The sequence below is a fragment of the uncultured Dubosiella sp. genome, assembly GCF_964018005.1.
Taxonomy (GTDB): domain Bacteria; phylum Bacillota_I; class Bacilli_A; order Erysipelotrichales; family Erysipelotrichaceae; genus Dubosiella; species Dubosiella muris.
Genome location: NZ_CAXHOA010000001.1, coordinates 114233 through 169794 on the forward strand (window position 1 = coordinate 114233; position 55562 = coordinate 169794).

Genomic DNA, 55562 nt, shown 5'->3' on the forward strand with positions numbered 1-55562 from the left:
TCCCGGCAGCAGCGGGAGCTGCTGACGCGCTATCACGCCTTGCTGCAAAACGACGAGGATTTGAACGCGGAGGCGATTCGCGGCGAGGTGCGCGCCATCGTTGGCAAAAACGTCAAAACCGCTTCGTTTTGGAAGGCGGAACTTGGTGATTTGTTTTCTTTTTTGTTTGTGTACTGGGTGATGGTGGAACAAGTGTGGCCGTATGTGGGGGCGCGCTTTCTTGCGCATCAGCCGATGATCGGGACGCTGCCGCTGACGTGGGGAACCGTGCTGAAAGTGGTGTTCGTCTATTTCGTGCTGAAGCTGGTTCTTGCTTTTTTGTCCCTGCATTCCCGACGCGACACCGTTTCGTTTTGGGTCGGTTTTATCGGATTGTTCCTTTTATATTTGGGACTCATTTACGTGGCGAACCGGTTTTCGAACGCGGGAATCGTGGAGTATCCGCTTCTGGGAGCGGTCGTGGTGTGCGGTGCGCCGTTTTACTTTGAGTGGAACGCGCAGCGCCATAAAGAGAAATAGAGGTGCTGGAATGGATTGGTTGACCTGGATGGTGATTGTCGGGATCGCGGTGCTTTTGTCGCTGGTGCCGATCAAAGACTTGCGAAAAGCGACATCCATCTTTACGTTTAAGAAATTCGGGATTCGGAAAAAAAAGCGCTGGAACGCGCTCATCGACGATCTTGGCAATTTCTTTTTGCTGATTAGTTTTGTGTTTTGCTGCGTGTATTGGCTCGTGCCGTATTACCGGCAGATCTTCGCGGTGTGGATCATGTTCACGATGATTTGCGCCCTGTCGCGCTCCGCGATCATCACATCCAAATATCCGCGGGACTGGAAAGGGAAGACGAGCGCGATCATAGTCAACACCGGATTGTACTTGGTGGGAGCGATTGGCTTGGCCGGCGCGGTGGGCGTGTTCAACAACAGCATGTTCCTTTCGGGCGTCGCGCGGTTCACGCACGATTTGGAGAGCGGAAGCATCCAGTCGTACATGTATTTTTTGACGAATCCGTCGATCTTTTACGTGCTACTGGAAGGGCTTTTGATGTTCATTCCGCTGATGTTTTTGTGGAACAACTTCAAGTATATGCGCACGGAACGCATGATCCGCGCCGCCAACGTCGTCACGTTCACAATCAAGCTGCTGCTGTTGTACGCCCTGCTCGTGACTTTGTCGTATTACGGCTTCGATTTTATCAACATGATTTACTGCGTTGACGCAAAAGCCGTGTAAAAGCCATCCACTGTGTTTGGACACAGTCGAGCGTCAGGCTCGGATACAAAGGAAAGAAGGATATAAATAGATGGAAACGATTCAAGAACGCCTGCGGGCGCTGCGCGAGGAAATGCGCAAAAACAAGGTGTCGGCCCTCATCGTGCCAACCTCCGATTTTCACGACACGGAATATGTCTGCGACTATTTCGGCGCCCGGAAATACTTGTCGGGATTTACCGGCAGCGCGGGAACGCTTGTCGTCGGCCTGGACTCGGCCGCGCTGTGGACAGACGGCCGTTATTTTATTCAGGCGGCGTCCCAGCTGGAAAACACCGGAATCGAACTCATGAAAATGGGCATGGAAGGCGTGCCAACCATTCCGGCATACATTTGCTCGATTTTAAAACCAGAGGAATGCGTGGCGTTTGACGGCCGGACGGTCAACGTTGGCGAGGCCCGTCGATACGACCGGATCTTTCGCGCCAGCGGATTGCGCGTTGAAAGCAATCTGGATTTGATCAGCCCGGTTTGGCCGGACCGGCCGGCTTTGCCGCATTCCAAGACCTTTCATTATGGAGTCGAGCATACCGGCGCGGAAATGGATCAAAAGCTGGCGCGTGTTCGCGAGCGGCTGCGCGAGGAAGGCGCGGATCAAATCGTGCTGACAAAGATCGACGAGATCGCGTGGCTTTACAATTTGCGCGCCAGCGACATTCCAAGTTTTCCTGTGGCGCTGGCGTATTCGATCGTCTTTCAAGACGGCGCGGTTCTTTACATCGACGCGACGCGTCTGGATGACGAGTCAAAGGCGCTGTTCGCCCGCCATGGTGTGCGGGTTTGTGATTACGACGCGATTTACGACGAGGTGAAAACGCTGCAAGGGACGACGTGGATCGACCCTTCGACAATCAACGCGACGCTGGTGTCCGGCATTCAGGGAGAGCGGTTCGAGCAATTCAGCCCGATCGTGAAAATGAAAGCCGTCAAAAACAAAGTCGAGCTTGAAAACACGCGCGAGGCGCATTTAAAAGATGGCGCGGCGTGCACGAAGTTTATGTACTGGCTTAAAAACGGGATCCAAAAGCAGCCGATGGACGAGCTCAGCGCGGCCGCTTATTTGCAGGCGCGGCGCAAGGAGCAGGAAGGATATTTGGAGGATAGCTTCAACACGATTTGCGCGTATGGACCCAACGCCGCTATGATGCATTACGCGGCGACGCCTCAATCCTTTTCCGCTCTGGAACCCAAAGGGATGCTGCTCGTGGATAGTGGCGGCCACTATTTGGAAGGGACGACCGATATTACGCGCACCTACGTGCTTGGTCCGCTTACCGGGGAGGAAAAAGCGTGGTTCACCAAAGCGCTGCGTTCGCATATTCGTCTGGAAATGGCGCATTTCCTTTATGGATGCAGCGGATTGAATCTGGATATTCTTGCCCGCGGACCGCTCTGGAACGAGGACATGGACTACCAATGCGGAACGGGGCATGGCGTCGGTCATTTGTTGAGCGTGCACGAAGCGCCCAATGGATTCCGCTGGCGAATCGTGCCGGAGCGCAACGACTCGGCCGTGCTGGAAGAAGGCATGATCCAGTCGAACGAGCCAGGCGTGTACGAGGAAGGCAAGTTTGGCATTCGCCATGAAAACGAGATGGTCGTGCGCAAAGGAGCTAAAAACAAATATGGTCAATTCATGGAATTTGAAAACCTGACGTTTGTTCCATTTGACCGGGACGGCATCGACCCTTCTCTTATGATGGATGACGAGATTGCCTGGCTCAACGCGTATCACCGGCAAGTGTACGACAAGATCTCGCCGCGCCTGAATGAAGAAGAGGCGGCCTGGCTGCAAGAGGCGACAAAGCCGATTTCCAAGTGAACAAACGATTGTTTTCGATGACTTGCCCTTATTGCGATCATCCGTTTGAGATATTGAAAGAAACTGTTTTGATTGCGGGCATGGATCCGGGGCAGGAGGAAAGAATTCAAAACGGGACGTATTTTTCGCATGTTTGCTCGCGCTGCGGTCGTTTGTACGCGCTGGCGTATCCCTTTTACTATCGCAAGCCGGGCTCGTACGCAATCACCCTGGCCTGGGACAAGCCCGAGAAAGAGAGTCCGGAGCGGGTGTACTCGTGCGCGACGGGGGAGCAGTTCACAAAGCTGTTTCGAATTTTGGAATCGCAAGCCGACTGGCGCGTCGTTTTTCGGCTTGAACGTTTATTAAAACAAAAATATAATAAAAGTGTTGTGTTTGAAAGCTTTGATTCGAACAAGTCGATGTATTATTTTTTCGTAGATTCGGATTTGAAAGCGATTCATTGCAAGACAAAGGAGAAATAAATATGAAAATTTTAGTGACAGGAGGAGCCGGCTATATTGGTTCCCATACGTGTGTCGACTTGCTGGAGGCGGGATACGATGTGGTCGTGGTGGACAATTTATCCAATTCCAGCGAGGAGGCTTTGCGGCGTGTGGAGCAAATCGCGAAGCGGCCGGTAACGTTTTATAAGGCAGATATTTTGGATCGCGAAGCGATTCGTGCTATTTTAGAAAAGGAAAATGTCGACGCCGTCATTCATTTCGCCGGCTTGAAAGCGGTTGGGGAATCGGTGGAAAAGCCTTTGGAGTACTACACGACGAACATCGCCGGAACTTTGGTGCTTTTGGAGGAAATGAAGAAGGCGAACGTCAAAAACATCATTTTTTCCTCATCGGCAACGGTTTACGGAAGTCCGGCGGAAATGCCGATCACGGAAGCGTGTCCGAAAGGAACGTGCACCAATCCATACGGCTGGTCGAAATGGATGATCGAGCAAATGCTGATGGACGTGTACACGGCGGATCCGTCCTGGAACGTGATGCTGTTGCGCTACTTCAATCCGATTGGCGCGCACGCTTCCGGATTGATTGGCGAGGATCCAAAAGGCATTCCGAACAATCTGCTTCCGTACGTGGCGCAAGTGGCGATTGGAAAGCTCAAGGAAGTAGGTGTCTTTGGCAATGACTACGATACACCGGATGGAACCGGCGTCCGCGACTATATCCATGTCGTCGATCTCGCGAACGGACATGTCAAAGCGCTGGAACAAATCAAAAAGAACGCCGGCTTGAAAGTATACAATCTCGGTACGGGAAGAGGCTACAGCGTGCTGGATGTCATTCACGCGTTCGAGAAAGCGTGCGGCCACGAGATTCCGTACGCCATCAAACCTCGCCGGGCTGGCGATATCGCCATGTGCTACGCGCAATGCGACTTGGCGAAAGACGAGCTGGGCTGGCAGGCGCAGTATGATCTCGACGAGATGTGCGCGTCAAGCTGGAAATGGCAGACGATGAATCCGGACGGATATCTTTCCAAGTAATCGAGGAGGAGAGCAATATGAAAAAAACGATGAACGAATTTAAGGAATTCATCGCGAAAGGCAACGTCGTATCCATGGCGGTCGGCGTTGTGATGGGAGGCGCGTTTGGCACAATCGTCAAATCGCTGACCAATGACATTTTAATGCCGTTTGTAGGAATTCTGCTGGGAGGCATTAATTTTAAAGGACTTATGTTTGAAATTGGAGAAGCCCAAATTGGATATGGCGCTTTCATCCAAAGCGTGATCGACTTTTTAATCATTTCGGCGTGCATGTTCTTCTTTGTGAAGGCATTCGCGATTTTTCAGAAAAAAGAGGAAAAAGTGGAAGAAGTCGAAGAAGGTCCTTCGGAAGACATCGTTTTATTGCAGGAAATCCGCGATCTGTTGAAAGAGAATTCCCAATCGAAGTAAATTTGAAAGCAAACCGAACCCGGGTTTGCTTTTTTTTTGGGTGTTGAAGGCGACTTGCCCGGCATTTTGGATATAATAGGGGACATGGATAAAAAAATGGAACAGGGAACGCCGGCCTCTTCGGCCGGTGTGTCACTCAAACAAACGAACACGAAATGGAAAACCGTCGTGCTTGTGTTTGGCACGATTTTGCTGGCGGCCATCGTGCTTTTTTTCTTTCAGCACAATTATTTCAAAGATCCGCAGCGTTTGCAGCGGCTGATTGCCAAGGCGGGACCGTTCGGTCCGCTTGTGTTTATCATCTTCCAGGCAATCGAGGTCATCGTGCCGATTTTGCCGGGCGGCGTGTCGGGATCGCTAGGGATGCTGTGCTTTGGAACCGTTGTCGGTTTTTTGTATTCCTATATTGGCGTGATCATCGGCTCTTGCGCGGCGTTTTGGCTCGTTCGAAAGTACGGCGTCCGTCTGCTGGCAAAGCTGGTCGATCCCGCGCTGTTCAACAAATACTACACAAAGCTGCACGATTCGAAAAATTTTAAGAAGCTTTTTGCGATCTTGATTTTTCTGCCCATCGCCCCGGACGATTTGTTGTGCATGATTGCCGGCTTGACGAAAATGAAGTTCAAGACGTTTCTCATCATCATTTTGCTGGGAAAGCCGGTTTCGTCATTTTTGTATAGCTATATTTTAGTCAAAGGCATGGCACTCATTTAGAAAACAAACAAAAGAAGCGGACCGATGTCCGCTTTTTACAAGTCGAAAAAAAAGCCGAATCTTTCACGATTCAGCTGTTGTTTTTTTAATGGCAGGGGTAGCAGGAGTTGAACCCACATCAACGGTTTTGGAGACCGTTGTTCTACCATTGAACTATACCCCTAAGTGCCTACTAATAATAGCATCAAAGAAAAAGGAATTCAATACGGAAATGAAAAAAATTCGATTTTTTTTGATTGTGACGAAATGGAAAGAAGAGCGTGACTTGGACTTGTGGTGGTTTTGCGTCCATTCGAAAAGGATGGGACATTCTCTATTTGACGAATAAATTTGGAAGGCTTAAAATGTTACAAAAAGGAGAGAAATGCATGTCACGTGGGTTATTGATCATTTTGAGTGGTCCCAGCGGGGTCGGGAAAGGAACGATACGGCAGTATTTTGAAAGCAATGCGCGTTTAAATCTGGCGTATTCAACGTCGATGACGACAAGAAAGCCAAGAAACAAGGAAGTGGATGGAAAGGATTATTTCTTCACAACCCGGGAAAAGTTTCAGGAAGCGATCAAAAAAGGCGAGTTGCTGGAATACGCGGAATTTGTCGGCAATTTTTACGGGACGCCTTTGAGTGAAGTGGAGCGGCTGCGCGACGAAGGAAAGAACGTTTTGCTGGAAATCGAGGTCCAAGGCGCCAAGCAAGTCCAGGAGAAATGTCCGGATGCGATTTCGATCTTCATTATTCCACCTTCGATGGAGGAACTGGAAAAGCGGATCCGGGGGCGCAAGTCCGAACCGGAGGAAGTCATTCAGGAGCGTTTGGCGAAAGCGGCCAACGAAATGAAAATGGTTCCCAACTACAAATACATCGTTTGCAACGACGATCCGAAACTCGCGGCAGAGCTGATCGAAACGATCATCCTGCGCCATATTGAACTGGAAGAAAACAAATGAGTGCCGGTACCGAACTTGCAACAGCAAGGGATTTGTGGTACATTTCTAGTGATAGGAAACGAGGAGTGGGTAAAACCACTCCTTCAATTTTGAAAAGAGGAGAGTAAATGGACAATTTAAGACAGTGGATCGAGGAAGCCCTCGAACAATATGGATGCCGTCTGTATGAATTGGAATGGCTGCCCGACGAACCCACAGCCATCCTGCGTGTTTCTGTCGAAAAGCCCGGCGGAACCGTTGATTTGGATGTTTGCACGTTGTGTTCGGACGCCATTTCCGCCATGCTCGACGAAAAGGACTGGAACGACAAAGAGTATATGCTTGAGGTTTGCTCGCCGGGAGCCGAACGGGAGCTGAAAACTTATGAGCAAATCGAAGGGGCCCTGCATTCGTATGTGTACGTCAAACTCAAGGACCCGAAAAAAGGCATCGACCAAGTCTTTGGCGATTTGATCGAAGTGAGTCCCGACCACATCGTTGTCGCATATAAAGTGAAAGGCCGTCCGAAAAAAGCGGAAATCGACATGGAAAACATTTCGCTGATCATGACAGCCGTTAAGTTATAGGAGAAGAAAGAAAATGAAATTGAAGGTAGAGAGTCTGGCGAACGCCTTGCAAGGGATCGAAAGCAACCATCAGCTCGATCCGGCGATCGTGGAAGACGCATTGAAGGAAGCACTGACGAAAGCGTATCAAAAACAAATGAAGGCGCACTCAAAACAAACCGAGCTGCGCGACGTGCAAGTCAAAGTGGAGATCGTCAACGGCATCGTGCACATTTATCAAGTGCGGGAAGTCATGAACGATGACGACATCACGGACGACGAACTGGAAATTTCGCTCGAGGAAGCCAAAGCGATCGACCCGCGGGCGCAAATCGGCGATACCATCGACGAGGAAGTCGACTTTACGCAATTCGACCGCGCCGCGGTTTTGCTGGCGAAAAACGTCATGAAACAAAAAATCCGCGAAGCCGAAAAACAACAGGTTTATGAAGAGTATTGCGATAAAGTCAACGAAATGGTTTCCGGCGTCGTGGAAACGGTCGAAGACAAATTCATTATTGTCGATATCGGAAAGACGTACGCCATCATGAAAAAAGGGGACCAGATCCCGACGGAACAATACACGGAAGGACAGCGTCTGAATGTGGTCATCACCGAAGTCAACAAAGAAACCAAGGGGGCGCAAGTCGCGGTGTCCCGCGCCACGCCGGTTTTCGTCCGTCGTCTGTTTGAAAAAGAAGTGCCGGAAATTTACAACGGAATCATCGAAATCAAGGCCATCGCGCGTGATCCGGGCGAACGCTGCAAAATCGCCGTGCTGTCCCATAATGAAAACATCGACCCGATTGGCGCCTGCATCGGTCCGCGCGGGGCGCGGGTGCAGGCGATCATCAACGAATTGAACGGCGAAAAGATCGACATCTTCGAATGGTCGGACAACATCGCCACCCTGATCGCCAACGCGCTTTCGCCTAGCGAGGGAATCGCGGTCATTCCAAACGACAAAGTAAAAGATGGATTGATCGTCGTTGTTCCGGATAATCAGCTGTCGCTGGCGATTGGAAAGCGCGGCAAAAACGCGCGTCTGGCTGTCAAGCTGTCCAACCATAAAATTGACATCAAATCGCAAAGCGAAATGGAAGAGCTCGGCATTGACTACATGGCGATCGCGGCGCAAATGCAAGAGGAATACGAAGCGAAGAAAGCCGCGGAACGCGCCTACAAGCAGCAGGAAAAAATCAAAGCTTTGAAAGAAAACCAGGAAGAAATCGAAGATGTCAACATCGCCGATTTTGACTTTGGCGAGGACGAGGACGACAGCGAGCCAATGATCGAATCGTTGTACGCGACCGAAGAGGAAAATTTGCAGGCGGCGCAGGAAGGCGAAAAAGTCGTGGATGAAATGGAAGAAGCGGCCCGTTTAGCCAAAGAGATGCGCAAAGCCAACCAGGAGCACGCCGTAAAGGAATACACGTCAAAATTCGAGAAACTGGCGGACGCTTCGAAAAAAGAGGAAATCCAGACGCCGAAGAAGGAAAAGACGCTGGGAGAGCTGATCGAGGAAAAAGAGGAGAAGGCGCCTGTGGCGAAAAAGAAGCCGGATTTTGACGCGATGAAGCCAATTTATTCCGACGAGGAGCTTGCTGAAATCGAAGAGGACGAAATGGAAGACAACATCTGGGACGATGATGTCGACTACGAGCAATACGACGAATACTACGATGATTAAGGAGGGATGCCGATGAAGAAAATTCCGATGCGCAAATGCGTCGTCACCAACGAGCGTTTTCCAAAAAAGGAACTTGTCCGGATTGTCCGCACGCCGGAGGATACGATCGAGATCGACTTGAAGGGAAAACGAAACGGGCATGGCGCCTATATCCAGAAGTCGATGGAAACGCTGGAAAAAGCGAAGCGCTCCAAAGCGCTGGAACGCGCCCTGGAAGCCCCGATCCCGCAGGAAATCTATGACGAATTAGAGGCGATGCTTCGTGCCTAGTCAGCTGATATCGAAAATTCAAATGGCGATGCGCGCCAGACAGTGCGCCATTGGCGACCAGCTGCTGCGGGCGATTCAGTCGCGACAGGCCAAGCTCGTTTTGTTTTCGAGCGCCTGCGGAGGCAACCGCCAAAAAAAATTAAAAGACAAATGCGCGTATTACCAAGTGCCGATCTTTGAAATCGACGCAGAGCAATTCGAGCAGATCTCGCAAAAACCAATGATGTCCCTGGCGATTTTGGACGACAATTTCGCCAAAGGGATCGTGAAAGATATGAAAGGATGAGTGATCAAATGGCCAAACCACAACAAAGAAGAAAACCAGCCAAAAAAGGGAACAGCAACAATCGCAACAACAACCGTTCCCGCAACAACGCACCACGCAGACAACAGGAGCATGTCAAGGACATCACGTACAGTTCGGCGTTAAGCGTTGGACAACTCGCGGAACTCATGAAACGAAACAGTTCCGAAATCATCAAATTTTTATTCATGATGGGGAATATGTCCACGATCAATACGGTCCTTTCGGATGAAGAAATCGAATTGATTTGTATGGAATTCAACGTGACGCCGCATAAGGAAGTCGTGATCGAAGAAGACGATATCGAGGAACAAATCGGAAGTCTTGAATTCGACGAGAAAGACTTGAAGCCGCGCCCGCCGGTCGTTACGATCATGGGACACGTCGACCATGGAAAGACGACGCTTCTTGACACGATTCGAAAAACGCATGTCACAAGCGGCGAGTTTGGCGGCATTACCCAGCACATCGGTGCGTACCAGGTTTCCGTTGGCGGCCGCAAAGTCACCTTCCTTGACACGCCGGGCCACGAGGCCTTTACCGCGATGCGGGCGCGTGGCGCGCAAATCACCGACATCGTTATTTTGATTGTCGCGGCGGACGACGGCGTCATGCCGCAAACGAAAGAATCCATCGACCACGCCCGGGCGGCTGGCGTTCCAATCGTTGTCGCCGTCAATAAAATCGACAAGCCGGGCGCCAATCCGGACAAAGTCATGGCCGAATTGTCGGATCTTGGCGTCATGCCGGAAGAATGGGGCGGCGATACGATCTTTACCCAAATTTCAGCACGAAGCGGCGAAGGCGTCCACGACTTGCTCGAAACGTTGATTTTAGTCGCCGACATGCAGGAGCTGAAGGCCAATCCGGATACGAACGCGTCGGGAACCGTCGTCGAGGCGAAACTCGACAAAGGCCGCGGACCGGTCGCGACGTTGCTTGTGCAGCAAGGAACGCTTCATTCCGGCGACAGCGTCGTGGTAGGAACGAGCTTTGGCCGGGTGCGTAAAATGACCAACGACAAAGGCATGGAAATCAAACAGGCCGGACCATCGACACCAGTCGAAATTATCGGTTTGAACGAAGTGCCGCGCGCCGGCGACGTGTTCATGACGTACGCCTCGTACAAGAAAGCGAGCGAGATCGCCGGACATCGCCTTGAAAAACAAATTGAAAAAGAACGGAACCAGACTTCCGCCATGTCGCTGGAAGATCTGGCCCGCCAAATCAACGAAGGCGATGTGCAGGATATCAATATTTTGATCAAAGCAGATGTGCAGGGATCTGCCGAAGCGCTCAAGGCAAGCATGGAGAAGCTCGATGTGGATACCGTCCGGGTCAATGTCATCCGCTCGACTGTCGGTACGATTACCGAATCGGATATCATGCTGGCTAGCGCATCCAACGCGATTATTTACGGTTTCAACATCCGTCCAACCGCGGCGATTCGAAAGAAAGCCGAAGAGGAAGGCGTGGAGATTCGTCTGCACAATATTATTTATAAAGCACTCGAGGAACTTGAATCGGCGATGAAGGGTATGCTCGCGCCGGTTTACGAGGAAGTCGTCATTGGACAGGCCGAGGTACGGCAAACCTACAAAGTTTCCAAAGTCGGCACGATTGCCGGCTGTATGGTCACCGATGGCGCGGTTCGCCGCGATTGCTCTGTGCGGCTGATTCGGGATGGAATCGTGATTTATACCGGCAAGCTTGGCTCGCTGCGTCGTTTCGAGAACGATGTAAAAGAAGTGACGAGCGGCTACGAATGTGGTATGACGATAGAGAACTTCAACGATATCAAAGTGGACGATATCATCGAAGCATTCGAAGATCAGGAAGTGGTTGAATAATGGCAACAGTAAAACAGGATCGCATGGACGCGATTCTTATGAAGGAGATTTCCCGCATCCTTCAGTTCGAGTTGAAAAACCCGAAACTTGGATTTGTGACGGTAACGGATGTTCAATGCACCCGCGACATGTCGCAGGCGAAAGTGTTTGTCTCGTTTTTAGGACAGCAGGATCGCAACGAGGCGGGAATGAAGATCTTGAATCAATCCAAAGGATTTATTCGATCGACATTGGCGAAAAACGTCAAAATGCGAAAAGTGCCGGATTTGATTTTTGTTCAGGACAAATCGCTGGAACGCGGACGTAAAATCGACAACATCATTAAGCAAATCAATGAAAAAGAAGATACGAAGACAGAAGAATCGTAATCTTCTTTTTTTTGTGGCGCAGGTGTTTTCAGGTATAATGGAAAAAAGGAGAAAAACAATGAAGCGTTTCTTAAAAGCTCTTGGAACGGGGGCGGGAACGGCGCTGCTTGTCGCGACCGGATTGTTTGCGCTGGCGTACGGAATCAGACAAATAGATCCTGTTCTTGATCAAATTCATCTCGCGCCTCTTCTGCTGCGGTTTTTAAGTCCGGAAATGATTGGCGCCTGGTCTTTGTTCGCGGCCGTTTTCGCGGCGCTGTCGGTGATGCTGGAGCGGCACCGGCTGGTGCGCTTGCTCGTTTTCGGCTTTTTGCTGATTGGGATTGGACAACGCGTCCTTCCGCGCTGGACGGCCATCGCCGAGGACGAGTTGCGGCAGCAAGTGCGTCAAACCGCGATGATGGAAGCGCAAGCCCAGGTCGATACGCTGGACGCGCAAGTTTTTGAATACAGCGGCTTGCCGACGATTCGTTTCGTCCAGACCGAGCCGGTAAGCCAGGAAGAGGCGGACCGGTTCGCGGATACGGTTGTTCGGGCGCTGCCATCGTTTTTGCTGGAGCGATGCACGTCGATCATCCTGATGGAAGACACGTTTTTCTTTCAAGAGGAACCGGCGAAAAACCATGAAAACATGATTGGATACGCCAACAGCGCGGATATGGCCGTCCGGATTTTGCGAAGCGACCTAACTGGGCCGTACATCGACTTGTCGATGCCCGACCGGGTGTTGCAGCCGCAAGACTACTACATTCACGCGCTCGCCCACGAGCTGTCGCATATATTTGACTACCAGTGGGCGTACAACGAAGTGTTTTTGAGCGACAGTCCGGCGTTTCAATCTTTATACGCGGCCGAAGGAAGAAGCTTGAACGACTACGCCTCCACGAGCGTGGCGGAGTTTTTTGCGGAAGCGTCCAAATACTACCTTTTGTACCCGGACGAATTGCTGGAGAAAGCGCCGCAAACGTTTCAATATTTTCAAAATCTTTACGGGGAGGGAACACAATGAAGAAAATCGTGTTGACGGGTGGTCCTTGCGCTGGAAAAACAACCGCCTTGCCCATCTTGAAACAACGACTGGAACAGCGCGGGATGCGGGTCGCGCTGTTTCAGGAAATCGCGACCGAAGTGCTGGAGGAAGGAATTTCGCCATCCAGCCATGGCGTGTACGCGTTTCAAAAGGAGATTTTTGAGCGGCAGCGTCGAAGGGAGGACGCCGAAGCCGAAACGGCGGATTTGCTGCTGCTGGATCGGGGATTGATGGATCACAAGGCGTATTTGCCGGCGACGTTGTTTGAAAGACTGCTCCACGAGGAGGGGGAGAGCTGCGAAAGCCTTCTTGGGCGCTATGATGGCGTGCTCCTTTTACAAACGGTCGCGGGGCATGGCGTCTATCGAAAGGAAACGAATGCCCATCGGCTGGAGAACGAGGAAGAAGCGAGCGCGATGGATCAACGTTTCGTGGAATCCTGGTGCCGCCATCCCGGTTTTGTTCGAATCGAGGCGATGGACGACTTTGAACAAAAAATCAACCGGATGGAGGAAGCGATCATCCGCATATAAAAAAAGAGCTGTGACGCTCAAGTGATTTCTAAAAATCATGGATTCGTTGCAGCTCTTTTTATTTTGAATATTAGTCTTCGCAGTTTTTAACAATGACAGCGACACCCATTCCGCCGCCGATGCAAAGAGAAGCCAAACCATATTCCGCTTTGCGCTTGATCATTTCATGCAGCAGGGAAACGAGGATCCGGTTTCCGGATGCGCCAACCGGATGGCCTAATGCGATCGCGCCACCATTGACGTTCGTGATTTCCAGCAGCGCTTCGCGGTCGATACCTGTGTTTTCAATCAGTTCGTGAACAACACCGAGCGACTGCGATGCGAACGCCTCGTTCAACTCGATCAAGTTGATGTCTTGCAGTTTCATATCCGCGTCTTTCAATGCGTTGAGGATCGCCGGCGTAGGACCAAGACCCATTACGAGTGGATCGACGCCGCCCTGACCGCAGCCAATGATTTCAGCGATTGGTTTCAGGTTGTATTTCTTAACAGCCTCTTCACTGGCAACGATGACCATCGACGCGCCATCGTTGATTCCCGAAGCGTTTCCTGCGGTAACCGTTCCATCCTTAATGAATGCCGGGCGCAGCTTCGCGAGTTTTTCCATGCTTGTCGCACGTGGATGCTCGTCGGTATCGAAAACCGTAACGCCTTTTCTCGTTTTGATTTCGATTGGAACGATCTCGTCTTTGAACTTGCCATCCGCGATCGCTTTCAAGGCTTTTTCCTGGGAAGCCAGCGCGAACTCGTCTTGCATTTCGCGGGTAATGTCGTATTTCTTCGCAATGTTTTCGGCTGTCACACCCATGTGGACATTGTTCATCGCGTCGGTCAGCGCGTCGTATGTCATCGCGTCGACAACGGTCTGGTTGCCCATTTTCGTTCCGGTACGGTTTTTGCCATTGAGCAGGTAAGGGGCGGCAGACATGTTTTCCACACCACCGGCAACAAAGATGTCTCCCCAGCCGGCATGAATACGGATCGTCGCTTCGATTACGGCTTCAAGACCGGAACCGCAAACCATGTTGATCGCGTGCGCTGGAACGGATTCAGGGATTCCCGCGTCCAATGAGATATGACGGGCGATGTTTTGTCCCAACCCCGCCGAGATGACGTTTCCGATAATAACTTCGTTGATATCGGAAGGCTGGATCCCCGCTTCCTTGATGGCTTCTTTCAGAACCGTAGCTCCGAGTTCAGCCGCTGGAACCGTCGTCAAACTACCAAGAAAGGTTCCGATCGCGCTACGTTTCGCAGCGACAATATAAGCTTTATTCATTTCTAATAACTCACTTTCTACTCATTCATTTGAGATTTCTACAGATATATTAGGTCATCTTTTTGTGGGTGTCAACAGTTTGTGAAATAATTAACGAATGTTGTCACGCCACCTTTTGACCGTCGATGAAAACGGCTTTGATCTCGTTTTGGGGATCAAGCAAGGATGCGCTGCATAAAATCAGGTCCGCGTCTTTGCCAATCCGGATGCTTCCGACCCGGTCGTCGATTTTCAAAATTTTAGCCGGCGACAACGTGATCGCCTCGATGCACGCCGCTTCCGGCAAGCCTTCCTTGTGCGCCAAAGCCGCGCACAATGGCAAGTATTCTTGCGGAACGACCGGCGAGTCGGTCGTAATAGAGAAAAGAATTCCCGCGTCGTGGATGACTTTTGGCGTCTTGAACGATTTGGACTGGAGCTCGTACTTGGATTTGTGGGTGAGCGATGGTCCGACGATGCAAGGGTATCCGCTTTTTTTGATTTGATCGACGATGACGGCTCCGTCGGTGACGTGGTCAAGCGTGACATCCAAGTCGAATTCCTTCGCGATTCGAATAACCGTCAAGATGTCGTCGCTGCGATGGGCGTGGCATTTGAGCGGCATTTTCTTTTCTAAAACGGGAATCATCGCTTCGTACTGGATGTTGAATGGCACATCGTTTCCCGCCGCTTTCTTTTCCATGTACTCTCGTGTTTTAAACAGCAAATTGCGCAGCAGGGCGGCGATGTTCATTCTTGTCTTGATTTTCGAGTCCTGGTAAACACGCTTTGGATTTTCACCAAAAGCGGCTTTCATGGCGACGTTTTCCACGATGGCCATGTCGTCGATGCAGTCGCCAAACGTTTTGTAGCAAACAAACGTTCCGCCCACGACATTGGCGCTTCCCGGTCCGGCGGCCACGCAGGTGACGCCGGCTTTTCGGGCGTTCGCGACACTTTCATCCCGCGGATAGCAGCCGTCGATGCCCCGGACTTGCGGGGTGAGGGGATCGGACATCTCGTTGACGTCGTCGCCTTCGCTTCGAATGCTGCTTTCCTCCATACCCAAATGGCAATGGGCTTCCACCATGCCCGGATACAAACGAAAACCGGTACAGTCCACGACTTCCTCGCCTTGTTCGGGCTGCAAGTCGACGCCTATCCCGGCAATCTTTTTTCCCGTGACGCGGACATCGCCGACAAAGGGGTCCGTTTCTACAGGGAACACATGTGCGTTTTTAAATAGCATATCAAACTCTCCTTTCACATATTCCTTCACACAAATTCTATTGTATCACTTGTTAATTATTTAACAAATAGTATTGACTTCATATCGTTTGGTTTGTAAAATAGATTCGTATGAAAACGTTGATCATTTCATGCAATCCACATTAAAAAGTTCAATTATTATGGGAAAGGAGAACTTCATTTATGGATTTCAATTTAACGGAACAACAGAAAATGATGCAGAAGTTGTTCAGAGAAGTTGCAGAAAACGAAGTGAAAGAAAATGCTGCAGACGTTGATGAAAACGAGCGTTTTCCAAAGGAAAGCGTCGAAGTCATGCGTCAAAGCAAAATGTTAGGGATCCCTTATCCGCGCGAATACGGCGGAGCCGGGGCTGATTATTTAAGTTATATCTTAGCTGTCGAAGAACTCAGCAAAAAATGCGCGACGACGGGTGTCGTATTGTCCGCGCACACCTCGCTAGGATCTTGGCCGATCGCGCAGTTCGGTACGCCGGAACAAAAGGAAAAGTTCCTGAAACCGCTGGCGAGCGGCGAGAAACTGGGCGCCTTCGGTTTGACGGAGCCTAACGCTGGTACCGACGCGGCCGGACAGCAGACAACGGCTGTTCTGGATGGCGACGAGTACGTGATCAACGGAACGAAGATCTTCATCACCAATGCCGGCGAGGCCGACATCTATGTCATCTTCGCCATGACCGACAAGTCCAAAGGAACGCGCGGTATTTCCGCTTTTATCATCGAAAAGGATACGCCGGGCTTCACGATCGGTCTTCATGAAAAGAAACTGGGAATCCGCGGCTCCGCGACGAGCGAGTTGATTTTCAACAACGTGCGGGTTCCGAAAGGAAACCTCCTTGGAAAAGAAGGACAGGGATTCAAAATCGCCATGCAGACGCTGGATGGCGGCCGTATCGGTATCGCGGCGCAGGCGCTGGGTATTGCGCAAGGCGCGATCGACGAAGTGATCCCTTATGTAAAACAACGGAAGCAGTTTGGCCGGCCAATCGCCAAATTCCAAAACACGCAGTTCCAGCTTGCGAACATGCAGACGGCCGTTGACGCAGCCCGCCTGCTCGTATACAAAGCTGCGATGGCGAAAGAAAACGGAGAGCCATATTCCGTTTTAGCCGCTGAAGCGAAACTGTTTGCCGCAGAAACAGCCATGGACGTCACTACGAAAGCGATCCAGTTGATGGGTGGTTACGGTTATACTCGTGATCTTCCAGTTGAAAGAATGTTCCGCGATGCGAAAATCACCGAAATCTACGAAGGAACTTCCGAAGTACAGCGGATGGTTATCTCCGGAGCAATGCTTAAATAATAGAAAGGATCATGAAAGATATGAAAATAGCTGTTCTTGTAAAACAAGTACCTGACTCAACAGAAATCACTGTTGATAAAAATACCGGAACTCTCGTCAGAGACGGCGTTCCTAGTATCATCAACCCTGATGATTTAGCCGGTTTGGAAGCGGCGCTCGCTTTGAAGGACAAAGACGACACCATCGAAATTTCCGTGATTTCCATGGGTCCTCCGCAAGCGAAAGCCATGCTTCAGGAAACGATCGCCCGCGGGGCGGATCATGCGTATTTGCTGACAGACCGCCGGTTGGGTGGCGCGGATACGTGCGCGACGAGCCGTACGCTGGCAGCCGCTTTGAATAAAATCGGCTACGACTTGATCATCGCCGGCCGTCAGGCAATCGACGGAGACACGGCGCAGGTTGGTCCGCAGACGGCGGAGCGTCTTGGAATTCCGCAGGTCACGTATGTGGACGAGATCATCGAACTGGCACCGGATCATGCGGTTGTAAAAAAAGCGCTGGAAGACGAGGAGCAAATCCTTGAAGTGAAGCTGCCTGCCGTATTGACGACGCTGTCGGGTATGAACAAGCCTCGCTATATGAACTGCTTCGATATCGTGGATTCGTTCAACAATCCGGTTGAAATCATGACGTATGACGATTTGATGGATGTTCTTCCACAAAGCGAGATCGGTTTGGCCGGTTCGCCGACAAAGGTACATCGTACATTCACAAAAGACGTTTCCGCGGCGACTGAAACTTTCAACATGCCTGCCCAGGAAACGGCGGAATTAATTGCTAAAACTTTGAAAGAAAAGCAATTAATCACGAAGTAGAAGGGAGAACGAACAATCATGGCAAAATTTCCTGATTATAAAGATATCTACGTATTCGTAGAACAAAAAGACGGGGTTCCGGCAGAAGTTGGATACGAACTGATTTCCGAAGCCCGCAAACTGGTGGCGACGATTCCTGGAATGGATTTCAAAGTTGTCGGCGTCCTGCTTGGCAGCGACATCAAAGACAAAGCGAAAGACGTAATCGCCCATGGAGCGGACAAAGTGATCGTCGTGGACGATCCGCTGCTGAAAGACTACTCGACGCAGTTTTACACAGACGCTTTGACGCAAATCATCAAAGAATTCAAACCGGATTCCTTCCTGACCGGCGCAACGGTTCTTGGCCGCGATTTGGCACCACGGGTTGCCGCGCGCATTGATGCCGGTTTGACTGCCGACGCGACGAAAATCGACATTGACCAGGACAAGGTAGCCGATGGTGAGGCGCTGCTGCTCGTGACGCGTCCTACATTTGGCGGAAACTTGTTTGGTACGATCGTTTGTCCGGATACGCGTCCGCAGATGGCGACGATTCGTCCGAAAGTGTTCGATATGGCTCCAGTGGATGAAAGCCGCGAAGGCGAAATCGTTGAATTCAAGCCTGCATGGGAATCGACGACTCCGCTTGTTGAAATCAAAGAAACCGTTGCGAAACCACTGGCTGGAATCGACATCACGAAAGCGAACATCCTCGTTGGTGCCGGTCGTGGCGCCGAAGGCTGCCTCGATGTGCTGAAAGAATGCGCGAAGGAATTGGGCGGCGAAGTTTGCGCCACTCGTGCGGTTGTCGAAGACGGATTTATGGATAAAGATGTGCAGGTTGGCCAGACAGGTAAAACGGTTCGTCCGGCGCTTTATATCGCTTGTGGTATTTCGGGTGCCGTTCAGCACGTGGCCGGTATGGAAAAAGCCGATATGATCATCGCGATCAACCGCGATCCGGAAGCGGAAATTTTCAAAATCGCGAATATGGGATTTGTTGGAAACGTAAACGAAGTTCTTCCTTTGCTTGTGGAAGAAATCAAGAAAGCAAAAGCTGCTTAAGGAGATATAAAAAATGACTAGAAAAGTTGGAGTTGTAGGCGCAGGAACGATGGGCCAGGGCATTGCCAACGCCTTTGCGAGCGCCGGAAATGATGTAACAGTTGTTGATGTGAAAAAAGAATGGGCGGAAAATGGCGTTGCCAAAATCTGCGCAGGAAAAGACAAACTGGTGGCGAAAGGCAAAATTTCGCAAGAAGACGCCGACGCGGCGAAAGCGAACCTGAAAGCCGGCGAATACGAGGATCTGGCGGACTGCGATTTGATCGTTGAAGCCATTTTGGAACAAATGCCAGTGAAGAAGGACTTGTTCAAAAAACTGGACGAAATCGTGAAAGACGGCGCGATTTTCGGTTCGAACACGTCTTCGCTTTCGATTACTGAAATCGCCAACGGCATTCAGCATCCGGTAATCGGCATGCATTTCTTCAACCCTGCAGACCGGATGAAACTCGTCGAGGTTATTTCGGGTGCCAATACACCGGACGAAGTCAAAGACGAAGTCATCGCGATTTCTAAAGAAATCGGCAAAACGCCAGTTGAAGTCAACGAAGGCCCTGGTTTTGTCGTAAACCGTATTTTGATCCCGATGATCAACGAAGCGACGTTCATCCTGCAGGAAGGAATCGCTTCCACGGAAGATATTGATACAGCAATGAAACTTGGTGCGAACCATCCAATGGGACCTCTTGCCTTAGGTGACCTGATTGGTTTGGATATCGTGCTTGCGATCATGGATGTATTGTACACAGAAACCGGAGATCCAAAATATCGCCCTTCGACGCTCCTGAAGAAAATGGTTCGCGCCGGAAAACTCGGACGCAAAACCGGAGAAGGTTTCTACAAGTATAACTAATGATATGAAAGGCGAATCCAATTCGCCTTTTTTGAAAGGATAAAAAAATTATGGAAAACGTACTCTTAGAAAAAAACAATCATGTGTCGACGATCACAATCAATCGTCCGAAAGCGTTGAATGCGCTTTCTACGGAAGTGTTGAAAGATTTGGAAGAAGCGGTTAACACCGTGAAAAACGATCCGGATACGTATTGCGTCATCATCACGGGCGCGGGTGATAAATCGTTTGTCGCCGGCGCGGACATCGCGGAAATGAAAGACAAAACGGTTGAGGAAGCGGCCGAGTACGGCGCGTTTGGAAACAAGATCTTCCGTGAAATCGAAACTTTGCATTGTCCGGTTATCGCCGCAGTTAACGGATTCGCCCTGGGCGGCGGATGCGAATTGGCCATGGCTTGCGACATTCGTCTTGCGAGCGCGAACGCGGTTTTTGGACAGCCGGAAGTTGGCTTGGGTATCACACCGGGATTTGGCGGAACACAGCGTCTGGCTCGGCTGGTTCCGGTTGGAATCGCCAAAGAAATGATTTTTGGCGCCCGCAACATCAAAGCGGACCGCGCCTATCAAATCGGTTTGGTCAACGCGGTTGTGGCGCCGGAAGAATTGATGGCCGCCGCACAGAAAATGGCGAACGGAATCGCGAAAAACGCGCCAATCGCTGTTGAAAAAGCGAAAAAAGCAATCAATGATGGCCTGCAAGTGGATATTGATGGCGGAATCAAAGAGGAAGTCGAAGATTTCTCGGCATGCTTTGCCAGCGAGGATCAGACGTACGGAATGGATTGCTTCTTAAACAAAGTAAAAGAAAAAGAATTTAAAAATAAATAGCGAAAGAAGATGGAGGAGTAACATGGCAAAAGTCATTACACCGGAAGAAGCGGCCGGTCTAATCAAAGACGGGGACCGCGTCGTCATTAGCGGGTTTATCGGAATGTGTTTCCCGCAGGAAGTTGTTTACGCGGTGGAAGACCGGTTTCTCAAAGAGGGGCATCCAAAAGACATCGACTTGTTTTTCCCAACCAATGTAGGCGACGGAACCGACAAACTCGGGATGAACCATCTGGCTCACGAAGGATTGCTTCGTAGCGTTGTCGGCGGACACTGGAATTTGATTCCAGCCATTCAAAAACTCGTTACGGAAAACAAAGTCCAGGCGTACAACCTTCCAATCGGAACGCTGGCGCAGCTGCTTCGGGAAATCGCCGCCAAGCGTCCTGGCGTCATTACAAAGATCGGGCTGAACACGTTTGTCGATCCACGCCTGCAAGGTGGAAAGATGAACGAAATCACGAAAGAGGATCTCGTGGAAGTCATGGAAATCGACGGGGAAGAGTACTTGCGTTACAAACCGTTTAAAAAGATCCATGTCGGCATTATCCGTGGCACGTACGCCGATGAAAACGGCAACTTGTCGATGGAAAAAGAAGCGGCATTCCTTGAAGCGCTCGCGATGGCGGAAGCGGTAAAAAACACAGGCGGAATCGTTATTGCCCAAGTGGAAGATGTTGTACAAAACGGAACGCTGAATCCAAAAGACGTCAAAGTGCCGGGTATTCTTGTGGATTATATTGTCAAGGGCACGCCGGCCAACTCATGGCAGACGTATTTGGACCCATACAAACCGGAATACTCCGGACAAATCAAGAAGCCGTTGAACGCGCTGGAGCCGATGCCTCTGAATGCGCGTAAAGTCGTATGCCGAAGAGCGGCTATGGAACTGACGCCAAACGCCATTATCAATCTTGGAATCGGTATGCCGGAAGGCGTGGCCAACGTCGGAAACGAAGAAGGGCTGCAAGGGCTGAAAATGACAGTTGAGGCCGGAAACATCGGCGGGGTTCCCGCATCGGGCGTCGGATTTGGCGCAAGCACGAATCCGGATTGCACGATCGACTCGCCTTCGATGTTCGACTTCTATGACGGTGGCGGATTAAACCAGGCGTTCCTCGGATTGGCGGAATGCGATCAATCGGGAAATATCAACGTGTCCCGGTTTGGACCTCGGATTGCCGGATGCGGCGGCTTTATTAACATTACGCAGTCGACGCCGGTTGTCGTGTTCTGCGGAACGTTTACCGCGAAAGGGCTGAAAGAAAAAATCGGCGACGGAAAACTGGAAATCGTCCAGGAAGGCCAAATCAAAAAGTTTAAAGAGGCGGTCGAGCAAATTACCTTCTCGTCGGAATTCGCGACCAAAGCCGGTCAAAAAGTGTTATACATTACCGAACGCGCTGTTTTCGAGCTTCGCGACGGGGTGTTTACTTTGACGGAGATCGCGCCGGGCATCGACTTGCAAAAAGATGTCTTGGATCAAATGGAATTCAAGCCAGCCATCGCAAAAGATTTGAAGCGGATGGACGAGCGGTTGTTCAAAGACGAACTCATGGGATTAAGCCAGTAAAATCAAAAGACCATTGTGCATTGCGCATGGTCTTTTTTCTTTGTTTCTAAAAAGCTTTTCGACCGATTTTTTTGTTTTTCGAGGCAATTCAGGTATAATAAGGATCGGAAGAGGTGAGAGAATGTTGTTTTTTAGAAATGACTACGGACAAGGATGTATTCCTGAAATTCTTGCGCTGCTCGAGCAAGCCAATCAAGTGAGCTGCAACGGGTACGGACAAGACGATTATTGCGAACAGGCTTCCGCCTTGATCCAATCCAAGATGCCGGACACGGAAGTGGACGTCCATTTTGTGATGAGCGGTACATTAACCAATCAAACGATTTTAAAGCATATTTTACGGTCATTCGAAGCGGTGATTTCCCCCGATACCGGGCACATCGCCACGCATGAAACCGGCGCGATCGAAGCGACAGGACACAAAGTCGTGATTGTTCCAAACTCCGCCGGAAAGCTCAATGCGGCAATGATTCGAAAAACATACAATGGGCACATGCTTCAATACGAGCATATGGTGTATCCCAAGGCCGTCTACATTTCCAACGCGACAGAACTTGGAACGGTGTACACGCGCAAAGAGCTGGAGGAAATCCGGGCCGTATGCGACGAACTGGATTTGTATTTGATGATGGACGGGGCCCGAATCGGATCGGCGCTCATGTCCGGCGTGGATTACACGCTCAACGACATCGCGAAGTGGTGCGATATTTTCTCGATTGGCGGCACGAAAAACGGCGCGCTGTTTGGTGAGGCGGTTTGTATTTCCAATCCGCTGCTGAAGCCGTACTTCCGTTTTGTCATGAAACAAAACGGCGCGATGCTGGCCAAAGGCTGGCTGCTGGGACTTCAGTTTATCGGATTGTTCCAAAAAGACGCTTTCTACAAAGTGGCCGCGCATGAAAACAAACTCGCGCAACAGCTTCAAAGTCACGCGATGGAGCTTGGCTATCCGCTTTTTATGAAGAGCGATACCAACCTGGTTTTTCTCGTGGTGACGCCAGCGGAGCTGGAATATTTGAGAGCCCGCGTCGATTTTGAAATTTGGGACTATTGGAACGACGATATCGTCATTCGATTCGTCACCAGCTTTCACACCACCCCGGAAGAAGTCGAATATCTGGGCGTTTATTTGGAGGAAGCGAAAGAAAAAGAGCCAGATTAACTATTTCGGCTCTATATTTTTTTTATCCGTCCATCCTAAAACGCCATCTTTTTTAATTTGCATTTTTTCATCGTAGGAAAAAACGATTTTTACGCGGTCGTCTTTCCTTAACGGCATTTCATAGTTTGTGTAATCCGTTCCCTTCACACGCGCTTGTTCGCACTGCAAAAAGGCGCGGTCGATCCAAAACGAGCGATTCAAATACGGGGAATGGACAAAGCACTGCTTCGCGGCTTCCTTTAAAATGTCCACCTCGCCATTGTTCCAGTTGATAAAAAACGGAATTTGTGTCGAAGGCGCGACATCGCGGACCACAGTTCTTTCTTCCAACGTATCCGCACGCGCCGTACTTGCGGCCGAACCATCAAAAATCAACGCGTTCAGCTGTCCGGCATGTTTGACGACATTGCCCCCGTCGATACTCCAGACGTTTCTTTCTGCGTCGTACAATGGATCAAAGCAGGCGATTTTAGAGCAGTATTCCGTCACGGGCATATGACCGACCACAACGGTTTTTTGAAAACGGATCTTTCGCTTCAAAAACATCGGCATCGCCATAACCTCCTTGAAATCGTCGCCGTAATTATCCTCGCTTCGGATGGCGGCGTGGGCGTAAATGCGCGAATCGCTTTCCAAAACGTGCGGCAAGTCGTTCAAAAACGAAAGCTCAGGTAAAAAATGGAGCCTTAACTGCTGACAAAATTCATCCATCGGCATCTCTTCCATGGAAATCCTGATTTGTTTTGCCATCTCGTGAATGAGCGAATGCTCGCGAAACCGCAAAACGTGCTTTAAAAAGTCGAGCCGGTAACTGTATAAGACATTTTTCGCGATGAAATCGCAATTTCCCATGACGCACCACACGTCTTCGTTTTGCGTTTGCTTCATCACATACCGAACCATTTCCAAATTCTGGGTTCCTTTTTCAATGAGATCGCCTAGAAGAATGAGCCGGTCGACACCCGGCCGGTAATCAATTTGCCGAAGAAGCCGACGGTATAAATCCAAATTGGCGTGAATGTCGCTGATCACGATTTCCCGGCCTTGCTTCAACGCCGGAAGGCGCTTCACGACGACTTGCCGGTTCATGCCGACTCCAGAAAGCGCAAAAATGTCTCGCTTTCCTTATCCCAGTCTTCCTCGCAGTGCCGTCCAAGCGGCTTGACGTTGAACTGAAGCCGGGTGCCTTTTTTCAGAAGCAAATTGGCGATATCGGTACAGCATTTCGTTTCCATCACAAACTCATGCATGTCGTTTCCCTCCTGGGCGCCCCAGGACATGTACACAGCCGTTCCAGGCCGTATGTAGGTGGACGCGATATCCGCCATAAGCAAATTGCATGTCGGCACCAAATAGGGAGAAAGCACAAGCCCCTTGGAGTAAATGTGCGAATATTTGAAAACGGCATACAGCGCCATCAACCCGCCGCAACTCGACCCGCCAATCCACGTATGCTCGCGTTTTGGCGACGTCGGAAAATGGGCGTCGATATACGGCTTCAAATCGTTCACAAAAAATTCCATCGTCAAGTTTCCTTTGCCATGAAACGCGCCAAAAGCACAATCATAAAAAGGGTAGGGGGAATATTCATCCAGGCGCTCATTGCCTTCATGCGAACATTCCTGACCTACCACAATCAGTTCTTTGCCAAATCGTTCAATCGCTTCCGCCAATCGCCAGGAGCGGCCAAACGTCGCGTCTTCATCGTAGAAAAGGTTGTGTCCGTCAAACATATATAAAACTGGATATTTTTTGTTTTGGACCAGATAGTCATCCGGGAGATACATGTGGATCTTCCGATACACATCCAGTGAACGCATATATACGTCGAACTTTAAGATCAAACTTAATCACCTAGTCTTTCCAATGCGGTTTTAAAAAACTCCTCCCGTCGCTCGTTGGACGTGAAGCGGGCCTTAATTGTCACGTTGCCCATCGTGGCTGTGTACGCAGGCGGCAAAAGCTCCGTTCCTAAATGCTCGTCGTTGAACATGGTTTCAATTTCCTGCGTGTTGTAGCGATACGGAATGCAGTCGCGCCGTCCCGCGAATCCAGCGGAGAATTTTCGAAGTTTCGAGTAGGAAGCGCTCTGACGCAACAGGACTTCCGCCCACAACTCGTAAACGTCGATATCGTTGGAATAGTTCATCAAATCCGGCGCGAATCCTCCAGGCGGACGGAAGTTCACTTCCAGGCCGATGAGCGTTCCTTTCTTTCCAAGGCCTTCGATGTCCTCGGTCAAACGGAAATACTCGCCATGGAAAAAACGGTTTTTCAATTCAAACGCGTCAATCACGTTTTGAGCGATTTGTCGATATTCCTCGCTGATGTTGAACGTGTAGAAGCAGCCAATCGAGTCCTGGTTCAAAACCGATTCCATGCAGTTGCCCACATATTCCATGCTTCCCAAAAAGCGGATCTTTCCTTGGGCGTCGCAAATCCCATCCAACGTGATGACATCGCCTTTTACGTACTCTTCCAGGATCATGCACAAATCCTTCGTGTTCTCGTAGTATTTTTCCAAGTCTTCCATGGAATACAAACTGTAGGTAAAGCTCGCGCCCACGCCATGATCCGGCTTGAGCACAAGAGGGAAGCCGATTTGTTCGGCGAACGCCTTCGCTTCTTCCAAAGAGCGGGGTAGACAATAGCGGGCCACAGGGACGCCGGCTTTTTCATAGTATTTCTTCATCGCGGCTTTGGACTGGAACTCGTTGATTTTTTCCAGCGAGAAACCGCTGCGCACATTAAAGTCGTCGCGCAGACGGGCGTCTAGTGCCAGCCACGCTTCGTTGTTGGATTCGATCCAGTCGATTTTGCCATATTTAAATGTAAAATAGGCGACGGCTTTCAGCATTTCGTCATAGTTGTGGAAGCTTTGCACCACATAGCATTCATCCACATTTTGTTTAAGTTCCGGACGTAAACTGTCATACGGCGCGTCGACAATCGCCAGCACTTTGGCACCGTATTTTTTCAGTCCACGGCAGAACATCCAGTAGTTTTCCGGATAGTTCGGGCTGATAAAAATAAAATTCACGATCAGTTTCCTCTTTCTCTCTCTTTTTCTATTACTGCATATTGGATCGCGACCACCGTCTTTGCGTCTTCGATTTCGCGATTCCGTACTTTTTCATACGCTTCGTCAAGCGGAAGCCAAAAGGAATCCAGGTCCTCGTCTTCGTCCTGGGCGAGTTCATGAACCGCTTTTCGCGGATTGCACGCCTTATAAATATAGATCCTCTCGTCGCAAAAACCCGGTGTGGACACGATCGTTTCGATCAACTCCAGAGAATCCGCCTCCAGGCGCGCTTCCTCGTTGAGTTCCCGCATTCCGCACGTCATCGGATCCTCGCCGTATTCCAGCTTGCCGGCCGGAATTTCAAGCGTTTCTTTTTCAATCGCGTGGCGGTATTGACGAACGAGCAGCACGCGCTCGTCTTTCACACACAAGACGCCGACCCCGCCAGGATGGCGGATGATTTCCCGTCGATAAGGTTTTCCATGGATTTCGACCTCTTTTTCAACCAGGTCGAAAATCATGCCTTTATACAAGTTTTTTTCCTTCATAAAATCATTCCTTTGCGTGCATTATATCACACTCGCTATTTGGAGAAAGAAAAAAATTGACGTTCATGAAAAAAATCCGGCGCGCCGGCCGGATCGTTACTGGATTTCATTTAAAAACGCGTTGGTAATCGCCTGGCCGATTTTTTCCTGGTAATCCGGATCCGTCAGGCGGGTGTAGTCTTCCGGATTGGATAAATAGCCAAGCTCAATCAAAATCGTCGGAATGTTTCGGTTGGAAAGAATCGAAAAATTGGAATAGTGATCTGTGTCGATTCCTTCGTAATTTGAAAAGTTGATCGCCACGAGCTCCTGGCCGATTTCATTGGCCAAAGCCACGTTTTGCTCATCCGGTCTTGTGAAGATGGTGAATCCCTTCATCAGAGGATCCGTCGTGTTTCCGGATTGGAAGCTGAGCAGGAAATCGACGTCCTGCGCCTGCATGTCGCTTAGACGCTGCGCGTTCACGAGATCCTCGCCGCTGGCGTCCACGTTGTCATCTTGTCGCGTGTACACGACTTCATATCCCGCGGCCTGAAGCTTCCGGCCGACTCGAAGCGCCAGTTCGAGATTGATTTCCTTTTCCGGAATTTCATTGTTTCCGACATAGCCCAGATCGGCGCCGCCATGGCTGGCGTCGATGCCGATGCGAATCTTCGATTGGGAAGACGATTGCGTAATATCCTCGTTCGTCACCGGGGCGCTTTCCCCGATCTGGGGAACCCGGATGTCTTTTTCGTTGGAAGAATTGGCGATATTAGGCTGGAGGACCAGCGCGATAAACAAACCCACACACAAAAACAACAGTGCACGTTTCACAGTATATCCTCCTTATCTTGTCCATATTAACACGAACCATTCCATTTGGCTATGGAGTGGACGAACAAACTTTGTATGCGGGCGACAAATTTGGTATAATCCATGAAGGTGATATAATGGAATTTCAAATCTCGATCGACCAGTTCGAAGGACCACTCGATCTCATGCTTCATTTGATCAAAACGAATAAGCTTGATTTGATGGATCTGGACATGAACACGCTGGCGACGCAATACATCGCGTATATCGCGCAAATGAAACAGCTCCAGCTTGAAATCGCGAGCGAGTATTTAAGCGAGCTGGCCAGTTTGATCGAATACAAAAGCCGAAAGCTTTTGCCGCGCAGCGAAGTGGCGATCGAAGAAGAATACGAGGAAGACCAGCGGGAAAAACTCGTTTCCCGCTTGATCGAATACCAGAAATACAAAGACGTCAGCGGACAGCTCAAAGCCCGCTACGAAGACCGCCAGCGCCATTTCGCCAGACCGGCCTCGTCGCTGATCGACGCCTGGGCCAAGCCGAAGGAAGACGGCGTCTTGCGCAATCAAAGCGTATACGAGCTGTCCAAGGCGTTTGAGCGCGTCTTGCACCGGCTCGCCTTGCTGGAGCCCTACGAAACCAAAGTCAGCATCAAGGAAATTTCCGTCGAGGAGCGCGTCGAGCAAATCGAAGCGCAGATGCGCCGCTTTGATTCAAGTCGCGTGTTCTCGTTTCAGGAGCTTTGCCAGGACTGCGTCAGCCTTCATATGGTTATCGTAACTTTTTTAGGGATCCTGGACATGATCCACGATCGAAAGTTGACGTTTCATCTGGGCGAGGATGATACGATTTATGTGCAGAAAGGAGCCATCGCATGAACAGCCGCAAAGCCATTGTGGAAGGTTTGATCTTCATGGCCGGAGAAGAAGGCTTGTCTTTGCTTCAGCTCCAGTCGCTGCTCCAGGAAGTAAGCCGGACAGAACTGCTGGCGCTGCTGGAAACCATCAAAGAGGAATACAGCCACGACGCCAAAGGAATCGAGCTCGTGGAGTACGCCTCCCGATATAAATTTGTCACAAAAGAATTTGTGTACCCCTACGGGGAAAAGCTGTTTGAGCAATTCAAAAAAGCGACGTTGTCGCAAGCGGCGATGGAAACATTGGCGATTATCGCGTATCGCCAGCCGATCACCCGCGTCGAGATCGAGGAGATCCGCGGAGTAAGCTGCGAGGTGATGCTCAAAAAATTGCAGCTGCGCGGCTTGATCGAGGCCAAAGACCGGCTCGATGTGGTCGGCAAACCGCTGCTCTATCAAGTGACCGGGGAATTTTTGGACGCGTTCGAACTCGAAACGCTCGCCGAACTCCCCGAACTCGAAACCAAGGAAGTGCAGGAGGAATTGTTTGTTCAAAACAAGGAGGAACAATAAATGGAACGTCTTCAAAAAGTAATCGCGCAAGCGGGGATTTGCTCGCGCCGAAAAGCCGAGGAGCTCATTCAAGCGGGAAAGGTGAAAGTCAATGGCGTCATCGTCAAAACGCTTGGCGTCAAAGTGAGCGGCGGCGACGAGGTGGTCGTCAATGGCCGTCCGCTGACAAAAGAGGAAAAGGTGTATTACGTCATCAACAAACCGAAAGGGACGATTTGTTCCGTTCGGGATGAAAAAGACCGGCAAACCGTGCTTGACTATTTGCCAAAAGGCATCCGGATTTATCCGGTTGGACGGCTGGACTACGACACGAGCGGCGTGCTGCTTGTCACGAACGACGGAAAATTCACGAACCGCATGATCCATCCCAAATACCATTTGCCAAAAACATACATTGTCAACTTGCAAGGGATGCTCAGCGGCGAGGATATTTTCCGCCTGAAATCCGGATTAAAGACAAAAACGGAAAAATACGCGCCAGCCAAAGTGTCCATTAAACAAAAGGATTACACGCGCGACCGGATGATCGTGGAACTGACGATCCACGAAGGAAAAAACCATCAAGTCAAAAATATGATGGAAGCCCTCGGCCACCAGGTCCGGCGGCTTCACCGGTCCAGATTCGGAACGATCAGCGACGAAGGACTGCGTCCGGGAGAATACCGGCGGCTCAAACCGTATGAAATCAAACAGTTGACGGCGATGAGCGATAACGAGGGAGACGACAAAAAATGAAGCAAGTCTTTACCGATGCGAAATGCGCGCTAAACAACGAATTTTGCCTCGATGAAAAACAAGCTCATCATATTTTCGACGTTTTGCGAACGAGGGAAAACGAAACGATCCGCGTCATTTGCGATGACGAGGTGTTCCTGGCCCATCCGGCGAAAAAACCGTATTTGTACGTTTTCGGAAAGGAAGAAACGGAACCAAGGCTTGTCGACGTGACTTTGTGCGCGGCGCTCATCAAATCCGACCGTTTTGAATGGATGCTGCAAAAAGCGTGCGAGCTGGGCGTCAGCCGAATCGTCCCGTTCGTTTCCCGTTATTCCATCATCCAGCTCGACGATAAAAAGGCGCTGAAAAAAATGGAACGCTGGAACTCGATTTTGATGGCCGCCTGCCGCCAGTGCAATCGAAGCGACAAAGTGGAGCTGCTTCCGGTGACGACGATCGACAACCTGGCGGAATACAAAAGCCGATGCAATTTGGTCGCCTATGAAAAAGAAGACGAGCCAAGCCGCCATCTGGCCAATTTCCTGCAAAAAAATCCAAGCTCGGTCACGTTTTGCGTCGGACCGGAAGGCGGATTCACGCCGGCGGAAATCGAGCGGCTCAACGAACAAGGGTTCGCGAGCTGTTCGCTAGGCAACGATATTTTGCGGGCGGAAACGGCGGTATGCTATGTGCTCAGCTGCATCGAGTACCAAACGCACTGTCAAAACTGGGAGGTTGAATCATGAGGTTTTCCATCGTGACGCTTGGCTGCAAAGTCAACGCGTATGAATCGCAATTTTACGGCAAGGCGCTCAAGGAAAAGGGATGGACGGAGGACGACGAGAATTTCGACGTCATCGTTGTGAACACGTGCGCGGTGACCAACACCGCCGCCGCCAAATCGAGACAAATGCTTCATCGCGCCAAAAAGAAAAATCCAGACGCCTACGCGGTCGTGATTGGCTGCTACGCGCAAGTGGCCACGCCGGAAGAAAAAGAAAAAATCGGCGCCGATTTGCTGATTGGATCTAAAGATAAAAAGAAAGTGGCCGATTTGATTGAAAGCCACATAAAAACAAGAGAGCGGTTCGAAGACATTCAGCCGGTGGGCGAGCGCTTTGATTTTGAGGCGATGCCCATCGAGCGGTTCGAAACGAAGCACCGGGCCTTTTTGAAGGTGCAGGACGGATGCAACCAGTTTTGCTCCTACTGCATCATTCCCTACGCCCGCGGAAGGGAGCGCTCCCTGGCGCTGGACGAAGTCGTTTCCATCGCCAAACAGCTGGAACAAAAAGGCCATTTGGAAATCGTGCTGACCGGGATCCACACCGGCCGCTACGACGATGGCGAACACGATCTCGTCGACTTGCTGGAAGCGCTTCTCGCCAATACAAGCGAAAAGGTCACATACCGGCTTTCCAGCATCGAGATCACGGAAATCAGCGACCGGTTTATCGCGCTGATGGCGCGCGAGCCGCGAATTCTCCACCATCTTCATATCCCGGTTCAGTCGGGATGCGACGCGACCTTAAAACGAATGAACCGTCCGTACACGATACAGGAATTTCAAGATCGAGTCGAAGCGATCCGCCATTCGATTCCGGATGTTTCCATTTCCACGGATGTCATCGCCGGATTCAAACAGGAGAGCGACGAGGAGTTCGAACAGACAATGGAAAATTTAACGGCGATCGGCTTTTCGTTTCTGCACGTTTTTCCGTACTCCATTCGAAAGGGGACGGCAGCGGAAAAAATGCCCGGAACCGTCCATGGAGCCGTGGTCAAGGAACGCGTCGAGCGGCTTTTGGAGCAATCCAGACAGCTGCGTGCCAAGGATATGGCCCGTTTCAAGGAAGGGGATGTGCTCATTGAGCAGCAAGAGGGGGACGAATGGACAGGCTACACGAACCAGTACCATCCGGTTCGAATCGAAAGCGAGATCCCTCTGTCTGGACGTCTGCATGTGACGTTCGATTCGATTGAAGACGACCATTATCAAGTCAAAGTAAAAAAGGAAGATGAAAATGCGATTAAGTAAGCTATTTAAAAACGCGCCGACGGTCAATGTGAGCGGGCTGTGTTTCGATTCTCGAAAAGTCAAGAAAGACAATGTGTATTTCTGTTTGCCTGGCCTGACTTTTGACGGTCACGATTTTATTGACTCCGCCATTGAAAACGGGGCGATTTGCGTCGTGCACTCCAAAGAAATCCAGCACAAAAAAGACGGTGTCATTTATATCCGCGTTCACGATGTCAACGAGGCGATGAACCAGTGCGCCCGGATTTTTTACGGCAAGCCTTCGGATAAGATGACGATGTACGGCATTACCGGCACGAACGGAAAAAGTACGATTGCCAACATCATTCGTTCGATTTTGGATCCGATCGAGCCATGCGGCTACATCGGAACGATCGCGATCGAATATGGCGACGTGAAGCTGATGCCGGATTTGACGACGCCCGACGCGCTGTTTTTGCAGTCGAAGCTCTCGGACATGGTCAACGCCGGAATGAAGGCGTGCGCGCTGGAAGTCAGCTCCCACGGTCTTTCCCAGGGGCGTGTCAACGGCATCAATTTCAACGTGGCGATCTTCACCAACTTCACGTACGACCACCTCGATTTTCACGGGACGCTGGAAAACTACTTTGACGCCAAAAGCATTTTGTTCAAAGACCGCGTCCGAAGCGACGGCGTGTGCATCCTGAACAAGGACGATCCAAAATACGCCGAGCTGGCCGCTCTTTGCGCCGCCCGCGTCGTGACATACGGCATTGAAAACGAGGCGGACTACCGCGCAATCCATATCCAGATGAACAACGAGGCTTCCCATTTCGATTTGGTTTACCAGGGCAAGTCGTATCCGGTAATGACCAATTTGGTGGCGACGTACAACATTTACAATTTGCTGGCGGCCATCGCGGCGCTGCATGAAACCGGAATCGAGCTGGAAAAAATCATCGCGGCGTGCTGCCAGATCCCGCAAGTGCAAGGACGTCTGGAGCAAATCAAGGAAGGGCAGGATTTCAACGTGATCGTCGATTTCGCCCACACGCCGGACGGCTTGCAAAAAGTGATGGAATTCGGACGTTCCATCACGAAGGAAGACGGCAATTTGATCGCCGTGTTTGGGTCGGCCGGCAAGCGCGATGTCGCCAAGCGAAAGGTGTTTGGCGAGCTGGCGGACAAGTATTGCGATTTTATCATTTTGACAGAAGACGATCCCCGGGACGAGGATCCAAAAGAAATCGCCGCGCAAATCAAGGAAGGTATTCAGGAAACGACGAACATCTTTATCGAAGACCGGTACGAAGCCATCCGGCAGGCGGTGGAAAGCGCGAAAACCGGCGATACGATTTTGCTGCTGGGAAAAGGCGACGAAGTGTTCATTTACCGGGAAAACGGACGCGCGCCATGGGTGGGTGACCATATGGCGGTGCGAGAGTGCATCCACAAATACCGGGGACAGTAAAAATGGAAGTCATCCGACAGGCGAAACCGGCCGACTCCGACGCCATCCGCGCTCTTTATGGCGCCATTCACGAAGCGATGAAAACGACAGGCGAGGCGATTTGGGACGACGTGTATCCGATGTGTATGGTGGACGAGGACATCGCCCACCAGCGCGTCTTCGTGCTTGAAGCCGGGGAGGAGATCGTTGGCGTGTATGTTTTGACGGCTAGCGAAAAGACGGATCTTGCCTGGGAACACGCTGGCGAGCAGAGTGGCACGCTGGCGCGTATGGGTGTGCATCCGTCGCGCTGGAATCGAGGCGATGGCCAGCGTTTGCTTCAGAGCGCGAAAGCGCAAGCCGCCAAACAAGGGTATGTCGCGTTGCGGCTTCTTGTCGTCGACTGGAATAGACGCGCCATGCACGCCTATGAACGGTGCGGCTTTCATCTGGTGGCGGGCGTACACTCTCTTGATACGGGGGAGCGGATCTTAAGAGAAACCGGCTACGAATGCCTCTTGAAAAAATAAATCAATTTCCTTGAAACAGGACTTGCTTTCTTGGAAAATCTTGATATAATCTTAATGTACAACTCGGGAAGGGAGGTTTTGTTCATGCCAAAAGTTGTTCTTAAAGAAAACGAACAATTAGATGACGCTTTAAGAAGATTTAAACGTCAAGTATCTCGCAACGGCACCCTTGCTGAGGCCCGCAAAAGAGAATTTTACGTTAAACCTGGCGTGCGCAGAAAATTAAAATCTGAAGCTGCACGCAAAGCTCGTAGAGGTAAATAATCTGCAGTTCTGCAGATTTTTTTTCTGTTGCACAAATGGAGGTATTTCTTGTCTTATCAAACATTGGACTATTCCGGGTATTCTTTTGACGACATGCAGACGCTGATCGGCTCTCATGATTGCCATATCCGCGCTATCGAGAAGGCTTTCGATACGGAAGTCGTCGTCCGCGCGCAGAAAATCAAAGTGGAAGAGGCGCTCGCGCCCGCAATCGAACTCGTGATCGAAAAGTGCCTGGAACGCATTCAGGATCGCGGCCGGTTATCGGAAAGCGACGTGCTGTATTTATGCGATTTGGCGAAAAAGGGAGAATTGAAGACATTCTCGATCAAGCGCGACGCACCGGTTGTCAAAACGAAGAGCGGGAAATTGATTTATCCGAAAACGATCGGCCAGACGATCCTTTGCAGCGCATTGGAAAACAACAACATCGTCTTTTCGACCGGTGTGGCGGGAACAGGAAAGACGTATCTTGCGGTAGCCTATGCCGTTTCGGAACTGAAAAAAGAAAAAGTGGAGAAGATCATATTGACCAGACCCGCCGTCGAGGCCGGGGAGTCGCTTGGCTTTTTGCCCGGCGACATGAAGGAAAAAGTCGATCCGTATCTTCGGCCGCTGTATGACGCCCTCAACGAAATGCTTGGCGCGGAAATCGTCGAAAAGTATTTGGAAAAGGAAATCATCGAAATCGCGCCGCTCGCGTTTATGCGCGGACGGACGCTTAACGATGCGATCGTGATCCTGGATGAGGCGCAAAACACGACGAAAGCGCAAATGAAAATGTTTTTGACGCGAATGGGGCGCAACGCGAAAATGATCGTGACCGGCGATATCACCCAAATCGACCTGATTCGAAAAAAGGACTCCGGCCTGACGCAGGCGTGCGAGATTTTGGAAGGAATCGAAGGAATCGAGATCGTCCACCTGCATGACAGCGACGTCGTCCGCAATCCACTCGTTCAAAAGATCATTGAGCGCTATGCGAAAGTTGAATAAAGTCGATTCAACTGGTATACTGAAAAAAATTAGTGAAAGGTGAGATAGTATGGGAAGACACTTTGAGGTCCGTGCTGCCGCGATGCAGAAAACGGCCAATCAAAAAGCAAAAGTATATTCTAGATATTCGAAAGAGATCCTGGTCGCCGCCAAAAACGGGGATCCGAATCCGGACATGAACCAGACTTTGAAAAAAGCCATTGAGCGCGCCAAGGCCAACAACGTGCCGGCGGACGTTATCAAGCGGGCGATTGACAAGGCGAAATCGAGCGCGGATGAAAACTTCTCCTCCGCCCGGTACGAAGGATTTGGTTCCGGTGGCGGAAGCACGATCATTATCGACTGTCTGACCGACAACGCCAATCGGACGATCGCGAACCTGCGCGCCTGCTTCAACAAGAGCCACGCCAAACTCGGTGTGGGCGGCTCGGTTTCCTTTGGCTACGAGCATCTTGGCGTCATCGTCATCGAATACGCCGACGAGGAGGCGATGATGGACGCCATGATCGAACACGACATCGACTTGAACGATGTCGAAATCGAAGACGGATACATGACGATCACCGTGGATCCTAACCAGCTCGACGACGCGAAAACCGTCGTGGAAGAGCTGATTCCGGATGTGAAATTCCTCGTACTTGAAGATAAAATGGTTCCAAACGAAACCGTGGAACTCGAAGGGGAAGACAAAGACTTGTTCAAACGTCTTGTCACTCTTCTCGACGACGTGGACGACGTGCAAAACGTTTACCACAACGTCAGCAACTTAGATGACTAAAAATACGATCCAATGAAAAAGAGACGGATCCAGGCGTGTTCACAGAGAGAAATGGGACGCTGAGACATTTCAACACAAATGGAAACGGGACACTTTGGAGGAATCAGGAGGAAATGCCTGATCGTTCGTCGCGTTAAGACTAGAGCGCTTACAAAACGTAAGAAATAAGGTGGCACCGCGCAACCGCGTCCTTATATCGTTTTCGGGCGCTTTTTTTTATAGGAGGAAAATAAAAAATGAGCTACCAGATCCCTCGAGGCACGCAGGATATCCTGCCCGCCTCCTCATCCAAATGGCAGGCGCTGGAGCAGACGCTTCGTCATTTCTGCTATTTGTATGGATTCAACGAAATTCGCACCCCGTTTTTTGAACACACGAACGTGTTCAAGCGGGACAACGACTCCAGCGACATGGTCAACAAGGAAATGTACACGTTCCAGCTCGCCAACTCGAGCACGTCGCTGACGCTGCGCCCGGAAGGAACGGCGGGCGTTGTGCGCAGCTTTGTCGAAAACAAAATGTACGCCGATCCCGATTTGCCAATCAAAATGTACTATATGGGGCCGATGGCACGGCACGAGCGGCCGCAAAAAGGACGGCTGCGGCTCTTCAACCAGTTTGGCGTCGAGTCGCTTGGTGTTAAAGATCCATACGCGGATGTCGAAGTCATCGTCCTGGCGTATTCGATTTTGAAAGCGCTCGGTCTTAACGACATCAAAGTGCTGCTGAACACCTTGGGCGACGACGAGAGCCGGGCCGCGTACCGCAACGCGCTGCGGGAATACTTTGCGCCGTATGTCGGTGATCTTTGCGCGGACTGCAAACGTCGCTACGAACAAAATCCACTCCGGCTTCTGGACTGCAAAATCGACCACGACAAGGAATGCATGAAAGACGCGCCGCGCATGGCCGACTATCTCAACGAGGAAAGCCGGCGTTATTTTGACACGGTTTGCCAGGCGCTGGAACAGCTGGACATTCCATACGAGATCGACAGCAAGCTCGTCCGCGGCCTGGACTACTATACGCATACCGTGTTTGAAATCGTGTCGCTGAACAAGGAAATGGGCGCGCAGTCCACCGTGCTTGCCGGCGGTCGCTACGATGGCTTGATCCCGTATTTTGGCGGACCGGAAGGCATGAGCGGCATCGGCTGGGCGCTTGGAATGGAACGGCTGCTGATCGCTTTGGAAGCCGAAGGCATCAATTTGGAAGAAGACAACGGTCTGGACGCCTATGTCATGGTTCTGGACAAAGAAGCGCGCGGGTACGCGTTTGAAGTGCTGACGGAGCTGCGCGCGTATGGCTATCGCAGCGAAATGGACTTGATCGGGCGCTCGTTCAAAGGCCAGTTCAAAACGGTCGACCGCAAGCACGCCAAAACCGCCTTTTTGATTGGCAGCAAGGAAATGGAAGAACAAAGCGTGACAATCAAACTGCTTGAAAAACGGGAACAAGTTAACATTCCGGTGGCGGACATGGTCGCTTTCCTGGACCGGCAGCTGGTGGAAGAGGAAGAAGAACACCATCATCACCATCACGAACACGAGGAGGAATAAACGATGTACAGAACGAAATACAATGGAACATTGCGGGAAGCCAACGTCGGCGAGCGGGTGCAGCTTGTCGGCTGGGTTTCCAAAAAAAGAAATTTCGGGCAGCTTTGCTTTATCGACCTACGGGACACGACGGGCATTTGCCAGCTTGTGTTTGACGAGCAAATCGCGCCGGAAGTCAAAGACGTGCGCAACGAGTACGTCATTCAAGTCGAAGGCGTCGTGGAAAAGCGAAAAGATCCCAATCCCGCCATGCCAACCGGGGCGATCGAAGTTCTCGTTGACAAGGTGAACATCATCAACACCGCCAAGACGACACCGCTCATCATCGCGGATGAAACCGACGCGCTCGAAGACACGCGGATGGAATACCGCTACCTGGATCTTCGCCGTCCGATCATGCAGCAGCGGCTGAAAACCCGCCACGCGGTCAGCCGCTCCTTGCGCGACTATTTAGACAACCACGGTTTTTTGGAAGTGGAAACGCCAATGCTTGGCAAATCGACGCCGGAAGGCGCGCGCGATTACTTGGTGCCTAGCCGCGTCCATCCCGGATCGTTTTACGCTTTGCCGCAGTCGCCACAGCTGTACAAGCAGCTGCTCATGATCGCGGGACTCGACAAGTACTATCAGTTCGCGCGCTGCTTCCGCGACGAGGATTTGCGGGCGGACCGCCAGACGGACTTTACCCAGGTCGATATTGAAACGTCGTTTTTAAGTGAGCAGGAAATCATGGATTTCACCGAGGAAATGCTGTGCAAGACGATGCGGGAAGTCAAAGGCATCGAAGTCGAACGTCCGTTTTTGAAGCTGACCTGGGACGAGGCCATGAACAAATACGGATCCGACAAGCCGGACAACCGGTTTGGCATGGTGTTTGAAGACTTGACCGAGCAATGCAAAGGAATCGAGTTTCCAGTCTTCCAGTCGGCGGAAACGATCAAAGGCTTTTTGGCGGACGACTTCCACGCTTCCAACAAGGAAGTGAAAAAGCTAACCGACCTTGTGAAGAAAAACGGCGGCAAGGGACTGGTCGTTTTCAAAATGCAGGATGGCGTCCTGTCGGGACCGGCCCGCAAGTTTTTTAGCGACGACGACGAAAAGGCGCTCATTGCAACTATGGGCGCAAAAGACGGCGACACGATCTTTATCGTGGCGGACACGTGGCGAAAGGCCTGCACGGCGCTTGGCGCGCTGCGAAGCGAAATCGCCCGGCAAAAAGGGTTGAAGAAAAACGACGAGTTCTCGTTTCTTTGGGTCGTGGATTTCCCGATGTTCGAATGGAGCGAGGAGGAAGGCCGCTACGTGAGCGAGCACCATCCGTTCACGATGCCGAAAACAGAAGACTTGCCGCTGCTTGACACGGATCCTTCCAAAGTGAAGACCAACGCCTACGACATCATCCTGAATGGATACGAGCTGGGCGGAGGCAGTATGCGGATTTACGACAACGACTTGCAAAAGAAGATTTTCAAGATTCTTGGCTTGAGCGACGAGGACATTCAAAACAAGTTCGGTTTCTTCGTGGACGCCTTCCAGTACGGAACGCCGCCGCATGGAGGTCTGGCGCTCGGGTTTGACCGGGTTGCCATGATTTTGGCGGAAACGGATTCGATTCGCGACGTGATCGCCTTCCCGAAAAACGCGGCCGCGAAATGCCCGATGTCCAAAGCGCCGACGCCGGTGGATCCAAAGCAGCTGGACGAGCTCCACATCGCCGTGACGGAAAAAGAATAATGGCAAACGAAGTGCGGGTTTTCGGGACATTTGGCCCGACGCTTCACACGTGCGGGCAAATCGAGACGATGATCCGTCTTGGAATGACGGGCATCCGGCTCAATCTTTCCCATTCCTCCCTGGAACAAAGCCGCGAATGGATCGAGGCGCTGCGGCTCGCGGAGCAAAAAACCGGAAAAAAAGTCGAGCTCTTGATTGACATGAAAGGGCCGGAGCTTCGGGTCGGCCGCATCGAAAACGGGATCCATTTGCTGTGCGGGGACATCGTGCGCTTTGGCGAGCGCGTTCCGGTGCCGCCTGTCGTGGTGTCCGCCGCTGAAAAAGGCGACCGCGTGCTGCTGGATGACGGCAAGATTTTAGCCGAGGTCAAACGGGTCGGGGAAGGCTTTTTCGATGGCGAGATCATTTTGGGCGGCAAGCTGACATCAAACAAAAGCGTCGCGATCGAGCACAAGGAGCTCCGCCAGCCGCCGCTTTGCGCCGAGGATCTCGAAAACATCCGGCAAATCAAGGCGTTTGGCGTCGACAGCGTCATGCAGCCGTTTGTGCGGGACGCCAGCGATTTGGTCAAGGTCAGGGAAACGCTGGACCGATTCGGGGCGAATGTGAAAGTGTATGCCAAAATCGAAAGCGAAAGCGGATGGGAAAATCTGGAATCTCTTTTTCCGGTTTGCGATGAAATCGTCATCGCCCGGGGCGATTTGGCCAACGCGGTCGGCCTGGACTGGATTCCAATCGTCCAGCATGACATCGAGCGCCGCTGCAAGACGGCCGGCAAACCGTATATGGTCGTGACGCAAATGCTTGACTCGATGATCGAGCGGCCGGTTCCGACGCGTGCGGAAGTCAACGATGTCTTTCACGCGGTGTACGATGGCGCCTCCTCGATCATGTTGACGGGAGAAGTCGCCAATAGTAAAAACGCGCAGCGGGCGATGAAAATTTTTACCGATATCGTAAAAAATACGGTACAATATACGAGGAAGGAGAAATGAGAACATGAAAACAGCGTTAGTCATTATGGCTGCCGGTCTGGGTTCGCGCTATGGCGGCGGGATCAAGCAGCTGGAAGGCGTGGGACCAAACGGCGAAATCATCATGGATTATTCGATCCACGACGCGATCGAAGCCGGTTTCAATAAAATCATCTTTATTATTCGAAAGGACATCGAACCGGACTTTATGGAGGTCATTGGCGACCGAATCGAAAAAATGTGTGCGCAGCACGGGGTGGAAGTCCAATACGCGTACCAGTCCCTGACGGATCTGCCGGATGGAATCCAGCCGGTTGGGGAGCGGAAAAAGCCATGGGGAACCGGACAGGCGGTTTTGGCGTGCCGCGAATTGATTCAGGAGCCGTTTGTCGTCATCAACGCGGACGACTACTATGGCAAGGAGGCGTTCGTCGCGATCCAAAATTTCCTGCAGCACTACGATCCGAAGCATCCGGATCATTACTGCATGGCGGGATTTTTGTTAAAAAACACGTTGTCGGATTTTGGCGGCGTGACCCGTGGCATTTGCAAGGTGAACGACAACATGGAACTGGTTGACGTCCAGGAAACGAAAAACATCGTCAAAACGAAGGACGGCGCCGAGGCGGATGGCAAGCCGCTGGATCTCGATTCGTTCGTTTCGATGAACATGTGGGGCTTGACACCGGAATTTGTCGACCGGCTTTCCAAAGGATTTGTCGACTTTTTCGAGCAAAACAAAGGCAACGAGAACAGCGCGGAGTTTTTGCTGCCGATCTTTATCGGGCAGGAATTGCCTAAAGGGGAGTTTGACGTGAAAGTGCTGCAAACCAACGATAAATGGTTTGGCGTGACGTTCAAGGAGGACAAGCCGCAGGTCGTCGCCTCGTTTGAAAAACTCATCGAGGATGGCGTGTATCGAAACGACTTGTTTTCGGATTTAAACAAGGAGCAGGAAGAGAGCTGAGCGCTCTCTTTTTTTGAATGGAGAAAAGAAAAAGATATAGCGCAAGCTATACCTTGAATTTACTCGGGCATCATCAACAAGGCGCAAAACCCGTCCTCGGGCTGGTAGCACTGGATAGCGCGCGGAACCGAGAGAAATTGAAATACGCGCTGTCCTCCGTTTAAGGCGACATCCGCGATTAAAACCAGGGTCTTTTTCTCGATATTGAACAAATAGAGCGATTGATTCAACACGTTTTCCTCCTGTTTGTCAAACAAACGCAAACAGGCGTCGTTGGCATAGTGAACGATATAATCGAGTTCGTGGCCGTCGTGGTCGTATTCGATTCCGACCAGCGCGAACGGCAAAGGGCAATCGTCGAAAATCGCGCATTGCGCGTCGATTTCGAGCTCCTGGCTTTTTTTCGAGGTGTTGAATTTCTTTTCGTGCTCGTATTTTAAAAGGCGGGGCATCCGCGCCCTCCCTTTAAATATGCTCCCGTCGCGCATCGTGTACAAATCGTCCTTGATGTTGACGATTCGGCAGGTGGCGGCGACGATTCCTTTGTTGATGGAGAGAAATTCGTCGACCGGCAGCTCGTCCACGATCGCCTTGAGCGGCGTGTACGTCTCCACAATCCGCCCGTCGATGAGGTAAATACAAGTCTTTCCCTCTTCCCGTTTGATGTATTTGATTTCGGTTGGTTCAATATGATTTTTCAGGAAGAAGCGTTGAATCTTTTTTTCCATAAATACATTCTTTCTTTCTTTTGAATTCATTATAAACCTTTATCGAAAAAAAATCGAAAAAAATATTGAAAAGAACAATACATTCAAAAACGATTCTGCCACTTGCATTGTCCGACGACATTGGGTATTATAGGAGTTGCCCAAGGATATTTAATTTTTCCTACAAGTTGAGATAAGGGAGAACGGATGTTGGTCATTTGTGTTGAAGACCCGCTACGCGTGGGGATCCTAATTTTGATCACAGTTCACCCACCTGTATATACAGGGAAAAGTCTCTGTTCTTGGGTATCATATGATAAAAAGCGGCACTGCCGCTTTTTTTATCGCTTTTTTTGCGCCAAATAGCGCGTCGCTTTTTTCGCCTGGGAAAACTGATCCATCCGCCTGATGGTGTACAAGATGTTGTCTTTCACAAAGTGGGTTCCCGTTTGATGAAAAGAGAAAGCCACGCCATTCGCCTTGGCGTCCTGATAAATTCGCTCGATCCACTCAAACCGGCAAGGCCGGGCGTACCGGCCGTTCTCGCCGGAAACGGAAACGAGTTCAATCCGCATTTGGGAAAACCAGACCCGAAAATCAATCGGCTCCAGCAGCGGCGCCGCGAAAACCGCCTTGTGTTTGCACGGAATCTTCGAAAACAGGTGCAGCCGCTCATCGGCCCGACGCTGGTTTTCACAACTGACGGCGATCATGACATGCTTCCAGCCTTCGCCCCAGTCCGCCGGCAGACATTGCCCGATTCGCTCCACCCGCTTTGTGGCAATCAAAAAACGCAAATCTTCGCGAAAGCGAATAATCGACCACGCCTCATCGCGCCAAAGATCCGCCTCCTCCAAAAAGAAGTCCGATGTAAAACAAACCGCGACCTCGGTTCCGGACGGAATTTTCCAAAATCCGTTCCGGTCTTTGCGAAGCGGCAAGTCGAACGCGGAGCTGGATTTGCATACAAGCTCCGGATCGCGCCCATGCCGCAAATCGGAGGTGTGCATGAAACAGTATTTGCAGCCTTCCGAAAGCTTATGGCAGCCATGCCACGGGTTCCATCCCGCCTTGTTCATTGAAATACCTCCTCAAAATCCAAAGGGAAGCAGCGTCGCAAATCTTCCGCCTCCAGCTCCACCACACCCGGATCGGGCACTTCCTCTTTTTGGGCGATGGACTCGATGAGCGCAAGCAGCGCCTGGCCATCGACCATTTGCACATGGGTACAGCGGGCAAACGAAGCTGCCTCTTTTGTAAACGAGCTCGTCGTCACAATGAGCAGGTGAGGCGCCTGGAAAAGCTCGTTGGCGCCAACGAGCTTTTGGACGACGGGCCGGGAAATCTTGGACGAAGGCTGGTACAGCTTACATTCCACCAGACCGAACAGCGCGCCATCTCGCTCAAGCCGCAAGTCAAACCCGCCATCGTTGGATGCCGGCGTCTGCGTAACGGTATAGCCAAGCTTTTCAAAGAGCGTCGCGCAATACGTTTCAAAACGGATGGGATCGCGTTCAAAGCGTCGAATGAGCTTTTGAAGCGTGATGTCGGCAAACGACTCGCTCCATTCCTCGCGCCGTCGTCGCGCTTTTTCGCGCTCCTCCTTGCACAAGTCAATCTCCCATCCCTGGGCGCGAAGCTGTTTTGCAAGCCGAAGCAAAAGGGCAGGCTGTTCGCATATGATCCGAAACGATCCGATCCAGAGCACGCTTTCGGGATAGATCATTTCGTTTTCTTTTTTGCGGCGGTCCTTCGTGCCATCCGCCTTGGCGTGTTTCCAATACGGAAAGCGTAGCACGAAGCGGCCCGGGGAAACGACACGGCCTGATTCCTGCGCCCGGCATTCGTCCGGCAATTCGACGCCGTAGATCGTTTCAAATCGTTTTTTTCTCTTGGTGTTTTGCCAATTCTCGATCCATCCAGCCATAAAATCTGTCCTTTCTTTTAAAAACTACATAAATTTTATCATATTTTTGGAAAGAAGAACACATTCCAAGCCGGGAAACCGCTTGCCGGACCCGATTTCTTTCGTTACAATGAAAAAAACGGAGGACTTTTATGATACGGACAATCATCCATGACGAAGCGATTCTTTCCCGGCCATCCAAACCCGCCATCAAGGCCGATCGAGGTATCGGCCAGGATTTGCTGGATACGTTAAAGGCGCATTCGCACCATTGCGTCGGCATGGCGGCTAACATGATTGGCGAGCTGAAAAACATCATCGCCATTCAGGACGGGGACGACTATGTGCTCATGTACAACCCGGTCATCACCAAAAAAAGCATCCCATACCAGACGGAGGAGGGATGCCTGTCGGTGCGCGGCGTGCACGCCTGCACCCGCTACGAGCTAATCGAAGTCGAATACAAAGACAGCCGATTCAAACGGCGGACGCAACGCTTTGCCGGCTTCACGGCGCAAATCATCCAGCACGAAATCGACCATCTGCACGGCGTCCTGATTTAAAGACGCAGCCACGACGAATACGTCCGGTCGATGAAAAACGCGCCCAGCGGAGCGGTGACCAAAATGGCGGTGACCGCGATCGTCAAAATGGTTTCCCCGCAAGCCAGACCCATGGAAAGCGGCACGGCGCCAATGGCCGCCTGCACGGTCGCCTTGGGCATGTAGGCGATCATACAAAACGCTTTTTCCTTGCGATGGAGTCCCGTGCCCAGCAGGCAGCACCAGACGCCTGCCATGCGCACAAGCAAAACGCCTAAAATCAAAACGAGAGCCGGCAGAAAACTACGCGTGGCGAACGCCACGTTGACCGAGGCGCCGACAAGCACAAACAGCACGATTTGCGCCATCGTCCAAATCGAGGAAAACGAAGTCGAAAGCGATTTCGCTTTTTTTTGATTTTGGCGTGCGACGACCATGCCCGCCGCCATCGTCGCCACCAAGCCGCTAAACGCGACCGGCCCGTTGAGCGTGTCCTCAAGCGTTACAAGCAAAAAGCACACGCTCAAGTACACGAGCACTTCCTCGACGGGATTGAGCTTCCAGCGCTTGAATCCTTGCAGCAGCAGCCAGCCTGTCGCGATGCCGCCCGCGATGCCCAAACCGATTGACGTGGGAATGCGCCAAAACGTGGACAAGTCGACACCCTGGCCCGACTGCATCGAAAGGACGACACTAAACAGGACGAGCACGACGATGTCGTCGGCGCTGGCTCCCGCCAAAATCATTTGCGGAATGCTTTGTTTTACGCCGCGGCCCGATTCCATGACTTTGAGCATGTGCGGCACGATGACCGCCGGCGACACCGCCGCTAAAACGCAGCCCGCCAGCGCGGCGTCCAGCCGCGAGAGCGGAAAGACGAGCGGCGCGAGCAGCGTCGTCGCGGCGATTTCGAAGACAGCCGGAACGAAACACATCAAGATCGCCGGCCGTCCGGCTCGTTTTAAATCGGCCAGATCGAGGTTCAGCCCGGCCCGGATCAAAATCACGATGAGCGCGATCTTGCGTAGCTGCGCCGAAATATCCAGCACGCTTTTGTCCAGCGCGTTCAACCCGTACGGTCCGATGAGGATCCCGGCTACAAGCATCCCAAGCAGGGAAGGCAGTTTGAACTTTTCGCACAGCTTGCCAAGCAGCAAGCCGGCGCCAAAAAGAATCGCGAATGAAAACAACATGAAACAATCTCCTTTCACACAAAAAAAGCCGATGGCCCATACTGAAAACAGCGTAGGGATCATCAGCTTTCGCGGTTCGATTTCTCTGGAAGATACCATTTCCGGTTTCATTGTATCATCGGATCATAAAAAGCGGTATTTATTTTTTCTCCTTTTTTGCGTTTTGCCACAAGTGGATCTGCTTTGTGTTGGAGAGCGCCGTGATAAAGTTGTCGTGCGCCATCGGGTAAGCCGCATACAACTTGTCTAGAAACTCCTTCATTTCCTGGCGCTGCGTGAAGCCGTCGTTTGGACAGACGCGCCGGACACTGGGAATGCCGTTTTCCTCGACGACGCCGACGATCTCGCTTTCCTTGAGATACACCAGAGGGCGAATCATGTCCATATCCATGCGCGACATGTACTGTTTTGGCAAAAACGTCGCCACCTTGGATCCGTGGATCATATTCAAAAACAGCGTTTCAACCGCGTCGTCGCCATGGTGGCCCAAAGCGATCTTGTTGCAGCCAAGCGCCTTCGCCTTTTCGAACAGCACGCCTTTTTTCAACGTCGAGCAAAGCGAGCACTGGATTTTACCACGATGCAGATTTTGTTCTTTTTGCAAAATTTCGAAGATTCTCGTTTTCTCGATGTAGAGCGTCAAGCCATGCTGTTTGGCGAACGCTTTCATTTTTTCGTGCTCAAAGTCCTCGAAGCCGACATCGACGTGAATGCCGCACAACTCGAAATTTTTTCCTTTGAATTTTTGATACATGCCTAAGGCGACGAACAAAAGCATGCTGTCTTTTCCGCCGCTCAAGGCCACGGCGATTTTATCCCCGTCGCCAATTAAATCAAAATCGCGATCCGCGTTCCGGATCGCCCGTAAAACCGATTGAATTTTCATAAACTCTCCATTTCGTTTCGATTATAGCACACGCCAAAGTTGCCAAACCATGAAAAACCACATACAATGAAACAGGTGATAAAACATGATGGATGGAATCCTCGTAATCAACAAACCGTACGGCATGACGAGTCACGATGTCATCGCCCGGTTGCGAAAAAAATACAAACAAAAAAAATTCGGCCATACCGGCACGCTCGATCCCAACGCGACCGGCGTGCTTGTCGTCCTTTGCGGGCGCGCGTGCAAGGCGCTGCAGTTTTTGGAAAACCAGGACAAAACGTACATCGCGACGATGGCTCTTGGCAAAAAAACGGACACGGACGACATTTGGGGCGAAGTGGTCGAAACCAGGCCGGTTCAGCCCATTGAAAACTTGCAAGCTGTGCTCGACACGATGGTGGGGGCCCAGAAACAGCAAGTGCCGGATACGTCGGCCAAAAAAATCGCCGGCAAAAAGCTGTACGAGTACCAGCGGGAAGGCAAGGAAGTGCCCCGCGTATTCGCCGATATTGAGATTTACCGCGCGAAGGTGCTGGATGAGCAGGCGATGCGCTTTGAAATCGCGTGTTCAAGCGGGACGTATATCCGCTCGATTTGCCGGGACATCGCGGCCAAGACCGGCAACGTCGGGACGATGACTTCGCTGGTTCGCACGCAGGCGGGTGGATTCGACTTGTCGCAAGCCGAAGATCTGGACGCGCCAAGCCACACGCTGCATTCGCTCGAGTCGGCGTTTGAAACGATGGAGCGCGTCGCCTACGAGCCGGTCGACGACGTGTACAACGGCAAGCCGATCGCCTGCCAGGCGGAGGCCCAGCGCATCGCCATCACAGATGCCGGAAAAATCATCGCGATCTACGAGCGGGACGAAAAAGGCGTGTACCGCTGCAAAAGGGGGTTGTGGTAATGGAAATCGTGGAAATCGAACACACGGCGATTCCCTCGCTTCCCGAGACGGTTTGCTGTGTGGGGTATTTTGACGGCTTGCACAAAGGCCATCAGCTTCTTTTGAACAAGACGCTCGATTTGGCGAAGCAGGAGCATTTGGCCAGCGGCGTCATTTTGTTCGATCCCGATCCGTGGACGATTTTTCATCCCGAGCAGACGCTGGACTACTTGACTCCGCTGCCCAAGCGGCTCAGCATGCTGGCGAAAAAAGGATTCGACTTTGTGTACATTCTTCGCTTTACGAAATCGTTCGCGGCCTTGCATGAGCAGGCGTTTCACGACGTGCTCGTCGCGATGCATGTCCAAACGCTTGTGTGCGGCACCGATTTTCATTACGCCGCCAAAAACAAGGGAAATGTCGACAGTTTGAAAAGTGATCCGCGCCTGCGCGTCGTCGCGCTGGACCCCTTCATGGAAACCCAACAGCAAAAAATCTCGTCGTCGACTATCGAACGTTACGTCAAGGAAGGGAAAATCGAGCTGGCGGACGAGCTGCTTGGCTATATGTATTCGCTGGACGGAATCATCGGAAAAGGGTTCCAGCGCGGCGGAAAGCTGCTGGGCATCCCGACCGCCAATCTGGAATGCGATCCGGACTATGTGCTGCCCGCCACCGGCGTCTATGCCGGTTTTGTGCAAGTCGGGCGGCGTCTGGTGCCGGCGATGATCAACATCGGCTACAATCCGACGTTTGGCAACGAGAAAAAAACGATCGAGGCCCACTTGCTTGATTTCAACGAAAACTTGTATGGACGCCGGGTGCGGTTTTTATTTGCGGTCCGGCTGCGTCCGGAGCAGAAATTCGCGTCGATCGAGGCGCTGAAAGCGCAATTACACAGAGATATCGTGAGCACACGCGACATTCTCGCAAAAAAAAGCGTTAAAGATTGGTGCTTTGACTAGAATTTGTTATAATGAGGAAAGAAAAGGTGATAATTTTATGGCAAAAGAATTTATTCAGCTCACATCGAAAGATGATTTGGGAACGGTAACGTTAAATAAAAGCGTTTTCTCGACGATCGCGGCCAACGTGATCGAGGAAGTCGACCACGTACAGATCTTTGAATCGAACAAACCATTCAAAAACGGGATCACGACGCGGATCGAGGACAACAAATTGTTTTTGAACATCCCGGTCAAGATCGACTACAACGCGAATGTGACCGATGTATGTGCGGCTCTGCAAAACAAGATCTTTGAAAGCATTTCTTACATGACCGACCATAAACCGGAAGCGATCCAGATTGATGTAGTCGGATTCATTTTCTAGGAAATCTTCTCAAGAGATTTCCTTTTTTCGCATAAGGAGGAATCATAATGAGCGAAAATCAACCAAAACAGCTCACACGGCACGACATGCGCGAAATCGCGCTTCGCTGTGTGTATCAGCATCTACTGCTCGGAACCGATATTCGGAAGTGCGTGTTTGACGCGATGCGCGGCAACAACAACATTGACGGATATTTGTACGCGTTGACGATTGGAACGATCGAACACGAACAAGAGTACATTGACATCATTTCCAAATACTTGCGCAAAGACTGGTCGTTCGACCGTTTAAGCGTTTTGGAGCAGGCGATCCTGCTCGTCTCTTTGCAGGAGATCCTTCAAAACGACATTCCCAAGCCGGTCGTCATTAACGAGGCGATCAAGCTGGCGAAAAAATATTGCGACGATGATTCCTACAAACTGATCAACGGCGTCCTCGATCAACTATGAGCGCCCGCGTCGTTCCCGTATCGGCGCTTTTAACGCGCTTAAAAAACGTCATCGCGCAAAGCGTGCCGCTGGATGGCGTTTGGATCCAGGGCGAAATCAGCAACCTCACCAAACACCGCAGCGGCCACTACTACTTTTCCATCAAAGATTCCCGCAGCGAAATGAGCTGCGTCATGTTCGCCTCCTATGTCAACCGCCTGCGCTTTAGCGTGGAAGAAGGCATGCAGGTGCTGGTCAACGGCTCCGTCAGCATTTACGAGCAGCGCGGATCGCTCCAGCTGTACGTCAAGGCGATGCGCCCGGAAGGCATCGGCGAGCTGTATCTTGAATTTGAACAACGAAAACGGCGTCTCGAACAGCAAGGCTATTTCAGCGAGGAAGCCAAAAAGCCGCAGCCGGCCTGGATCGAAAACATCGGGATCGTGACCGCGCGCGACGGAGCCGCGCTTCAGGATGTGCTGGTCACTTTGAAAAAACGCTGGCCGATGATGAACGTCACGCTTTATCCCGCTCTGGTGCAAGGACGCGACGCGCCCGCCTCGCTCATGCAGGCCCTTCGCCGCGCCGACCGGGGCGGCCATGACGCGCTGCTGCTTGTGCGCGGGGGCGGAAGCTTTGAGGATTTGTTTTGTTTTAACGACGAAAACCTCGTCAAGACGATTTACGATCTCGACACGTTTCTTGTCGCCGGCATCGGGCATGAAGTCGACACGACGCTGGCCGAACTGGCCGCTGATGTGCGCGTCGCGACACCGACTTACGCCGCCCAGCGCGTGTCCCGCGACCAATACGACGCCTTGCGCTGGATCGAAGGCGCCAAACAGTTTTTAACGGACCGCACCCGGCAAATGATCGCGCATAGCCGCACCGTGTTGTCGAGCTATGAGAACAATCCGTATTTGCGCGATCCGCTCATGTGGGTCGTTGAAAAACAAATGCGGCTCGATCAGCTGTCCGGCGCGCTGGAAAACGCCTTGACGAAACGATACGAAATGGCATGCATCCGGGAGCGTTCGCTCAAAGACGCGCTTTGGGCCGCCTCGCCGCGGCACGCCATCGAGTCCGGCCGGCAGAAGCTGGATTCGGCGCGAGGCTTGCTGAATCAAAACACCAGGACGCAGCTGCGTCATCAAAAAGAGCGGTTCGCCCGCAGCGTGGCACTCTTGGACGCCTGTTCGCCGCTACAGGTTTTAAGCCGCGGCTACGCGATCGTGCAAGCCGAAGGCAAAGTGGTGCGCGCCGTCGACGAGGTTCGTCTTGGCGAGGAAGTCCGAATCACGGTATCGGACGGCACACTGAAAGCGGCTATCACAAAAAAGGAGAAAACGAATGGCTGAAAAAACGACATTTCGCCAGGCGATGGAGCGGCTGGACGAAATCGTAACCAAACTCAACTCCAACACGCTGGAGCTGGAAGAAGCGATGAAACTGTTCGAGGAAGGACTGAAGCTTTCCAGGCAGTGCGAAACGCAGCTCAAGCGGTTTGAAAACAAGATGAACGCGTTAATGGTGGATGAAGGAGAGAAAAAAGATGTCTGATTTCAACGCCTATATCCAGGAAAAAATTTTCGCCCTGGCCCCTTCGCCGGTGCGCGACGCGATGGAATACTCGTTGATGAATGGCGGCAAGCGCGTTCGGCCGCAGCTGCTTTTCGACGCTTTGAAGGCGTATGGCATCGCGCCGGAAGCCGGATATCCGATGGCGGCCGCCATTGAAATGGTCCACACGTATTCGCTCATTCACGACGATTTGCCGGCGATGGACGACGACGACTTGCGCCGCGGCAAGCCTTCGTGCCACAAGGCGTTCGACGAGGCCACCGCGATTTTGGCGGGCGACGGCTTGCTGTCGTACAGCTTTCAGATGGCGCTGCAAAGCCCGGTCAGCGATCGGCAAAAAGTGCAGCTCGCCGACAGTCTGGCGCAATACGCCGGATGCGAAGGGATGATTCTTGGCCAGTCGCTGGATTTGGAGGCGGAACAGCGCGAGGATTCGACGCTGGATCAGATTTTGGAAATCGACCGGTACAAAACCGGCCAGCTGCTTGTCCTGCCGCTCGTGTCGGCGGCGATTTTGGCCGACCGCGAGCAGGACATTCCCGCCTGGATCGCCATTGGCACGGCGCTGGGCATCCAGTTTCAAATCGTCGACGACATTTTGGATGCCACGAGCACGGAGCAGGAAATGGGAAAATCGCTCAGCGACGCCCGCAATCACAAAGCAACGGCCGTGTCGCTGCTTGGACTGGAAGAAGCCAAGCGCTACGCCAGACAATCTCTGGAAGGCATCGAGGCGTGGCTGGACCGGCTCGCGCTGGAAGACGAGGCGCTACGAAGCACGATCCACGCGCTGCTGGATCGAAAAAAATAAAACATTAGAATAGGAGGCGGCGTATGAAGATTACCGATATTCAATCCCCGGATCAAATCAAGTCGATGTCGACCAAACAGCTGCAAGAGCTGGCGGACGACATCCGCATGTTCCTGATTGGCTCGATTTCCAGAACCGGCGGGCATTTATCCAGCAATCTAGGCGTCGTGGAGCTGACGATTGCGCTCCATTATGTCTTTCACTCGCCTAACGATAAATTTTTGTTCGATGTCGGACACCAAAGCTACACCCACAAGATCCTGACCGGACGCGCCGGCGCGTTTTCGACGCTTCGCAAGCACAACGGCCTTTCCGGTTTTCAAAAACGAAGCGAAAGCGTGCACGACGCCTGGGAGGCCGGGCATTCTTCCACTTCGCTTTCCGCCGCGCTGGGGATGGCGATCGCCCGGGATTTGCAGCATGAAAACTTCGAGATCATTCCCATTATCGGCGATGGCGCCCTGTCGGGAGGCATGGCGCTGGAAGCGCTCAACGACATTGGCGTCAGCCACAAAAAGATGATCATCATTTTTAACGACAACAACATGTCGATTTCGAAAAACCACGGTGCCATTGAGAAACGGCTGACCAACTTGCGCTCGTCCAGCTTGTACCGGCATATGAAGCAAGACGTCAAGACAAATTTGAATCAGACGAAAACCGGCGTCAATTTGCTTCATTCCCTGACGCATTTGCGCGACTCGCTCAAAGACTCGCTCGTGGACGCCCCTTTGTTCAAAGAATTCAATCTGGATTATCTTGGACCAGTCGACGGACACAATATTCCGGCTTTGATCAAAGTGCTGGAAACCGCCAAAGAGCACGAAGGTCCGATCGTGGTGCACGTCATCACCCAAAAAGGGAAAGGATACAAGCTGGCGGAGCAGGACCGCACCGGAAAATGGCATGGCGTCGGCCCGTTTGATCCAGCCACGGGAAGACTGCTTGTCAAGCTGCCGCCACAGGAGATTTCCTGGTCGCAAGTCATTTCCAACACGTTGATCGACTTGGCGGCGAAAAATCCAAAAATCGTAGCCATTACGCCCGCGATGGCGCAAGGCTCGAAGCTGCTGGAATTCGCCAGCCGCTACAAAGACCGCTTTTTTGACTGCGGTATCGCCGAACAGCACGCTGTGACGATGGCGGCCGGCATGGCGGTGGGCGGCCTGCATCCTTTCGTGTCGATATACTCGTCTTTTTTGCAGCGGGCTTACGATCAAATCAACCACGACGTGGCGAGAATGAACGTGCCGGTGGTGTTTGGGATCGACCGGGCCGGTCTTGTCGGCGACGACGGGGAAACGCATCAAGGCATTTACGACATCGCGTTTTTGCGCAGCATTCCGAACCTTGTCCTTTCGCAGCCAAAAGACGCGAAAGAGGCGCAAAACCTGCTTTACAGCGCGTTCGCGTACAACGGGCCGTTTTGTATCCGCTACCCGAGAGGCAACGTCCATTACGCGCCCAACGAGCGGTATGAAGCCATCGAAATCGGGACGTGGACGTGTCACATTGTCGGGATACCGGAACAAATCGTCATCACTTACGGACCGGATGTCGACCGGCTCATTCAAAAAGCCAGGGAAAACGCTATGGGCGTCATGGTCATCAACGCGCGCTTCTTTAAGCCAATCGACACGAAAATGCTCGACACGGTCTTTAAGGAAAACCTTCCGGTGACCGTGTTCGAGACGGATTGTGAAATTGGCTCGCTATCGAGCGCGATTTTGGAGGCGATGAACAAGAAAGACCACCAAATCGACATCATTGGCATTCAGGACCACTTTGTTCCGCAAGGCTCGATCCGGGTGCTGCGCCAGGAGGAAGGCATTGATATCGACACGGTGTTTGAAAGGCTGGAGCGCAAAAATGCCTAGGCTCGATCAGGCGTGCCAATCGTACTTTCCGACGCGGACGAAGGCGCAGGACGCCATCAAAGCAGGACGGGTCATGGTCAATGGCAAAGTTGTCACGAAGCCGGCGTATGTCGTCGACGAAGCCGATCAAATCGACATCGAGAAAAAAGAAGTGGAATACGTATCCCGGGCCTTTGAAAAACTGGACGCCGCCCTGCACGCTTTCGATATCGACTTGACAGGACAAACCGTTCTCGATATTGGCGCCAGCACGGGCGGCTTCACGCAGGCGGCGCTTCTGGCCGGCGCGCGCAAAGTGTACGCGCTCGATGTCGGCCACTTGCAGCTGGATCCGGGTTTGGATGCCGACGAGCGAGTCGTTAAAATGGAAGGCAGAAACGCCAAAGCCATCGAGGCGAACTGGTTCGACGATCCAATCGACTTTCTTTGCATGGATGTCAGCTTCATTTCCGCCAAAACCGTTTTAGCCCACGTGCTGCCGGTTTTAGACGTCCGGCATCTGGTCGTGTTGGTCAAGCCGCAATTCGAATGCGGACCCCAGGCTTTGAATAAAAAAGGCGTATTGAAAAATCCGAAGCTGCGCCAGCGCATTTTGGAGGATATGGAATCGTTTCTGCGCCAGTATTATAAAAAAGTAGAGCAAATCGACTCGCCAATCAAAGGGCGAAGCGGAAATTTGGAAGCGCTGCTTTACGCAAAAGAAAAGAGGTGAAAGACTTGATCGAACAATTAATGGTCAAAGACTATATTTTATTCGACCGCGCGTTTATCGACTTCAACAAGGACATGTCCGTCATCACGGGAGAAACCGGCGCCGGAAAATCGCTGTTGATTGACGCGCTTTCGTATTTGTCCGGCAACCGGATCACGGGCAATATCGTCCGCCACGGCAAGGAGAAAGCGATTTTGCAGATGGTGCTCTCCCGGCCCAATCCCGAAGTGATCGCCATGCTGGAGGACAACGGATTTGAAATCGAGGACAATCTCATCATTCAGCGAACCGTGACAAGCCAGGGAAAAAGCACGATTCGCATCAACCAGCAAGTGAGCACCCTTGGCTTCGTGCGCTCGCTCATGGCGAAACTAATCGACGTGCACTCGCAAATGGATACGATTCAGCTGATGGATCCGGCGGTTCAGCTCGATTTGCTGGATCAATACGCGAAAAACGCCACGCTGAAAGAAGAAGTGCAAACCCGGTACAAAAGCTACAGCGCCGCCAAACGGGCGCTGTCGAAAGCGCAAAACGAAACGTTTTCCGACGAGGAGCTCGAGTCGTTGACAAACGAGCTCAACGCCATCACGGCCGCCAACGTGCAGGAAAACGAGCTGGCCGAGCTTCAGGAAAAAATTCGCCAGCTTTCGCGCGCCCAGCAAAACCTTGACGAGATGGGCGAGTGCATCTCGATGTTGACTAAAGACAACGGCATTCTCGACTCGGTTTACGAAACGTACAAAATCATGCGCAAAAACGAACAGCTGGAAAGCGAAAGCGAGTCTTTGCATTCGATTTACTATTCGCTTCAGGATATTTCCGAGACGATCAAGGACAAACGCGAGGAAATTTTTAACGCCCACGAAGATTTGGACGCCTTGCAGGAGCGGGAATACGAAATCAAGAAGCTGTACCGAAAATACGGCGGCAGCTATTCGCAAATGATGGAGCGCGCTAAGGAATTCGAAGAGCGAATCGACCGGATCATCCACCGGCAGGATGTTTTTGAAAAGCTGGAAAAGCAGCTTCAAACGAGCGAGGAAAGCTATTTTCAGGCGGCTCGCGCCTTGTCAAAATCCCGCAAGGCGGTGTTCGACGCGCTGTCGCAGGAAATCGAGACGCATTGCCGCGACTTGATGCTGGAAAACGCCCGGTTCCAGGTGGAGGATCACGAAAAGAAGCCGGCTGCCGATGGCATTGATGAAATTGAATTCGTCGTTTCGATGAATCCGGGTCAGCCTTTTTCGCCTTTGAAGCGTTCGGCCAGCGGCGGGGAGCTCTCCCGTTTGATGCTCGCGCTCAAGACGGTGTTCCAGACGCAGGAAGGCATCGACACGATCGTGTTTGACGAAATCGACACGGGTGTTTCCGGCAAAGTCGCCCTGGCGATGGGAAGCAAAATGTATTCGTTGTCCAAAAGCCACCAAGTGTTGTGCATCACCCATTTGTCTTCGGTCGCTGTGTGGGCGGATTCGCATTACTACGTGTCCAAATCGCAAAACGAGCAGGAAACGACGACTTCGATTCGCCAGCTTGACGAGGAGGAATCGCTCAAAGAACTCGCCATCATGGCCAG

Annotated in this window: 60 protein-coding genes, 1 tRNA gene and 1 riboswitch (2 of these 62 running past the window's edge); of the genes, 48 read left to right on the plus strand and 13 right to left on the minus strand. The window is 51.6% G+C overall.

Going from position 1 to position 55562, the window contains the following annotated elements; translation table 11 throughout:
- The 7 genes from ABNS49_RS00565 to ABNS49_RS00595 form a co-directional block, all read left to right on the plus strand.
- Positions 1–519 carry the 3' portion of a hypothetical protein gene (locus tag ABNS49_RS00565; protein ID WP_135979896.1) on the plus strand. It extends 111 nt beyond the left edge of the window, so the window shows 519 of its 630 coding nt (coding positions 112–630); its start codon lies beyond the left edge, outside the window; the stop codon is at positions 517–519.
- A 10-nt stretch (positions 520–529) separates the two neighbouring features.
- Positions 530–1234, plus strand: a complete 705-nt coding sequence (locus tag ABNS49_RS00570; protein WP_135979895.1) for a hypothetical protein — start codon at positions 530–532, stop codon at positions 1232–1234.
- Between the two features lie 70 nt (positions 1235–1304).
- Positions 1305–3095, plus strand: coding sequence for an aminopeptidase P family protein (locus ABNS49_RS00575; protein WP_135979894.1), 1791 nt, complete (start codon positions 1305–1307; stop codon positions 3093–3095).
- On the plus strand, positions 3092–3559 hold the full coding sequence (locus ABNS49_RS00580; RefSeq protein ID WP_135979893.1) for a CpXC domain-containing protein: 468 nt from the start codon (positions 3092–3094) through the stop codon (positions 3557–3559). Before ABNS49_RS00575 ends, ABNS49_RS00580 begins: the two co-directional genes overlap by 4 nt.
- Before the next feature lie 2 nt (positions 3560–3561).
- Positions 3562–4581, plus strand: coding sequence for a UDP-glucose 4-epimerase GalE (galE, locus tag ABNS49_RS00585; protein ID WP_135979892.1), 1020 nt, complete (start codon positions 3562–3564; stop codon positions 4579–4581).
- Positions 4582–4598: 17 nt separating this feature from the next.
- Complete coding sequence (gene mscL / locus ABNS49_RS00590; protein ID WP_135979891.1) at positions 4599–4994, plus strand: large-conductance mechanosensitive channel protein MscL; 396 nt, start codon at positions 4599–4601, stop codon at positions 4992–4994.
- An 84-nt stretch (positions 4995–5078) separates the two neighbouring features.
- The gene (locus tag ABNS49_RS00595; RefSeq protein WP_277820783.1) at positions 5079–5708 is read left to right on the plus strand and encodes a TVP38/TMEM64 family protein; all 630 of its coding nucleotides are present in this window, start codon (positions 5079–5081) and stop codon (positions 5706–5708) included.
- Between the two features lie 89 nt (positions 5709–5797).
- Here ABNS49_RS00595 and ABNS49_RS00600 read toward each other — a convergent pair.
- Positions 5798–5871 (minus strand) — tRNA-Trp (locus ABNS49_RS00600).
- 205 nt (positions 5872–6076) lie between these two features.
- Between ABNS49_RS00600 and gmk the strand changes: the two genes are divergently transcribed.
- The 9 genes from gmk (at position 6077) to ABNS49_RS00645 (ending at position 13245) form a co-directional block, all read left to right on the plus strand.
- A complete protein-coding gene (gene gmk, locus ABNS49_RS00605) occupies positions 6077–6655 on the plus strand; it encodes a guanylate kinase (protein ID WP_135979890.1) in 579 nt (192 codons plus the stop codon).
- Between the two features lie 107 nt (positions 6656–6762).
- Positions 6763–7221 carry a ribosome maturation factor RimP gene (locus tag ABNS49_RS00610; protein WP_135979889.1) on the plus strand — a complete coding sequence of 153 codons (459 nt, stop codon included), beginning with the start codon at positions 6763–6765 and terminating at the stop codon, positions 7219–7221.
- 13 nt (positions 7222–7234) lie between these two features.
- Positions 7235–8890: a transcription termination factor NusA gene (nusA, locus tag ABNS49_RS00615; protein WP_289108187.1), complete on the plus strand. Its 1656-nt coding sequence runs from the start codon at positions 7235–7237 to the stop codon at positions 8888–8890.
- A 12-nt stretch (positions 8891–8902) separates the two neighbouring features.
- On the plus strand, positions 8903–9160 hold the full coding sequence (locus ABNS49_RS00620; protein WP_135979888.1) for a YlxR family protein: 258 nt from the start codon (positions 8903–8905) through the stop codon (positions 9158–9160).
- Positions 9153–9446, plus strand: coding sequence for a ribosomal L7Ae/L30e/S12e/Gadd45 family protein (locus ABNS49_RS00625; protein WP_135979887.1), 294 nt, complete (start codon positions 9153–9155; stop codon positions 9444–9446). Before ABNS49_RS00620 ends, ABNS49_RS00625 begins: the two co-directional genes overlap by 8 nt.
- A gap of 8 nt (positions 9447–9454) precedes the next feature.
- The gene (gene infB / locus ABNS49_RS00630; protein WP_277820787.1) at positions 9455–11314 is read left to right on the plus strand and encodes a translation initiation factor IF-2; all 1860 of its coding nucleotides are present in this window, start codon (positions 9455–9457) and stop codon (positions 11312–11314) included.
- Positions 11314–11682 carry a 30S ribosome-binding factor RbfA gene (rbfA, locus tag ABNS49_RS00635; protein ID WP_135979885.1) on the plus strand — a complete coding sequence of 123 codons (369 nt, stop codon included), beginning with the start codon at positions 11314–11316 and terminating at the stop codon, positions 11680–11682. Before infB ends, rbfA begins: the two co-directional genes overlap by 1 nt.
- Before the next feature lie 58 nt (positions 11683–11740).
- Positions 11741–12691, plus strand: coding sequence for a zinc-dependent peptidase (locus tag ABNS49_RS00640; protein ID WP_135979884.1), 951 nt, complete (start codon positions 11741–11743; stop codon positions 12689–12691).
- Positions 12688–13245, plus strand: a complete 558-nt coding sequence (locus ABNS49_RS00645) for an ATP-binding protein (protein ID WP_288342050.1) — start codon at positions 12688–12690, stop codon at positions 13243–13245. The genes ABNS49_RS00640 and ABNS49_RS00645 overlap by 4 nt, the downstream gene beginning before the upstream one ends.
- Before the next feature lie 70 nt (positions 13246–13315).
- Here ABNS49_RS00645 and ABNS49_RS00650 read toward each other — a convergent pair whose 3' ends face one another.
- Positions 13316–14524: an acetyl-CoA C-acetyltransferase gene (locus ABNS49_RS00650; protein WP_135979882.1), complete on the minus strand. Its 1209-nt coding sequence runs from the start codon at positions 14522–14524 to the stop codon at positions 13316–13318.
- Positions 14525–14627: 103 nt separating this feature from the next.
- Complete coding sequence (locus ABNS49_RS00655; RefSeq protein WP_135979881.1) at positions 14628–15752, minus strand: amidohydrolase; 1125 nt, start codon at positions 15750–15752, stop codon at positions 14628–14630.
- Between the two features lie 182 nt (positions 15753–15934).
- On the opposite strand from ABNS49_RS00655, the gene ABNS49_RS00660 reads away from it, so the two are divergent.
- The 7 genes from ABNS49_RS00660 to ABNS49_RS00690 all read left to right on the plus strand — a co-directional run bounded on the left by ABNS49_RS00660 (position 15935) and on the right by ABNS49_RS00690 (position 23357).
- Positions 15935–17074: an acyl-CoA dehydrogenase gene (locus ABNS49_RS00660; RefSeq protein ID WP_135979880.1), complete on the plus strand. Its 1140-nt coding sequence runs from the start codon at positions 15935–15937 to the stop codon at positions 17072–17074.
- Positions 17075–17094: 20 nt separating this feature from the next.
- Positions 17095–17892: an electron transfer flavoprotein subunit beta/FixA family protein gene (locus tag ABNS49_RS00665; RefSeq protein ID WP_135979879.1), complete on the plus strand. Its 798-nt coding sequence runs from the start codon at positions 17095–17097 to the stop codon at positions 17890–17892.
- 18 nt (positions 17893–17910) lie between these two features.
- Positions 17911–18939: an electron transfer flavoprotein subunit alpha/FixB family protein gene (locus ABNS49_RS00670; RefSeq protein WP_135979878.1), complete on the plus strand. Its 1029-nt coding sequence runs from the start codon at positions 17911–17913 to the stop codon at positions 18937–18939.
- A gap of 13 nt (positions 18940–18952) precedes the next feature.
- Positions 18953–19792: a 3-hydroxyacyl-CoA dehydrogenase NAD-binding domain-containing protein gene (locus tag ABNS49_RS00675; RefSeq protein WP_135979877.1), complete on the plus strand. Its 840-nt coding sequence runs from the start codon at positions 18953–18955 to the stop codon at positions 19790–19792.
- 50 nt (positions 19793–19842) lie between these two features.
- The gene (locus tag ABNS49_RS00680; RefSeq protein ID WP_135979876.1) at positions 19843–20622 is read left to right on the plus strand and encodes an enoyl-CoA hydratase-related protein; all 780 of its coding nucleotides are present in this window, start codon (positions 19843–19845) and stop codon (positions 20620–20622) included.
- Positions 20623–20644: 22 nt separating this feature from the next.
- Positions 20645–22195: an acyl CoA:acetate/3-ketoacid CoA transferase gene (locus tag ABNS49_RS00685; protein ID WP_135979875.1), complete on the plus strand. Its 1551-nt coding sequence runs from the start codon at positions 20645–20647 to the stop codon at positions 22193–22195.
- A gap of 121 nt (positions 22196–22316) precedes the next feature.
- A complete protein-coding gene (locus ABNS49_RS00690) occupies positions 22317–23357 on the plus strand; it encodes a beta-eliminating lyase-related protein (protein ID WP_135979874.1) in 1041 nt (346 codons plus the stop codon).
- On the opposite strand, the gene ABNS49_RS00695 is transcribed toward ABNS49_RS00690, so the two are convergent.
- The 5 genes from ABNS49_RS00695 to ABNS49_RS00715 form a co-directional block, all read right to left on the minus strand.
- Positions 23358–24446, minus strand: a complete 1089-nt coding sequence (locus ABNS49_RS00695; RefSeq protein WP_135979873.1) for a metallophosphoesterase — start codon at positions 24444–24446, stop codon at positions 23358–23360. It abuts the gene before it with no gap.
- The gene (locus ABNS49_RS00700) at positions 24443–25177 is read right to left on the minus strand and encodes an alpha/beta hydrolase-fold protein (RefSeq protein WP_277820780.1); all 735 of its coding nucleotides are present in this window, start codon (positions 25175–25177) and stop codon (positions 24443–24445) included. Before ABNS49_RS00700 ends, ABNS49_RS00695 begins: the two co-directional genes overlap by 4 nt.
- Positions 25178–25203: 26 nt before the next feature.
- A complete protein-coding gene (locus tag ABNS49_RS00705) occupies positions 25204–26397 on the minus strand; it encodes an ATP-grasp domain-containing protein (RefSeq protein ID WP_348687653.1) in 1194 nt (397 codons plus the stop codon).
- A 2-nt stretch (positions 26398–26399) separates the two neighbouring features.
- Complete coding sequence (locus ABNS49_RS00710; RefSeq protein ID WP_135979870.1) at positions 26400–26927, minus strand: NUDIX hydrolase; 528 nt, start codon at positions 26925–26927, stop codon at positions 26400–26402.
- A gap of 96 nt (positions 26928–27023) precedes the next feature.
- Positions 27024–27743 (minus strand): N-acetylmuramoyl-L-alanine amidase, encoded by a 720-nt coding sequence (locus ABNS49_RS00715; RefSeq protein WP_135979869.1) that lies wholly within the window; start codon positions 27741–27743, stop codon positions 27024–27026.
- 116 nt (positions 27744–27859) lie between these two features.
- On the opposite strand from ABNS49_RS00715, the gene ABNS49_RS00720 reads away from it, so the two are divergent.
- The 14 genes from ABNS49_RS00720 to ABNS49_RS00785 all read left to right on the plus strand — a co-directional run bounded on the left by ABNS49_RS00720 (position 27860) and on the right by ABNS49_RS00785 (position 41119).
- On the plus strand, positions 27860–28600 hold the full coding sequence (locus tag ABNS49_RS00720; RefSeq protein ID WP_135979868.1) for a segregation/condensation protein A: 741 nt from the start codon (positions 27860–27862) through the stop codon (positions 28598–28600).
- Positions 28597–29151, plus strand: a complete 555-nt coding sequence (gene scpB / locus ABNS49_RS00725) for an SMC-Scp complex subunit ScpB (RefSeq protein ID WP_288342040.1) — start codon at positions 28597–28599, stop codon at positions 29149–29151. The genes ABNS49_RS00720 and scpB overlap by 4 nt, the downstream gene beginning before the upstream one ends.
- Positions 29152–29886, plus strand: a complete 735-nt coding sequence (locus ABNS49_RS00730) for a pseudouridine synthase (RefSeq protein WP_135979866.1) — start codon at positions 29152–29154, stop codon at positions 29884–29886.
- A complete protein-coding gene (locus ABNS49_RS00735; protein WP_135979865.1) occupies positions 29883–30614 on the plus strand; it encodes an RsmE family RNA methyltransferase in 732 nt (243 codons plus the stop codon). The genes ABNS49_RS00730 and ABNS49_RS00735 overlap by 4 nt, the downstream gene beginning before the upstream one ends.
- A complete protein-coding gene (mtaB, locus tag ABNS49_RS00740) occupies positions 30611–31906 on the plus strand; it encodes a tRNA (N(6)-L-threonylcarbamoyladenosine(37)-C(2))-methylthiotransferase MtaB (RefSeq protein WP_288342037.1) in 1296 nt (431 codons plus the stop codon). Before ABNS49_RS00735 ends, mtaB begins: the two co-directional genes overlap by 4 nt.
- Entirely contained in the window at positions 31893–33338 is a 1446-nt protein-coding gene (locus tag ABNS49_RS00745; RefSeq protein ID WP_288342035.1) for a UDP-N-acetylmuramoyl-L-alanyl-D-glutamate--2,6-diaminopimelate ligase, read from the plus strand. Before mtaB ends, ABNS49_RS00745 begins: the two co-directional genes overlap by 14 nt.
- 2 nt (positions 33339–33340) lie before the next feature.
- On the plus strand, positions 33341–33847 hold the full coding sequence (locus ABNS49_RS00750) for a GNAT family N-acetyltransferase (protein ID WP_135979862.1): 507 nt from the start codon (positions 33341–33343) through the stop codon (positions 33845–33847).
- Positions 33848–33931: 84 nt separating this feature from the next.
- Positions 33932–34111 carry a 30S ribosomal protein S21 gene (gene rpsU, locus ABNS49_RS00755; protein WP_016318853.1) on the plus strand — a complete coding sequence of 60 codons (180 nt, stop codon included), beginning with the start codon at positions 33932–33934 and terminating at the stop codon, positions 34109–34111.
- A gap of 93 nt (positions 34112–34204) precedes the next feature.
- The gene (locus ABNS49_RS00760) at positions 34205–35107 is read left to right on the plus strand and encodes a PhoH family protein (RefSeq protein ID WP_135979955.1); all 903 of its coding nucleotides are present in this window, start codon (positions 34205–34207) and stop codon (positions 35105–35107) included.
- A 49-nt stretch (positions 35108–35156) separates the two neighbouring features.
- A complete protein-coding gene (locus ABNS49_RS00765; protein ID WP_135979861.1) occupies positions 35157–35885 on the plus strand; it encodes a YebC/PmpR family DNA-binding transcriptional regulator in 729 nt (242 codons plus the stop codon).
- A gap of 236 nt (positions 35886–36121) precedes the next feature.
- Positions 36122–37444 carry a histidine--tRNA ligase gene (gene hisS / locus ABNS49_RS00770; protein WP_135979860.1) on the plus strand — a complete coding sequence of 441 codons (1323 nt, stop codon included), beginning with the start codon at positions 36122–36124 and terminating at the stop codon, positions 37442–37444.
- A 3-nt stretch (positions 37445–37447) separates the two neighbouring features.
- Positions 37448–39178 carry an aspartate--tRNA ligase gene (gene aspS / locus ABNS49_RS00775; RefSeq protein ID WP_135979859.1) on the plus strand — a complete coding sequence of 577 codons (1731 nt, stop codon included), beginning with the start codon at positions 37448–37450 and terminating at the stop codon, positions 39176–39178.
- A complete protein-coding gene (locus ABNS49_RS00780; protein WP_289108200.1) occupies positions 39178–40173 on the plus strand; it encodes a pyruvate kinase in 996 nt (331 codons plus the stop codon). The genes aspS and ABNS49_RS00780 overlap by 1 nt, the downstream gene beginning before the upstream one ends.
- Positions 40174–40177: 4 nt before the next feature.
- Positions 40178–41119, plus strand: coding sequence for a sugar phosphate nucleotidyltransferase (locus ABNS49_RS00785; RefSeq protein WP_289108202.1), 942 nt, complete (start codon positions 40178–40180; stop codon positions 41117–41119).
- A 59-nt stretch (positions 41120–41178) separates the two neighbouring features.
- Here ABNS49_RS00785 and ABNS49_RS00790 read toward each other — a convergent pair whose 3' ends face one another.
- The 3 genes from ABNS49_RS00790 to ABNS49_RS00800 all read right to left on the minus strand — a co-directional run bounded on the left by ABNS49_RS00790 (position 41179) and on the right by ABNS49_RS00800 (position 43753).
- The gene (locus ABNS49_RS00790; RefSeq protein ID WP_168353495.1) at positions 41179–41847 is read right to left on the minus strand and encodes a LytTR family transcriptional regulator DNA-binding domain-containing protein; all 669 of its coding nucleotides are present in this window, start codon (positions 41845–41847) and stop codon (positions 41179–41181) included.
- Between the two features lie 320 nt (positions 41848–42167).
- Positions 42168–42905 (minus strand): DUF5131 family protein, encoded by a 738-nt coding sequence (locus ABNS49_RS00795; protein WP_135979212.1) that lies wholly within the window; start codon positions 42903–42905, stop codon positions 42168–42170.
- On the minus strand, positions 42902–43753 hold the full coding sequence (locus tag ABNS49_RS00800) for a restriction endonuclease (protein ID WP_135979213.1): 852 nt from the start codon (positions 43751–43753) through the stop codon (positions 42902–42904). Before ABNS49_RS00800 ends, ABNS49_RS00795 begins: the two co-directional genes overlap by 4 nt.
- 131 nt (positions 43754–43884) lie before the next feature.
- Here ABNS49_RS00800 and ABNS49_RS00805 point away from each other — a divergent pair, with 131 nt between their 5' ends.
- The gene (locus ABNS49_RS00805; RefSeq protein WP_135979214.1) at positions 43885–44295 is read left to right on the plus strand and encodes a peptide deformylase; all 411 of its coding nucleotides are present in this window, start codon (positions 43885–43887) and stop codon (positions 44293–44295) included.
- Here ABNS49_RS00805 and ABNS49_RS00810 read toward each other — a convergent pair.
- Together ABNS49_RS00810 and ABNS49_RS00815 are read right to left on the minus strand one after the other, a co-directional pair.
- Positions 44292–45467 (minus strand): cation:proton antiporter, encoded by a 1176-nt coding sequence (locus ABNS49_RS00810; protein WP_135979215.1) that lies wholly within the window; start codon positions 45465–45467, stop codon positions 44292–44294. The genes ABNS49_RS00805 and ABNS49_RS00810 overlap by 4 nt on opposite strands.
- Positions 45468–45513: 46 nt before the next feature.
- Positions 45514–45579, minus strand: a riboswitch (Fluoride riboswitch).
- A 27-nt stretch (positions 45580–45606) separates the two neighbouring features.
- Positions 45607–46353 carry an ATP-binding protein gene (locus ABNS49_RS00815; protein WP_135979216.1) on the minus strand — a complete coding sequence of 249 codons (747 nt, stop codon included), beginning with the start codon at positions 46351–46353 and terminating at the stop codon, positions 45607–45609.
- Positions 46354–46438: 85 nt separating this feature from the next.
- On the opposite strand from ABNS49_RS00815, the gene truB reads away from it, so the two are divergent.
- The 10 genes in view from truB to recN are tightly spaced (at most 47 nt apart) and all read left to right on the plus strand, a layout consistent with a single transcriptional unit that may run on beyond the window.
- Positions 46439–47263 (plus strand): tRNA pseudouridine(55) synthase TruB, encoded by an 825-nt coding sequence (gene truB, locus ABNS49_RS00820; protein ID WP_338400911.1) that lies wholly within the window; start codon positions 46439–46441, stop codon positions 47261–47263.
- Positions 47263–48207 (plus strand): riboflavin biosynthesis protein RibF, encoded by a 945-nt coding sequence (ribF, locus tag ABNS49_RS00825; protein WP_135979217.1) that lies wholly within the window; start codon positions 47263–47265, stop codon positions 48205–48207. Before truB ends, ribF begins: the two co-directional genes overlap by 1 nt.
- Positions 48208–48244: 37 nt before the next feature.
- Positions 48245–48574 carry an Asp23/Gls24 family envelope stress response protein gene (locus tag ABNS49_RS00830; RefSeq protein WP_135979218.1) on the plus strand — a complete coding sequence of 110 codons (330 nt, stop codon included), beginning with the start codon at positions 48245–48247 and terminating at the stop codon, positions 48572–48574.
- Between the two features lie 47 nt (positions 48575–48621).
- Positions 48622–49023 (plus strand): transcription antitermination factor NusB, encoded by a 402-nt coding sequence (nusB, locus tag ABNS49_RS00835; RefSeq protein ID WP_135979219.1) that lies wholly within the window; start codon positions 48622–48624, stop codon positions 49021–49023.
- Positions 49020–50360: an exodeoxyribonuclease VII large subunit gene (gene xseA / locus ABNS49_RS00840; RefSeq protein WP_135979220.1), complete on the plus strand. Its 1341-nt coding sequence runs from the start codon at positions 49020–49022 to the stop codon at positions 50358–50360. Before nusB ends, xseA begins: the two co-directional genes overlap by 4 nt.
- Positions 50353–50562 (plus strand): exodeoxyribonuclease VII small subunit, encoded by a 210-nt coding sequence (gene xseB / locus ABNS49_RS00845; RefSeq protein WP_135979221.1) that lies wholly within the window; start codon positions 50353–50355, stop codon positions 50560–50562. Before xseA ends, xseB begins: the two co-directional genes overlap by 8 nt.
- On the plus strand, positions 50555–51394 hold the full coding sequence (locus ABNS49_RS00850; RefSeq protein ID WP_135979222.1) for a polyprenyl synthetase family protein: 840 nt from the start codon (positions 50555–50557) through the stop codon (positions 51392–51394). The genes xseB and ABNS49_RS00850 overlap by 8 nt, the downstream gene beginning before the upstream one ends.
- A gap of 23 nt (positions 51395–51417) precedes the next feature.
- The gene (gene dxs / locus ABNS49_RS00855; RefSeq protein ID WP_135979223.1) at positions 51418–53271 is read left to right on the plus strand and encodes a 1-deoxy-D-xylulose-5-phosphate synthase; all 1854 of its coding nucleotides are present in this window, start codon (positions 51418–51420) and stop codon (positions 53269–53271) included.
- On the plus strand, positions 53264–53983 hold the full coding sequence (locus ABNS49_RS00860; protein WP_135979224.1) for a TlyA family RNA methyltransferase: 720 nt from the start codon (positions 53264–53266) through the stop codon (positions 53981–53983). The genes dxs and ABNS49_RS00860 overlap by 8 nt, the downstream gene beginning before the upstream one ends.
- Positions 53984–53988: 5 nt before the next feature.
- Positions 53989–55562: the 5' portion of a DNA repair protein RecN gene (gene recN, locus ABNS49_RS00865; protein WP_135979225.1), read on the plus strand. The gene runs 67 nt beyond the window's last position; only the first 1574 of its 1641 coding nucleotides appear in the window; its start codon is at positions 53989–53991; its stop codon lies beyond the right edge, outside the window.

Excerpts from the sequence above, each read along its gene's own strand:
- ABNS49_RS00570 (WP_135979895.1), top strand. The coding sequence starts at position 530 with ATGGATTGGTTGACCTGGATGGTGATTGTCGGGATCGCGGTGCTTTTG.
- ABNS49_RS00575 (WP_135979894.1), top strand. The coding sequence starts at position 1,305 with ATGGAAACGATTCAAGAACGCCTGCGGGCGCTGCGCGAGGAAATGCGC.
- galE (WP_135979892.1), top strand. The coding sequence starts at position 3,562 with ATGAAAATTTTAGTGACAGGAGGAGCCGGCTATATTGGTTCCCATACG.
- mscL (WP_135979891.1), top strand. The coding sequence starts at position 4,599 with ATGAAAAAAACGATGAACGAATTTAAGGAATTCATCGCGAAAGGCAAC.
- ABNS49_RS00595 (WP_277820783.1), top strand. The coding sequence starts at position 5,079 with ATGGATAAAAAAATGGAACAGGGAACGCCGGCCTCTTCGGCCGGTGTG.
- gmk (WP_135979890.1), top strand. The coding sequence starts at position 6,077 with ATGTCACGTGGGTTATTGATCATTTTGAGTGGTCCCAGCGGGGTCGGG.
- ABNS49_RS00610 (WP_135979889.1), top strand. The coding sequence starts at position 6,763 with ATGGACAATTTAAGACAGTGGATCGAGGAAGCCCTCGAACAATATGGA.
- nusA (WP_289108187.1), top strand. The coding sequence starts at position 7,235 with ATGAAATTGAAGGTAGAGAGTCTGGCGAACGCCTTGCAAGGGATCGAA.
- ABNS49_RS00620 (WP_135979888.1), top strand. The coding sequence starts at position 8,903 with ATGAAGAAAATTCCGATGCGCAAATGCGTCGTCACCAACGAGCGTTTT.
- infB (WP_277820787.1), top strand. The coding sequence starts at position 9,455 with ATGGCCAAACCACAACAAAGAAGAAAACCAGCCAAAAAAGGGAACAGC.
- rbfA (WP_135979885.1), top strand. The coding sequence starts at position 11,314 with ATGGCAACAGTAAAACAGGATCGCATGGACGCGATTCTTATGAAGGAG.
- ABNS49_RS00640 (WP_135979884.1), top strand. The coding sequence starts at position 11,741 with ATGAAGCGTTTCTTAAAAGCTCTTGGAACGGGGGCGGGAACGGCGCTG.
- ABNS49_RS00645 (WP_288342050.1), top strand. The coding sequence starts at position 12,688 with ATGAAGAAAATCGTGTTGACGGGTGGTCCTTGCGCTGGAAAAACAACC.
- ABNS49_RS00650 (WP_135979882.1), bottom strand. The coding sequence starts at position 14,524 with ATGAATAAAGCTTATATTGTCGCTGCGAAACGTAGCGCGATCGGAACC.
- ABNS49_RS00655 (WP_135979881.1), bottom strand. The coding sequence starts at position 15,752 with ATGCTATTTAAAAACGCACATGTGTTCCCTGTAGAAACGGACCCCTTT.
- ABNS49_RS00660 (WP_135979880.1), top strand. The coding sequence starts at position 15,935 with ATGGATTTCAATTTAACGGAACAACAGAAAATGATGCAGAAGTTGTTC.
- ABNS49_RS00665 (WP_135979879.1), top strand. The coding sequence starts at position 17,095 with ATGAAAATAGCTGTTCTTGTAAAACAAGTACCTGACTCAACAGAAATC.
- ABNS49_RS00670 (WP_135979878.1), top strand. The coding sequence starts at position 17,911 with ATGGCAAAATTTCCTGATTATAAAGATATCTACGTATTCGTAGAACAA.
- ABNS49_RS00675 (WP_135979877.1), top strand. The coding sequence starts at position 18,953 with ATGACTAGAAAAGTTGGAGTTGTAGGCGCAGGAACGATGGGCCAGGGC.
- ABNS49_RS00680 (WP_135979876.1), top strand. The coding sequence starts at position 19,843 with ATGGAAAACGTACTCTTAGAAAAAAACAATCATGTGTCGACGATCACA.
- ABNS49_RS00685 (WP_135979875.1), top strand. The coding sequence starts at position 20,645 with ATGGCAAAAGTCATTACACCGGAAGAAGCGGCCGGTCTAATCAAAGAC.
- ABNS49_RS00690 (WP_135979874.1), top strand. The coding sequence starts at position 22,317 with ATGTTGTTTTTTAGAAATGACTACGGACAAGGATGTATTCCTGAAATT.
- ABNS49_RS00695 (WP_135979873.1), bottom strand. The coding sequence starts at position 24,446 with ATGAACCGGCAAGTCGTCGTGAAGCGCCTTCCGGCGTTGAAGCAAGGC.
- ABNS49_RS00700 (WP_277820780.1), bottom strand. The coding sequence starts at position 25,177 with ATGCGTTCACTGGATGTGTATCGGAAGATCCACATGTATCTCCCGGAT.
- ABNS49_RS00710 (WP_135979870.1), bottom strand. The coding sequence starts at position 26,927 with ATGAAGGAAAAAAACTTGTATAAAGGCATGATTTTCGACCTGGTTGAA.
- ABNS49_RS00720 (WP_135979868.1), top strand. The coding sequence starts at position 27,860 with ATGGAATTTCAAATCTCGATCGACCAGTTCGAAGGACCACTCGATCTC.
- scpB (WP_288342040.1), top strand. The coding sequence starts at position 28,597 with ATGAACAGCCGCAAAGCCATTGTGGAAGGTTTGATCTTCATGGCCGGA.
- ABNS49_RS00730 (WP_135979866.1), top strand. The coding sequence starts at position 29,152 with ATGGAACGTCTTCAAAAAGTAATCGCGCAAGCGGGGATTTGCTCGCGC.
- ABNS49_RS00735 (WP_135979865.1), top strand. The coding sequence starts at position 29,883 with ATGAAGCAAGTCTTTACCGATGCGAAATGCGCGCTAAACAACGAATTT.
- mtaB (WP_288342037.1), top strand. The coding sequence starts at position 30,611 with ATGAGGTTTTCCATCGTGACGCTTGGCTGCAAAGTCAACGCGTATGAA.
- ABNS49_RS00745 (WP_288342035.1), top strand. The coding sequence starts at position 31,893 with ATGCGATTAAGTAAGCTATTTAAAAACGCGCCGACGGTCAATGTGAGC.
- ABNS49_RS00750 (WP_135979862.1), top strand. The coding sequence starts at position 33,341 with ATGGAAGTCATCCGACAGGCGAAACCGGCCGACTCCGACGCCATCCGC.
- rpsU (WP_016318853.1), top strand. The coding sequence starts at position 33,932 with ATGCCAAAAGTTGTTCTTAAAGAAAACGAACAATTAGATGACGCTTTA.
- ABNS49_RS00760 (WP_135979955.1), top strand. The coding sequence starts at position 34,205 with ATGCAGACGCTGATCGGCTCTCATGATTGCCATATCCGCGCTATCGAG.
- ABNS49_RS00765 (WP_135979861.1), top strand. The coding sequence starts at position 35,157 with ATGGGAAGACACTTTGAGGTCCGTGCTGCCGCGATGCAGAAAACGGCC.
- hisS (WP_135979860.1), top strand. The coding sequence starts at position 36,122 with ATGAGCTACCAGATCCCTCGAGGCACGCAGGATATCCTGCCCGCCTCC.
- aspS (WP_135979859.1), top strand. The coding sequence starts at position 37,448 with ATGTACAGAACGAAATACAATGGAACATTGCGGGAAGCCAACGTCGGC.
- ABNS49_RS00780 (WP_289108200.1), top strand. The coding sequence starts at position 39,178 with ATGGCAAACGAAGTGCGGGTTTTCGGGACATTTGGCCCGACGCTTCAC.
- ABNS49_RS00785 (WP_289108202.1), top strand. The coding sequence starts at position 40,178 with ATGAAAACAGCGTTAGTCATTATGGCTGCCGGTCTGGGTTCGCGCTAT.
- ABNS49_RS00790 (WP_168353495.1), bottom strand. The coding sequence starts at position 41,847 with ATGGAAAAAAAGATTCAACGCTTCTTCCTGAAAAATCATATTGAACCA.
- ABNS49_RS00795 (WP_135979212.1), bottom strand. The coding sequence starts at position 42,905 with ATGAACAAGGCGGGATGGAACCCGTGGCATGGCTGCCATAAGCTTTCG.
- ABNS49_RS00800 (WP_135979213.1), bottom strand. The coding sequence starts at position 43,753 with ATGGCTGGATGGATCGAGAATTGGCAAAACACCAAGAGAAAAAAACGA.
- ABNS49_RS00805 (WP_135979214.1), top strand. The coding sequence starts at position 43,885 with ATGATACGGACAATCATCCATGACGAAGCGATTCTTTCCCGGCCATCC.
- ABNS49_RS00810 (WP_135979215.1), bottom strand. The coding sequence starts at position 45,467 with ATGTTGTTTTCATTCGCGATTCTTTTTGGCGCCGGCTTGCTGCTTGGC.
- ABNS49_RS00815 (WP_135979216.1), bottom strand. The coding sequence starts at position 46,353 with ATGAAAATTCAATCGGTTTTACGGGCGATCCGGAACGCGGATCGCGAT.
- truB (WP_338400911.1), top strand. The coding sequence starts at position 46,439 with ATGATGGATGGAATCCTCGTAATCAACAAACCGTACGGCATGACGAGT.
- ribF (WP_135979217.1), top strand. The coding sequence starts at position 47,263 with ATGGAAATCGTGGAAATCGAACACACGGCGATTCCCTCGCTTCCCGAG.
- ABNS49_RS00830 (WP_135979218.1), top strand. The coding sequence starts at position 48,245 with ATGGCAAAAGAATTTATTCAGCTCACATCGAAAGATGATTTGGGAACG.
- nusB (WP_135979219.1), top strand. The coding sequence starts at position 48,622 with ATGAGCGAAAATCAACCAAAACAGCTCACACGGCACGACATGCGCGAA.
- xseA (WP_135979220.1), top strand. The coding sequence starts at position 49,020 with ATGAGCGCCCGCGTCGTTCCCGTATCGGCGCTTTTAACGCGCTTAAAA.
- xseB (WP_135979221.1), top strand. The coding sequence starts at position 50,353 with ATGGCTGAAAAAACGACATTTCGCCAGGCGATGGAGCGGCTGGACGAA.
- ABNS49_RS00850 (WP_135979222.1), top strand. The coding sequence starts at position 50,555 with ATGTCTGATTTCAACGCCTATATCCAGGAAAAAATTTTCGCCCTGGCC.
- dxs (WP_135979223.1), top strand. The coding sequence starts at position 51,418 with ATGAAGATTACCGATATTCAATCCCCGGATCAAATCAAGTCGATGTCG.
- ABNS49_RS00860 (WP_135979224.1), top strand. The coding sequence starts at position 53,264 with ATGCCTAGGCTCGATCAGGCGTGCCAATCGTACTTTCCGACGCGGACG.